Source organism: Aeromonas taiwanensis (assembly GCF_000820165.1).
Classification (GTDB): domain Bacteria; phylum Pseudomonadota; class Gammaproteobacteria; order Enterobacterales; family Aeromonadaceae; genus Aeromonas; species Aeromonas taiwanensis.
The window spans coordinates 1-57,671 of the sequence record NZ_CDDD01000099.1; the positions used below are offsets into that span (position 1 = coordinate 1).

Here is a 57,671-nt window from a genome sequence, read left to right on the forward strand (position 1 = left end):
CTGCGCTAATCACCGAAAATATTTTTATTCTACAAAAAACAAAGACGACCATGCGGTCATCCTCGTTATACAGCAAGTATGGTGCGAAGAGAGGGACTCGAACCCTCACACCCGGGGGGCACTAACACCTGAAGCTAGCGCGTCTACCAATTCCGCCACCTTCGCGTACCTGACAAGCTGTAAAATGGGGTGGCTGATGGGGCTCGAACCCACGACAACCGGAATCACAATCCGGGACTCTACCAACTGAGCTACAGCCACCACAGCTGTTTTCGTTCTTCAACTCGCCCGTTTAACCGGCGCACTTTTTATGGTGCGCCCGACAGGATTCGAACCTGTGACCTCTGCCTCCGGAGGGCAGCGCTCTATCCAGCTGAGCTACGGGCGCTACGCTGTCGAACGGGGCGCATTATTGATGATGACGCCAAGCTTGTCTACTCTTTTTTTGAGACATAAAACCAAGTGATTGTTTTTCAGTCATTTCTGGCGCTTTTTAAGCCTTTTTGTTTCGTTCAGAGCGGATCCTGGGTCACTCGCTGCTTTTGGCTCCCCCCCACCCTGGCCAGATGGTGGGCAATACCTTGACTTGCCTGAAAGCCCCCCTAGAATGAATGAACGTTCATTCACTCACCTCTGATAACCATGGACAAGAAAGAACGCATTTTTGAAGCGGCTCGCGAGATCCTCGGCGAACAGGGCTTCTACGGCCTTTCCATTGCCGTGGTCGCCAAGAAGGCCAGGGTGGCGGCCGGCACCATCTATCGCTACTTCAGCGACAAGGATGATCTGCTCCGTCAGCTTTATGTGCACACCATCCTTCAATGTCATCCCCAGGTCATGGAAGGCGTGCAGATAGAGGAGGTGTCCTATGCGCAGTATCGCCGCCTCTGGCTGAACATCGATGTGATCTTTACCAGCATCCCCAATGCACTCAAGTGCAAATTGCAGTACGAAAGTTCGCCATTGGGGGCTGAATTGGAGCGGGATCCGGTCATAATGGCGGCATGGGCGCCACTTGAGCGCTTCTTTGAGCAGGGACGCCAACAGGGACTCTTCGTCGATCTCCCCGTGCCTGTGTTGCAGTCATTGAGTCTGGATTGCGTGGCCAACCTGGCACAGCAACGCCGGGTTCACGATTTCGAATTGACGCAGGAACAGCTGGAGACGGTGATCCGGGCCAGCTGGAATGCCATTTTAAACCCTCACTTTTCCACCACAGGAGCCCGTTCATGAAAAAGTGGATGGCCATCATGTTGCTGATAGCGCTCGCCCTGTTTGGCAGTGTCATCGGCTTCAATATGTTCAAGCAGAAGAAGATTGCAGAGTTCATGGCCAATCGACCCGAGCCCGAGTTCCCGGTCACCGCCATGGTCACCAAGGCACAGGACTGGGTCCCCACCATAGAGGCGATCGGCTTCATCGAGCCGAACCAGGGGGTCACCCTCTCCAGTGAACTGTCCGGCACCATCGACGCCATCCGGTTCGAGTCCGGGGCCCACGTCAAGGCGGATCAGCTGCTGCTGAGCCTGGACTCCAGCGTGGAAAAAGCGAATCTGCTCTCCTCCCAGGCCCGGCTGCCTGCGGCCAAGGCCAAGTTCGACCGCTACAAGAACCTCTACCAGAAGAACTCTATCTCCCGGGATCAGCTGGATGACGCCGAAGCCGCCTACCGCTCCCTGGAGGCGGATATCGAAAGCCTGAAGGCCACCATCGCCCGTCGCGAGGTACGTGCGCCCTTCGGCGGAGCCGTGGGTCTGCGCAACGTCTTCCTCGGCCAGTACCTGGAGCCGGGGACCGAGATCGTGCGCCTGGAAGACACCAGCGTGATGCGCCTGCGCTTCACCGTGCCCCAGACCGACATCTCCAAGATAAGCCTGGGCCAGACCATCAAGATCAACGTGGACGCCTATCCCCAGACCCAGTTTGACGGCCAGATCACCGCCATCGAACCGGCGGTCAACTACCAGAGCGGCCTGGTCCAGGTGCAGGCAGACATCCCGAACAACGACGGCCAGCTGCGCTCCGGCATGTTCGCCCGCGCCAGCATCATACTGCCCACGGTGAAGGACCAGATCGTGATTCCGCAGTCCGCCATCTCCTTCACCCTCTATGGCGAGAACGTCTATGTCATTCACGCGGCTGATGGCGTGAAGCGTGCCAAGCAGGTGGTGGTCAAGGCGGGCGAGCGTCGCGGCGACGACGTTCATGTGCTGTCCGGCATCAAGGCTGGCGACGAGATCGTGCTGTCTGGCCAGGTCCGCCTGAGCAACGACACCAAGGTGCGCGTGGTCGAGAACGATGCCCTGGCCGTTCCGGCACAAACCCCGATGCTGTAAGCGCGGAGATCTGCGATGCGATTTACTGACATATTCATAAAACGGCCTGTGCTGGCGGTCTCGCTCAGCTTCCTGATCGCCCTGCTGGGCTTCCAGGCCATCTTCAAGATGCAGGTGCGCGAATACCCCGAGGTGATCAACACCGTCATCACGGTCAACACCAGCTACTATGGCGCCAGCTCGGATCTGATCCAGGGCTTCATCACCCAACCCCTGGAGCAGGCGGTCGCGCAAGCCGACAACATCGACTTCATGACCTCCTCCAGCCAGCTGGGCAGCTCCACGGTGACGGCCTACATGAAGCTGAACACCGACCCGAATGCTGCGCTGTCCGACATTCTGGCCAAGGTCAACTCGGTGCGCTCCCAGTTGCCGAAAGAGGCGGAAGACCCCTCGGTCACCTCCTCCACCGGCTCCACCACGGCGGTGCTCTACATGGGCTTCACCAGCCCGGAGCTCAACTCCAGCCAGATCACCGACTACCTGGAGCGGGTCATCAAGCCCCAGCTGTTTACCGTGGGCGGCGTCTCCAAGGTGGATCTGTACGGCGGGGTCGAATTCGCCCTGCGGGTGTGGCTGGATCCGGCCAAGATGGCGGCCTTTGACCTGACGGCCAGCGACGTGATGACGGTGCTCAACAGCAACAACTATCAGTCCGCTACCGGCCAGGCCACCGGCTACTTCACCCTGTTCAACGGCAATGCCGAGACCCAGGTCAGCAACATCGAGGAGCTCAAGCGCCTGGTGGTGGCGTCCCGGGACAGCAAGGTGATCCGCCTCTCCGACATCGCCAAGGTCTCCCTGGAGAAGAGCCACGACATCTACCGTGCCAGCGCCAACGGCAAGGAGGCCGTGGTCCTCGCCATCAACGCCGCCCCGACCGCCAACCCCATCAACATCGCCCACGATGTGCTGGAGCTGCTGCCGGATCTCAAGCGCAACATGCCGAGCACCATGCAGGCCAACGTCCTGTATGACTCCACCATTGCCATCAACGAGTCCATCCACGAGGTCATCAAGACCATCCTCGAGGCCGCCGCCATCGTACTGGTGGTGATCACCCTGTTCCTCGGCTCCTTCCGGGCGGTCATCATTCCCATCATCACCATTCCCCTGAGCCTCATCGGCGTGGTGATGATGATGGACATGTTCGGCTTCTCGATAAACCTGATGACCCTGCTGGCCATGGTGCTGGCCATCGGCCTGGTGGTGGATGACGCCATCGTGGTGCTGGAGAACGTCGACCGTCACATCAAGGAGGGGGAGGAACCGTTCCGGGCCGCCATCATAGGTACCCGGGAGATCGCCGTGCCCGTCATCGCCATGACGGTCACCCTGGCGGCGGTGTACGCGCCCATCGCCCTGATGGGGGGCATCACCGGCTCCCTGTTCAAGGAGTTCGCGCTGACCCTGGCAGGCGCCGTGTTCGTCTCCGGCATCATCGCCCTGACCCTGTCGCCCATGATGTGCGCCAAGATGCTCAAGGCCAACGAGCAGCCGGGCAAGTTCGAGCGCACCGTGCACGAGCTGCTGGACCGGATGACGGCCCGCTACGACGCCATGCTCCACGCCGTGATGCAAAAGCGTCTCGTGGTGGTGGTGTTCGCCATCATCGTGTTCGCCAGCCTGCCGATGCTGTTCAAGTTCATCCCGAGCGAGCTCGCGCCGAACGAGGACAAGGGCGTCATGGCGGTGCTGGGGACGGCGCCGTCCAACGCCAACCTGGACTACATCGAAAACACCATGGCGGACGTGAACAAGATCCTGGATGACCAGCCCGAGATAGCCTACTCCCAGGTCTTCTCCGGGGTGTTCAACTCCAACCAGGCGTTCGGTATCGCCTCCATGGTGCCCTGGAGCCAGCGCGAGGCGAGTCAGAAAGAGGTGCTGGATCGGGTGGCCGGTCTGGTGCAGGACATCCCCGGGATGGCCATCACCACCTTCCAGTTCCCCGAGCTGCCGGGTGCCTCCAGCGGTCTGCCCATCCAGTTCGTCATCACCACCCCGAACAGCTTCGAGAGCCTGTTCCTGATCGCGGGTGAGATGCTGGCGGCCACCCAGGCCAACGGCCAGTTCGTCTACTCGGATCTCGATCTGAACTACGACTCGGCCACCATGAAGATCAGCATCGACAAGGACAAGGCAGGGGCCTACGGCATCACCATGCAGGACATCGGCACCACCATGGGCACCATGATGGCGGATGGCTACGTCAACCGGATCGATCTGGATGGCCGCTCCTACGAGGTGATCCCGCAGGTGGAACGCAAGTACCGCCTCAACCCCGAGTCCCTCAAGGGCTACTACGTGCGCGCCGCCGACGGCAAGTCGATCCCCCTGGGCAGCCTGATCAAGATTGAAGTGGTGGGAGAGCCCCGCGCCCTGCCCCACTTCAACCAGCTGAACTCCGCCACCATAGGCGCCGTGCCGGCACCTGGCGTGGCCATGGGGGATGCGATCAACTGGTTCAAGGCGACCGCCGAAGAGAAGCTGCCCCAGGGCTATCGCTACGACTTCATGGGGGAAGCCCGCCAGTTCGTGACCGAGGGCAACGCGCTCTACGCCACCTTCGCCCTGGCTCTGGCCATCATCTTCCTGGTGCTGGCCATCCAGTTCGAATCCGTGCGTGACCCCCTGGTGATCATGGTGTCGGTGCCGCTGGCCATCAGCGGGGCGCTGATCGCCCTGGCATGGGGCATGGCCACCATGAACATCTACTCCCAGGTGGGGCTCATCACCCTGGTCGGTCTGATTACCAAGCACGGTATCCTGATCTGCGAGGTGGCGAAGGAGGAACAACTGCTGCACGGCATGAACCGGATGCAGGCCGTGATGCAGGCCGCCAAGGTGCGTCTGCGCCCCATCCTGATGACCACGGCAGCCATGATCGCCGGCCTGATCCCGCTGCTCTATGCCACCGGCGCCGGGGCGGCCCAGCGTTTCAGCATCGGCATCGTCATCGTGGCGGGTCTGGCCATCGGCACCCTGTTCACCCTGTTCGTGCTGCCGGTGATCTACACCTTCCTGGCTTCCGAGCACAAACCCCTGCAGGAATTCGACGAGTCCATTCCGGCGAAAGCCAAGGGTGGTCACTGATTGCCAACCTACAGCAACAAGGCCCCTTTCGGGGCCTTGTTTTTATCCATTGGATGACACACGACATGAGTCCATGAAGCAGTTACACTAAACCGCACTCAATCCAGACCGCAAGGACGCCATGTCAGGAATCTTCCCCAAGGCCGTGGGCCTTAACGGGCTCTCTTATCGCCTCCTTTCCTACATTCTGATCTGCAGTACCGTACTGGCACTGGCCATCACAGTGCTGCAGCTCGCCTGGGACTACAACAAGGACGTGACCGTCATCGAAGCGAGCATCGACCAGATCGAGGCCTCCTTCCTGCAGCCCATCTCCGCCAGCCTCTGGAACCTGGATGAAGAGCAGGTCAAGGTGCAGATAGAGGGCATCATGAACCTGCCCAACATGCAGTTCGTGATGGTCAAGGAGATGCTGGGCAACTCCGAGGTGCCCATGCTGACCCAGGGGACGCAACAGGCCCAGTACGACATCTCCCGCGAGTTCAACCTCACCTATCAGGGGGAAGTGGTCGGCAAGCTGTTCGTCGCCGCCTCCCTGGATCAGGTCTATCAGCGCCTGATAGAGAAGTCCGTGCTCATCCTGGTCAGCCAGACCATCAAGACCCTGGTGGTCTCCTTCTGCATCCTGGTCATTCTCTACTATCTGGTGATCCGTCATATCAACCGCATCGTCACTTACGCCCAGAAGCTGAGCCTGGATCGGCTGGCCGTGGAGCTGACGCTGGAAGGCCGCCCCCTGCCCCGCAAACATCCTGACGAGTTCGACGCGCTGGCGGCCACCCTCAACCAGATGCGTACCCGGCTGAACGACGAGTTCACCGCCCGCCATCAGGCCAGCGAGCAGTTGCAGCAGGAACGGGACTTCTCCGCCACCCTGATCAATTCCGCCAACATGGTCATCTGCTGCATGGAGCCGGATCTCAACATCGCCAGCATCAATCCGGCTGCCATCCTCCTGACCGGCTACCACCATCAGGAGCTGCTGCAGCACAACTGGCTGGATCTCTTCGTCGGCCCGGAACAGCGCGACGAGCTGGCGGCCACCCTGGCCGACCAGGGCACCCTCGAGAACAGGGAGATCACCATGCATGACCAGCAGGGCGACGAGCTGGTCCTGCAGTGGACCTTCGCTCCCTTCTATGAGGGGCCCAACCTCAAGTATCTGATCGGTTTCGGCTACGACATCACCCGCCTGAAGAAGGTGGAGCGCGAGATCACCCTGTTCAACGAGCAGCTGGAAGGCAAGGTGGCAGAGCGCACCCGCAGTCTGAGCGACGCCAACAACCAGCTCGGCAAGGCCTATGACGATCTCAAGCAGGCCCAGCAGACCCTGGTGGAGTCAGAGAAAATGGCCTCTCTGGGATCCCTTGTTGCCGGCGTGGCTCACGAGATCAACACCCCCATCGGCATCAGTGTGACCGCCTCCTCCTACCTGCAGGAGCGGGTGGCCGACTTCAAGCAGCATATCGAGGCCAAGCAGCTCTCCCGCTCCTACCTCAACGAGTTCACCCAGAACCTCGACGAGTCGATGCAATTGCTGCAAGGCAACCTGAGGCGAGCCTCCGAACTCATCGCCAGCTTCAAGCAGGTGGCGGTCGATCAGTCGTCCGAGGCGCGCTACAACTTCAGCCTCGCCGACAACCTGCACCAGGTAGTGGTCTCCCTCGGCTACAAGCTGAAGAAGGCCCAGTGCGAGGTCGACATCCAGTGCGATCCCAGACTGTCGATCTTCTCCTTCCCCGGCAGCTTCACCCAGATCTATTCGAACCTGATCCTCAACTCCATCCACCACGGTTTCGATGGCTGGGACAGGCCCAGGAAGATCACCATCAAGGTGGAGCAACTGGGTGACGAGCTCATCATCGACTACAGCGACAACGGTCGCGGCATCCCCCCGGAGATACTGCCGCGCATCTTCGACCCCTTCGTCACCTCCAAGCGGGGTCAGGGCGGCAGCGGGCTCGGCACCCACATCATCTACAACCTGGTGGTGCAGCTGCTGCGCGGGCGCATCCACTGTGCCAGCGAACCGGGCCAGGGAGCCCAGTTCCACATCAGCCTGCCCATCCAGCAGAACTGAACGCCGGCTCTTGTGAGCCGGCCACTTTGTCCCCATCATGCTGTGATTGCATTCTTAACGAGCGGAGAACCTCGCAATGGCACAGCATTTTGACTATATCGCCATCGGTGGCGGCAGCGGTGGTATCGCCTCGGCCAACCGGGCCGCCATGTACGGCAAGCGCGTCGCCCTGATCGAAGCCAAAGAGCTGGGCGGTACCTGCGTCAACGTCGGTTGCGTGCCGAAGAAGGCCATGTGGTATGCGGGCCAGATCGCCGATGCCCTGAGATATGGCGCCGACTACGGCTTCGACACCACCCTCAACCACTTCAGCTGGGCCAAGCTGGTCGAGTCCCGCCAGGCCTATATCGGCCGCATTCATCAGTCCTACCAGAACGTGCTGGGCAAGAACCAGATCACCGTCATCAAGGGCTTCGCCCGCTTCGTCAGCAGCAACACCATCGAGGTCAATGGCGAGCAGTACACGGCCGATCACATCCTGATCGCCACCGGTGGCCGCCCCGAAGTGCCGGCCATCCCGGGGGCCGAGCTGGGCATCGACTCCGACGGCTTCTTCGAGCTGCAAAGCCAACCAAAACGGGTGGCCGTGGTGGGGGCCGGCTATATCGCCGTGGAGATCGCCGGCGTGATGCAGGCGCTTGGCTCCGAGACCCACCTAGTGGTGCGCAAGCACGCGCCGCTGCGCAACTTCGACCCCATGATCCACGAGACCCTGGTGGAGATCATGGCGCAGGAAGGGCCCAAACTGCACACCCACGCCATTCCGAAAGCCGTGGTCAAGAACGCTGACGACAGCCTGACCCTGCAGCTGGAAGATGGTCGCCACCTCACCGTCGACTGCCTGATCTGGGCCATCGGCCGCGTCCCGGCCACCGACAACCTGAACCTGGCCGCCACCGGTATCACGCTGGACGAGCAGGGCTTTATCCCGACCGACAAGTTCCAGAATACCGCCGTCGCCAACCTCTATGCCGTCGGTGACAACACCGGCCGGATCCAGCTCACCCCGGTCGCCGTCGCGGCGGGCCGTCGCCTCTCGGAGCGGCTGTTCAACAACAAGCCGAACGAGCACCTCAACTACGATCTGGTGCCGACAGTGGTGTTCAGCCACCCACCCATCGGCACCATAGGGCTGACCGAGCCGGAAGCTGTCGCCGAATACGGTGAGGATCAGGTCAAGGTCTACCGCAGCCAGTTCACCGCCATGTACTCGGCGCTGACCCAGCATCGCCAGCCCACCCGGATGAAACTCGTCTGTGTCGGCCCCGAGGAGAAAGTGGTCGGCCTGCACGGCATCGGCTTCGCCATGGACGAGATCCTGCAAGGCTTCGGTGTCGCCATGAAGATGGGTGCCACCAAGGCGGACTTCGACAACTGTGTCGCTATCCATCCCACCAGCGCAGAAGAGTTTGTGACCATGCGCTGATGGCCGTGTGAGGGGAGAAACAAGGGGACTCTCTCAACACCCCAACCCTCTTCATCCCACCAGCACGGAAGAGTCTGCGACCATGCGCTAACCGCATATCAAGGTCACAGCGACTTGCTACCAAACCCGGCTCAGGCCGGGTTTTTTGTTCCATCCACCGCAGATCCCTCGCAAAACCCGCCTTCTTTACGCCGATTTTACGCCCGCTCCCGGCCGCTTTATGGCGCCTTTACGCCCCTCTTTCATACCCTTTCATCGTCAATGACACCTCTGGGATCGACACGGATATGCATCGGTCCCTGACGCTAATTACCTCAACGGAGTCGTTATGAATTGGCTATATCTGCTGCTGGTCCTCGCCCTCGCGGGCTATCTGCTGCGCGCCCTCGCGCGCACCCATGAGTGAGGAACCGGATATGTGGCAAGAGATCATCTATCCCGTCGCGTTTGTACTGCTGGTGCTGCTGCCGGCGCCTCTGCTTGGCAACTACCTGTATCGGGTATTTGAGGGCAAGAGTCGCTGGCTGGCTCCCGTCGAGCGCGCCACCCTGGCCTGCTGCGGCACGGACGGGCGCGAGCAGGACTGGAAGTCCTACGCCCTCAGCCTGCTGGCCTTCAACGGTGCCGGCTTCGGCCTGCTGTTCCTGATCCTGCTGGCGCAAGGGCTGCTGCCCCTCAACCCGCAACAGCTGCCCGGGCTGAACTGGCAACTCGCCTTCAACACCGCGGTCAGCTTCATGACCAACACCAACTGGCAGGCCTACTCCGGCGAGGCCAGCCTCTCCTACTTCAGCCAGATGGTGGGGCTCACCACCCAGAACTTCGTCTCGGCTGCCACCGGTGCCGCCGTCGCCATCGCCCTGTTTCGCGGCATCGCCCGCCAGCAGACCACCCACCTCGGCAACTTCTGGCAGGATCTGGTGCGTTTCTGCCTCTACGTGCTGCTGCCGATGGCATTGATCCTGGCGTTGCTGCTGGTCTGGCAGGGGGTACCCCAGAGCCTGTCGGCCTACCTGCCGTTCCACGCGCTGGAAGGCCAGGAGCAGCTGTTGCCGCTCGGCCCGGCCGCCTCCCAGATCGCCATCAAGCAGCTCGGCTCCAACGGCGGCGGCTTCTTCGGCGTCAACTCGGCCCATCCGTTCGAGAACCCGACCGCCCTCTCCAACTGGCTGGAGATGGTCGCCCTGCTGACGCTGGCCGCCGCCATGGTCTGCACCCTGGGTCGCTACGTGAAGGACCTGGCCCACAGCCGAGCCATCCTCGTCGCCATGACCCTGATGATGGTGATCGGGCTCTTCGTCTCCATCACCCAGGAGCTGAAACCGGACCCTACCCTCGCCCAGCTCACCACTGACGCCAGCAGCATGGCCGGCAACTGGGAAGGCAAGGAGAGCCGCTTCGGCCCCCTGCTCTCCAGCATCTGGGAAGTGGCGACCACCAGCGCCTCCAACGGCTCGGTCAACGCCATGCACGACAGCTTCACCCCCCTCGGCGGCATGGTCGGCATGATCAACATGCTGCTCGGCGAGGTCATCTTCGGCGGGGTCGGCTCCGGCATCTACGGCATGATGCTGTTCGTGCTGCTGACCGTATTCCTGTGCGGCCTGATGGTGGGGCGTACCCCGACCTATCTGGGCAAACGACTCGGCATCACCGAGATGAAGTGGGTGGTCGCCAGCATGCTGGTGATGCCGGTCGGGGTATTGGTGATCGGCGGTATCACCCTGCTGATGCCGGACGCCGCCACCGTCATCGGTCACGACGGCCCCCACGGCCTGTCCCGACTGATCTATGCCTACGCCTCGGCCGCCGGCAACAACGGCTCCGCCTTCGCCGGCCTGGCCGCAGCCGACAACTGGCAGTGCATCGCCATCGGGCTGGCCATGCTGCTCGGCCGCTTCGGCTACATCATTCCGGTGCTTGCCATCGCCGGCCAGCTGGCCCGCGCCCCGCGCCAGGAGCGAAGCGAGGGGGACTTCCCCGTCAGCGGCCCGCTCTTCATCACCCTGCTGATCGTCACCGTGCTGCTGATGGGGGGTCTTTCCTTCCTGCCGGTGCTGGCGCTGGGTCCGGTGGCGGAACACCTGAGCCTGCTGGGAGGTGCCTTCTGATGCTGCGCACCCCACTGATCGCCGTGGTCAACTATTCGATGCTGGGAGCTTTCCAATGAGCAAGTCCGCTTCAATGAGCACCGACACCCTCAAGGTGAAGGGCAAGAAACAGAAATCACAGATCATGCAGGCCATGGTGGAAGCCCTCTATCGCTTCAACCCCAGGGCGCTGCTCGGCAGCCCCATCCTGTTCACCCTCTGGCTGGCGGCCGTGATGGCCAGCGTGGAGTCCCTGCTGGGGCAGCCTGTCTCCGGCGTCGCCCCTTCGCTGGCCTGGCAGCTGACTGCCTGGCTCTGGCTCACCCTCTGGTTTGCCAACTTCGCCGAGACCCTGGCCGAGGGGCGCGGCAAGGCACGGGCCGACAGTCTGAAGGCCGGCATGAGCCAGCTCAGGGCGCGCCGGATCACCCATCCGCAGGATGACAAGGGGGAGTGGGTGCCGGCCACCAGCCTGCGCAAGGGCGATCTGGTGCTGGTGCGCAGCGGCGAGATGATCCCCGCCGACGGCGAAGTGGTCGCCGGCATCGCCTCGGTCAACGAGGCGGCCATCACCGGCGAATCCGCCCCCGTCATCCGCGAGTCGGGCACCGATCGCAGCGGCGTGACCGGCAACACCACTGTCGTCTCCGACGAGATCTGGGTGCGCATCAGCAACAATCCGGGCGAAAGCACCCTGGATCGGATGATTGCGCTGGTGGAAGGGGCCAAGCGCCAGAAGACCCCCAACGAGATGGCGCTGGATGCCCTGCTGGTGGGGCTGACCCTGATCTTCCTGCTGGTGGTGGCCACCCTGCCCTGGTTCCTCGACTACAACGGCACCCAGGTGCCCCGGCTCTACCTGCTGGCCCTGTTCATCACCCTGATCCCGACCACCATCGGCGGTCTGCTCTCCGCCATCGGCATCGCCGGCATGGACCGGCTGGTGAAGCTCAACGTGATCGCCAAGTCGGGCCGGGCGGTGGAGGCCGCCGGCGACGTGCGCACCTTGCTGCTGGACAAGACCGGCACCATCACCTTCGGCAACCGGATGGCGGACGAGCTGATCCCGGCCCCCGGTATCGATCCGGCCCTGCTGGCTCAGGCCGCCATGCTGGCCTCGCTGGGTGACAACACGCCGGAGGGCAAGTCCATCCTGACCCTGGCGGGCAAGAGCCACACCAGACCGAGCCAGCTGGAGAGCGACATCCTGATCCCCTTCAGCGCCGAGACCCGGCTGAGCGGGCTGGATCGCAACGGCCATCGCTATCGCAAGGGGGCGGTGGATGCCGTGCTGCGCTACCTCTCCCTCGATCGCAAGGCGGTGCCCGAGCCCATTCTCAAGTCGGTGGACAGCATAGCTCGCCAGGGCGGCACCCCGCTGCTGGTCTGCACCCACGAGAAGCTGCTGGGGGTGGTGTTCCTCAAGGACATCATCAAGCCTGGCATCAAGGCCCGCTTCCAGATCCTGCGCCACATGGGGATCCGCACCGTGATGATCACCGGCGACAACCCGCTGACCGCCGCCGCCATCGCCGCCGAGGCCGGGGTGGACGACTTCATCGCCGAGGCGACACCGGAGAAGAAGCTGGCCTACATCCGCCAGGAGCAGGCCGACGGCCGGCTGGTCGCCATGTGCGGGGACGGCGCCAACGACGCCCCTGCACTGGCCCAGGCCGACGTGGGGCTGGCCATGAACGAGGGCACCCAGGCAGCCAAGGAGGCGGGCAATCTGGTGGATCTCGACTCCAACCCCACCAAGCTGCTGGACGTGGTGCTGGTGGGCAAGCAGTTGCTGGTGACCCGTGGCGCCCTGACCACCTTCTCCATCGCCAACGACGTGGCCAAGTACTTCGCCATCCTGCCGGCCCTGTTCATCGCCGCCTATCCGCAGCTGGGGGCGCTGAACCTGATGCAGCTGGGCAGTCCCGAGAGTGCCATCCTGTCGGCCATCATCTTCAACGCCCTGATCATCGTAGCGCTGGTGCCGCTGGCCCTGCGCGGGGTCAGCCTGCAGGGCACGGCAGCCAGCCTGCTGCGCCGCAACCTGCTGATTTACGGCGTCGGCGGCCTGATCGTGCCCTTCATAGGTATCAAGCTGCTCGACCTGGTTATCACCGGCCTGGGGCTGGTGTGATGAAAACGCCGCGCGATGGTATCCACGGCCAGACCGTGCCCCCATACACCGGCATCAAGTTGATCGACCTGGTCATCACCGGCCTGGGGCTGGTGTAACAACATCACCGGATGCGGGGCAGACCCGCATCCACTCAACGCATTTGGAGCAAGAAAATCATGATAGCAATCAGAACCCTGCTGACCCTGACCCTGCTGCTGGGGGTGGCTTATCCGCTGGCCGTCACCGGGCTGGCCCAGCTTATATTCCCCTGGCAGGCCAACGGCAGCCTGCTCACCAACGACAAGCAGCAGGTGATCGGCAGCGCCCTGCTGGCCCAGAAGTTCGAGCGGGCCGACTACTTCCACTCCCGCCCCTCCGCCAGCGACTTCGCCACCATAGGTGGCAGCGCCAGCAACCTGGGGATGAGCTCGCCCCTGCGGGCCGAGTTTGCCGCAGCGGCGGCCAGGGCGCAGCCGGAAGCCAGGGTCCCCGCCCTGCTGACCCGCTCCGCCTCCGGCCTCGATCCCCATCTGCCCCTCGATGCGGTGCTGGCTCAGGTGGACCGGGTCGCCGGGCAACGGGGGCTGGATCCCGTCCGTCTGACGGAGCAGGTCAAGTCGGCGGCACAAGCTGGTATCCTTGGCCCCCAGGTGGTCAATATTCTCCAGCTGAATCTGCAGCTCGATAAGGACAAGAATGCGTGATGAGGTGAGGGCCGATGCCCTGCTGGCCAGTCTGGAGCAGGATCACAGGGGCAAGCTGAAGGTGTTTCTCGGCGCCGCCCCCGGTGTGGGCAAGACCTACGCCATGCTGCAGGCGGTGAGGGAACAGGCCAGAGAGGGGGTCGACATCCTGATCGGGGTGGTGGAGACCCACGGCCGCCAGGAGACCCTGGCCCTGCTCGACAAGCTCGCCATCCAGCCGCGCAAGCTGTACCTGCACCGCCAGCAGCGGCTGGAGGAGATGGATCTCGACGGCCTGCTGACCCGCAAACCCGCCATCGCCGTGGTGGACGAGCTGGCCCACAGCAACGCCCCCGGCAGCCGCCACGAGAAGCGCTGGCAGGACGTGGAGGAGCTGCTCGGTGCCGGTATCGACGTCTATACCACCCTCAACGTGCAACACCTGGAGAGCCTCAACGATCTGGTGTGGCAGCTGACCGGGGTCAGAGTCAAGGAGACCCTGCCCGACCAGGTGCTGCTGGAGGCCGACAGCCTGGTGCTGATCGACCTGCCTCCCAAGGAGCTGCTCGGCCGCCTCAAGGAGGGCAAGGTCTATGTGCCCCACCAGGCCAAGGCCGCCCTGCAATCCTTCTTCTCCCTCAACAACCTGACCGCCCTGCGGGAGCTGGCGATGCAGACCGCTGCCAGCCACGTGGAGGGGGATCTGCAACTGCAGTGGCAGGCCGCCGGCAAGACCACACTGCCGCTGCGGGGCAAGCTGATGGTCTGCCTCGGCGACGAGCACGGCGCCGCCCTGGTGCGCTACGGCCACCGCTTCGCCCAGCGCCGTCAGCTGCCCTGGCTGGTGGTGCACGTCGACAGCAAGGGGCAGCGTTCCGCCGAGCAGGAGCAGGCGCTGGCGCTCGCCTCCCAGCTGGGTGCCAAGGTGCTGACCCTCTCCAGCCCGGCGGTGGCCGACGCACTGCTGGAGACGGCCGAACAGCAGCAGGTGTCGCAGCTGCTGCTGGGCAAACCCCGCAAGGCGCCCTGGCGCCGCTCCCTGGTGCAGCATCTGCTCAAGAAAGCTGAGGGACTCGAGATCACCCTGGTGGACACGGAGCAGCGAAAAACCGGACCTAGGTTGCAGCCACCCCACCCCAAGGACATTCGCCAGAGCCTGCTGGCGGTGGTCATCATGGGGACCACCTCGGCCGCCGTCTGGGGCCTCTCCCACTGGCTGCCCCCCGCCTCCCTGCCCATGCTGTTCGTGCTGGGGGTGCTGGCCACTGCTCTCACCACCAGCCTGGTGCCCGCCATCCTGGCCGCCGTGCTGGGCTTCGTCGGACACAACCTGTTGTTCACCGTCCCCTATTTCTCGTTGAGCGTGGCCAGCCACAGCGACCTGCTCACCCTCTTCGTGCTGCTCATCGTCGGCATCACGGCCGGACGCCTCGCCTCCCGTCAGCGCCAGCAGCTGGTCGGTCTGCGCGAGACCCAGCAGCTGGGCAACGCCCTGCTCTCCCTGAGCCAGGGGCTGGCCACCGCCAGCAGCCCGGTCGAGGTACTGAGGCAAGGTTGCCAGGCCATCTCGCTGGCGCTGGGCCAGCCGGTGTTCGCCCTCGACCACCACTACCAGTACTGGGCGGGCTCGACCGAACACAAGCCGGGACAGACCGACAAGGCGGCCATCGACTGGTGTCTGGCCCAGAAGCAGAGCGCCGGCGCCCACACCGCCACCCTCAACGCGGCCGAGGCCCAGTACCATCACCTCAGCGATGACCTGGTGCTGGGCATATTGCTGGCCAATCCGCTCGCCTCCTCGGCCGAACATCAGCTGCAGGCGCTGCTCACCGACATCCGCGCCGCCCTGGCACGGATCGACCTCAACGAGCGGCTGGCCGACAGCCAGCTGCAGGCAGAGACCGACCGGATGCGCGCCGCCCTGCTCTCCTCGGTCTCCCACGATTTGAAGACGCCGCTCGCCACCATCATGGGGGCCGGCAGCACCCTGCAGGAATATGGCGACCGGATAAGTGCGGAGGACCGCGACGAGTTGCTCCACTCGGTGCAGGAGGAGGCGCGCCGCCTGCACAGCTATGTGCAGAACCTGCTGGACATGACCCGGATCGGTTCGCCGGACTTCCAGCTGAAACGGGACTGGGTCGAGCTGGCGGATCTGGTGGAGAATGCCCGTCGCCGGCTCGACTCCTCCTGGCGTCAGCACAAGCTGCTGGTGCACTTCGATCAGCAGATCCCCCGGCTCTATGTGCACGGCGCCCTGATCGAGCAGGTGCTGGTCAACATCCTCGACAACGCCTCCCGCTACTCGCCGGCCGGCACCCCCATCGAGTTCAAGGTAATGCTGGCGGACCCCGACCTCATCATCGACATCATCGATATCGGGGTCGGTATCGCCGAGTCGGACCGGGACAAGATCTTCAACCTCTTCTACACCCAGCCGGTCGGGGATTGCGGCAGCCGCGGCACCGGACTTGGCCTCGCCATTTCCCGCGCTATGATAGAGGTCCACGGGGGCCGCATCTGGGCCTTTTCCGGCCCCAACGGCAACGGCACCTGCATGCGCATCTCCCTGCCGCTGGCCCTCAACGCTCCGGCGGCCTGATGGTCGCCGCCCTTTTTTATCTGCGAGCTGGAGGTTGAATGGCTCACATACTGGTCATCGACGACGAGGCGGCCATCCGCCGTTTTTTGCGGATCAGCCTGGTCGCCGAGGGGCACAGGGTGAGCGAGGCGGTCGGCGTCAACGAGGGGCTGGCGCAGTATCGCCACCTCAACCCCGACCTGGTGATCCTGGATCTGGGTCTGCCGGATGGGGATGGCCTCCAGGTGTTGCAGGCCATTCGCGAGCACCATCAGCATCCGGTACTGGTGCTGTCGGCACGGGACTCGGAGCAGGAGAAGGTACGCCTGCTGGATGCGGGAGCCAACGACTACATGAGCAAGCCGTTTGGCGTCGGCGAGATGATGGCCCGCATCCGGGTGCTGCTGCGCCAGCGGGTCGGCGCCACCAGCGGCGAGTGCCGCCACTTCCCCCACTGCGGCCTGACCCTGGACAGCAGCAGCCACAGGGTCACCCTGAGGGAGGAGGAGGTGGCCCTCTCCCGCAAGGAGTTCGCCCTGCTGCAGGCGCTGGTGTGCCACCCCGGCAAGCTGGTGCTGCAGACCCAGCTGCTCAACGACATCTGGGGGCCGAGCCACAAGGAGGACACCCACTACCTGCGCATCGTCATCGCCAGCCTGCGCAAAAAGCTGGGGGATAATCCCCAGCAACCCAGTCTGATCGAGACCGAATCCGGCATCGGCTACCGTTTTATCGGCAGCTGATGTTTCACGTGGAACGTCGCCAGCAACAACACAGGGCCAACAGTCCGCAGCCACCGAGCAGCAGACCGAGATCCTGCAAGCTGGCTGCAACCGCCAACCCCAGGCTGAGCAACAGGTAGTAACCGAGCCCGAACAGGGCGCCGGCACTGCCTGCCACCTCCCGATAGGCCAGCAGCGCCTGGCTCAGCACATTGGGGATAGCCAGCCCGAATGCCACTACCACACCCATCATGGGCAGCAGAAACCAGAGCGAAGCCTGACTGGCCCACACCAGCCAACCCGAGCCCAGCGCCAACACGGCGGCGAGCCGGATCAGGGAGGCAGGCGACCAGCCAAGCCCCAGCAGACGCTTGTTGAGCAGACTGCCCCCCAGGGTCGCCTGTGCCAGCACGACACCGGAGTAACCAAACTCGCCCGCGCTCAGCCCCAGCCCGGCAAACAGAAATGGCGCCAGACTGTAGTAGCCGAAAAGCATGGTGTTGAACAGGGCCACCAGAGCGGCGCTGCGCCACAAGCCGCTATCACGCACCATCCGGCATGCCAGTGGCCAGAGTGCCATTCGCTGGGTGGTGATCGGCCGGGTTTCCGGCAACTGCCGGCAGGCCATCAGCAACAAGCCGACTGCCAGCGCCAGCAGGGCGCCAAATACCCCGAGATAACCAAAACCATCGGCCAGCAGGCCGCCGCTCACCAGCCCCAGTACTGGGCTCAGGGAGAGCGCTATGCCCATCACCGAAAAGACCCGCGCCAGATCGCTGCCCTGATAGCTGTCGCGCAGCATGGTCTGGGTCACCACTGAGCCCACGGCGGCACCGAAGGCCGCAATGACCCGGGCCAGCAGCAGGGTTTCAAACTGGGTGGCCAGCAACGCCAGCAGGGTGCCGGCGCCATAGGTGAGCAACCCCGCCAGCATGGCTGGGCGCCGACCGATGAGATCGCACAGTCTTCCCCAGCAGACCACGCCCGCCGCAAACGCCAGAAAATAGACCGACAGGGTCTGGGATGCCTGCCCCTCGCTCACCCGAAACTCAGTGGCGATATGGGTCAGTACCGGGCTGTAGATGGTCTCCACTATCTGCGGAAACATCATCAGTCCGACCACCAGCCAGAGCGGTGGCAACTTGTTGTTCATGACAAACCTCCTTCACTAGAGAGGCCGTCATTCTAGAGTGACGCCGATTGTCCGATTACAATAAGCAAGACTATAAACATCAAGAATCGGACACATGGCCTTTATTCTTCCCGATCACCCTTTTGATCCGGACCAGCACGACGGCAGTGCCATCGGGATCGCCGCCGCCCTCGGCTGGCACGACTCCGGCCGCCACCAGCACAGGCGCCATCAGCTGCTGTTCGCCCAGGCCGGCTGCATGACCATAGAGCTGGACGATCAGGTCTGCCTGCTCCCGCCGACGCGAGCCGCCTGGTTGCCGGCGGGTCTGCCCCATCGGGTGCTGATGCGCGGGGTGGTGGCCTATCGCTCCCTCTACTTCCAGCCGGAGCCTGGCTTGCCGGCCGAGATGGCGGTGCTGGCGGTCAACCCGCTGCTGCGGGAGATCATCGAACGGATGGCGCTCTGGCCGTGGGACAAGCCGGAGGCAGAGCAGACCTGCACGCTGGCATTATTGAAAGAGGAGCTGGCGCAAGCGCCGCGGGAATCCTGGCTGTTGCCGCTGCCGTCAGACGTTCGTCTGGCCGGCTGGCTGCAGGAGGTGAAACAGGGTGGCGCCCTGCCCGATCGGCTCAACCGGCTGGCCGAACGGGTGGGTGCCAGTGACAAGACCATAGGCCGCATCTTCATGCGGGAGACCGGCATGAGCTACCAGGCCTGGCGTCAGCAGTGGCGACTGCTGCGGGCGCTGGAGCTGCTGGCAGAAGCCGAGCCCATCAGCCGGGTGGCGCCTGCGCTGGAGTTCGCCAGCGACAGCGCCTTCATCGCCTTCTTCAGGCAACATACGGGGCAGACCCCCTTGCGCTATCTCAACTCTCGGGGTGAGTCGTATCGGCCGAGCTCGCCTCCACCACCAGGGTATCCAGCGCCAGCGGCTTGAGGTTGTGAATGGCTTCCGCCACCACGGCATGGGAGGCCTGCTGCTGCTGGGCCAATATTTCCTGCTCCAGCTTGACGCTGTCCAGTTCGGGTCTGGGGTATTCGTCGGCCATGACGTTCAGGCTCAGGCTGCAGGCAATCAAGGTTGCGATCAGGATTTTCATCTGGTGTGCTCCGGTGTGGTTGGGATGACCAGATAGCTACTCCAATAGTTGTGCCAGATTTATAAGCTTATGATTTTAATGATATAAGTATTTTTTTGATGCTATTGATGGCACTCTGAGCATGTCCATTGGTTATTTTAAAACCTATAAGTGGTTGTTTTTACCACACCCAGGGAACACCCCTTGTTTCACGTGGAACACTCCATTTTTTTGATCGACACCCGCTTTTAAACTGAGCTATGGTGCTAGCTCCCCCCTAACAACTGACTCTGGATTTGCCACCGAATGGAATTCTCCTTGTTCGGCGAGAAGTTCACTCGCCACGCCGGTATTACCCAACTCATGGACGACCTCAATCAGGGACTGCTCAACCCCGACGCCATCATGCTGGGAGGCGGCAACCCGGCCCCCATCCCCGCCATGCTTGAGCGCTTCCAGACCGAGGCAAAGACCCTGCTGGACAACGGCGAACTAATCAAGGCCATGGCCAACTACGACGGCCCGCAAGGCAAGGACAGGTTTACCAGAGCGCTGGCCGGGCTACTCAGCAAGGAGCTGGGCTGGGAGATCTCCGCCCGCAACATCGCCCTGACCAACGGCAGCCAGAACGCTTTCTTCTATCTGTTCAACCTGCTAGCCGGTGAGTTCGCCGACGGCCGCAAGAAGAAGGTGCTGTTCCCGCTGGCCCCCGAATACATCGGCTATGCCGACTCGGCCCTCTCGGACGATCACTTCGTGGCCTACAAACCCACCATCGAGAAGCTGCCAGACGGCCAGTTCAAATATCACGTGGACTTCGAGAGCCTGCAGGTAGGCGATGACATCGGGGTGATCTGCGTCTCCCGTCCGACCAACCCCACCGGCAACGTGCTGACCGACGAGGAGATCGAGCACCTCGATCAGATCGCCCGCGACAAGGGGATCCCGCTGCTCATCGACAACGCCTACGGCGTCCCCTTCCCCGGCATCATCTTCAGCGAGGCCAAGCCGTTCTGGAATGCCAACACCATCCTCTGCATGAGCCTCTCCAAGCTGGGGTTGCCTGGCACCCGCTGCGGCATCGTCATCGCCGACGAGAAGATCATCCGGGCCATCACCAATCTGAGCGGCATCATCAACCTGGCACCCGGTAGCCTGGGACCCGCCATCACCATTCCGATGATCGAAAGCGGCGACATCATCACCCTGAGCGAACAGGTGGTGAAACCCTTCTATCGCCAGAAGGCCGATCTCGCGGTGCAGCTGTTGCGGGATGCCATTCCGGATCCCCGCTTCCACATTCACAAGCCGGAAGGCGCCCTCTTCCTCTGGCTCTGGTTCGAAGACCTGCCGATCCACTGCCAGGAACTCTACGAGCGATTGAAGGCGAAGAACCTGCTGATCGTGCCTGGCCACTACTTCTTCCCCGGCATCGACGATCCCGAGTGGCGTCACAGCCGGGAGTGCATCCGTCTCAACTACTCCCAGAGCGAGGAACTGGTGCGTCGCGGCATCGCCATTCTGGCCGACGAGATCAACGCCCTCTACGCCGGCTAATCCCCTCTCGGCGATACAAAAACAGAGAGGCCTGCGAATGCAGGCCTCTCTTCTATCGGGTGGTCAGCGATACTGTTTAGCCGGGCAGCGCCAGTTGCTCTGGTTTGCCGATGGGAATGGCGCGGGGCTTGAGCGCCTCCGGCAGCTCCCGGGCCAGCTCTATGGTCAGCAGACCGTGCTCCAGTTTAGCCCCCTGCACTTCCACGTGCTGGCTCAGCTTGAAGGCGAGCTCGAAGTCCCGCTCGGCGATCCCCTGATGAAGGAACTGGCGCTCGCCCATGGAGGCGACCTTGCGCCCCTTCACCTTGAGGGTGCCGTTTTCGGTCTCCAGCTCCAGCTCATTGCGATCGAAACCGGCCACGGCAACCGTGATGAGGTAGCTGTCATGATCGCGTTTTTCGATGTTGTACGGGGGGTAAGCCGAGGTCTTCTGATCGAACAGGCCTTCCAGCTCACGGGCCATCCGCTCGAAGCCGACGGCATTGGAATAGAGATGAGAAAAATCGAGGTTACGCATGATCCTATCCTTCTATAAAGCAACAGGGTTTACTCTCCACGGGCCCGTCAATCGGCACCCGGGAAACATCAACAATGCAACGAGGTCAGGCTGTCAGCCGTTGATCTCGATCTTGCGAGGCTTCATCGCCTCGGGCACTTCGCGCACCAGATCGATGTGCAGCAGACCGTTTTTCAGGTCGGCGCCCTTCACCCGCACATAGTCGGCCAGCTGGAAGCGACGCTCGAAGCCGCGCTCGGCTATGCCTTGATAGAGGTAGTTGCGCTCGGTGTCGGCCTGTTTGTTGCCCTTCACCGTCAGCAGATTTTCCTGGAAGCTCAGCTCCAGCTCTTCCTGGGTAAAGCCAGCCACCGCCATGCTGATGCGATAGTCGCTGTCACCCAGCTGCTCGATGTTGTAGGGGGGGTAACCGGCATTGCCATTGCTGGCGGCAGATTCGATGAGAGTGGCCAGACGATCGAAACCGATGGCAGAACGATAGAGCGGAGAAAAGTCGATAGAACGCATAGTATTATCCTCTTTTGAGCGATAACGAATTGTTTGCCCTCCTGATTGACGGGCTCCTGGTCGAAACCTCTGTCGAGCGTTCCGGCCTTGTTATCTATATAGGGGCCCGCTTTCGGCTTTCAAGACCCCTGATCGAAAAATCTTCTTGTTGTCCGTTGCAGGCTGTTTCTCGCCAGAGCTACAGGCCGTTCCTCCAGTCCTGCAATCGAATGGGATTAGCGGAGTCCATGTTCCACGTGGAACGAGCGGATGTAGCTCAAGATGCCAAAAACAAAAAGCCGCTCACAAGGAGCGGCTTTCTTATATCGCGCTAACCGTATCGAATTAGACGTCGAGGTTGGCCACACGCAGAGCGTTGGTCTCGATAAAGTCGCGACGGGGCTCTACGGCGTCCCCCATCAGGGTGGAGAAGAGTTGGTCGGCACCGACGGCATCGTCGATGGTGACGCGTAGCATGCGGCGGGCTTCCGGATCCATGGTGGTTTCCCACAGCTGGTCCGGGTTCATCTCGCCCAGCCCTTTATAGCGCTGGATGTAGATGCCACGCTTGCCTTCCCCCATCAGCCATTCAACCGCTTCCACGAAGTTCGCGACCGGTTTGACCTTCTCGCCACGCTTGATGTAACCGCCTTCCTCGATCAGGTTGGCAATCTCCTTGCCCAGGGAGACCAATTGACGGTACTCGCCGGATTGCAGGAAGTCGTAGCTGAGCGGGTATTCGCGGTCGACCCCGTGCTGGCGTACCACGGCGTGCGGCACGAACAGGCTGCGCTCTTCGTCGCGGCGTACCTGCATCTGGTACTGGATGCCGTGGTTGCTCTCGTTGAGCACGGCTTCCATGCTCTGGCACCAGGCCTGCAACTCGCTCTCGCTGGCCAGCAGGGTTTCGTTCAGCTCTGGCTGATAGATCAGCTGGGTCAGCACGGCTTCCGGCGCACGGCGGGACATGCGAGTGATCAAGTGAGAGACGGCACGATGCTGGTTCACCAGACGCTCCAGCGCCTCGCCACCGATGGCCGGGGCCGATTCGTTGACGTGCAGGGTCGCACCGTCCAGCGCCATGGCGGTCTGGTATTGCAGCAGCGCGTCCTCGTCTTTCAGGTACTGCTCCTGCTTGCCCTTCTTCACCTTGTAGAGCGGCGGCTGGGCGATGAAGACATAGCCACGCTCGATGATTTCCGGCATCTGACGATAGAAGAAGGTCAGCAGCAGGGTACGGATGTGCGCACCATCGACGTCCGCATCCGTCATGATGATGATGTTGTGATAGCGCAGCTTGTCCGGGTTGTACTCGTCGCGACCGATGCCGCAGCCCAGGGCGGTGATCAGGGTGCCCACCTCCTGGGAGGAGATCATCTTGTCGAAGCGGGCCTTCTCCACGTTCAGGATCTTGCCCTTGAGCGGCAGAATGGCCTGGTTCTTCCGGTTGCGACCCTGCTTGGCGGAACCACCCGCAGAGTCACCCTCCACTATGTAGAGTTCGGACAGGGCCGGGTCTTTCTCCTGGCAATCCGCCAGCTTGCCGGGCAGACCTGCGATGTCCAGCGCGCCTTTACGGCGGGTCAGTTCGCGGGCCTTGCGGGCCGCCTCACGGGCGCGGGCCGCATCGATGATCTTGTTGACCACGATCTTGGCATCGCCCGGGTTTTCCAGCAGGAAGTCCGCCAGCTTCTCGCCCATCGCCTGCTCGACGGCAGTCTTCACCTCGGACGAGACCAGCTTGTCCTTGGTCTGGGAGGAGAACTTGGGATCCGGTACCTTGACGGAGATGACGGCGATCAGACCTTCACGGACGTCGTCACCACTGGCGGCGGACTTGGCCTTCTTGCTGTAGTCCTCCTTGTCCATGTAGTTGTTCAGCGTCCGGGTCAGCGCGGTACGGAAGCCCACTAGGTGGGTACCACCATCCCGCTGCGGGATGTTGTTGGTGAAGCAGTAGACCCCTTCCTGATAGGCGTCGTTCCACTGCATGGCGACTTCGACGCCGATGCCGTCCTGCTCAGTGGTGAAATGGAATACCTTGGGGTGGATCGGGGTCTTGTTCTGGTTCAGGTACTCAACGAAGGCCTTGATGCCCCCCTCGTAGCAGAAGTGCGCCTCACGGCCGTCACGCTCGTCCATCAGGCGGATGGAAACGCCGGAGTTGAGGAAGGAGAGCTCGCGCAGACGCTTGGCCAGGATCTCGTAGTGGAACAGGGTGTCGCTGAAGATGGTCGGGCTCGGCCAGAAGCGCACCTCGGTCCCGGTGCCGGTGCTGTCGCCGATCTGCTTGAGCGGCGCCTGCGGCTCGCCCAGGTGATAGGTCTGCTCGTAGACGTGACCGTTGCGGCGGATGGTCAGCAGCAGCTTGTCGGAGAGCGCGTTCACCACGGAGACGCCCACGCCGTGCAGGCCGCCGGACACCTTGTAGGAGTTGTCATCGAACTTGCCGCCCGCGTGCAGCACCGTCATGATGACTTCGGCGGCGGAGCGGCCCTCTTCCGGGTGAATGTCCACCGGAATGCCACGACCGTTGTCGCGCACGGAGACGGAGCCGTCGGAGTGGATCTTGACCTGGATATCGGAGCAGTAGCCAGCGAGCGCCTCGTCAATGGAGTTGTCGACGACCTCGAACACCATGTGGTGCAGACCCGATCCATCGTCCGTATCGCCGATGTACATCCCCGGGCGCTTGCGGACCGCATCCAGGCCCTTCAGCACCTTGATATTCGAGGAGTCGTAAGTATTTTCACTCATAGCTTACTCTCTGCCTTCTCTAACGTTTCGGAGATCTTGCCTTGTTCCACGTGGAACAGCTTGCAGTCACTCGCATCCATCATGTCTGCGAGCTGGCCGGTATCGATGGCGGTAATGAACACCTGAGACGCACACTGCTTCAGCCTTGCAGCCAGCAGACGACGCTTGTCGACATCCAGTTCAGAGGCAAAATCATCAATTAAAAAAATACAGCCGCGGCTGCTATGTTGATTCAAATAGAGCCCTTGGGCCAGTCGCATGGCACAGACCAGCAACTTCAACTGACCCCTGGACAAAATATCCTGAGCGGGAACGCCGTTTGCCTTGAGCCGCACGTCCGCCTTCTGCGGACCGACCCCAGTGTACCCCATGGCACGATCCCGTTCGAACCCCGCCTCCAGCAACTCATTGAGAGGCGTGTCTTTTTCCCAGCCTCGATAGAATCCAAGACTGATATCGAATTCCGGCAGGAAATCTGCCGTCATCTCCTTGATCAGGGGGGTAATGGCCTGACAATAACTGGCGCGAAAGCCGGCCAGCTCACCACCCAGACGTACAAGCTCCTGATCCCAGTGCGCCAGCTGGCGATACTGTGTGCTCTGGCGCAGCAGGGCATTGCGCTGCTTCAGCAGCCGCCGCACTCGCCCCCAGAGGGAAAAGAAGGTCGGTTCCTGATGAAAGACCCCCCAATCCAGCCAGGCCCGGCGTGCCTGGGGCCCACCGGTCAGCAGACTGAAACCATCGGGGTGGATCAGTTGCACCGGCAACAGCTCGGCCAGATCGGCCAGGCGCTGGGCCTGGACACCGGCAATCTTGAGCTGGGTCTCGCCCCCCTTGTCCTTGGCAAGCCCGATGGGCACCTGACGCCCCTCCAGCTCGCACTGGGCAAACAGGGTAAAGGCCCGTTCGCCCTGGCGGATGACCCGCCCGGTCAAATGAGTACGAAACGAGCGGCCGAGACCAAGGTAATGAATGGCTTCCAGCACGCTGGTCTTGCCGCTGCCGTTGCTCCCGACCAGGATATTGAGGCCGGGCGACAGCGCGAGACTGGCGTGCTGAATGTTGCGAAAGTCGCTGAGCTGGAGTTTGACCAGGGACACGACTAGATCCGCATCGGCATCACCACGTACTGGGCATCTTGGCTGTCAAAATCCTCAATAATGGCGCTGCTGATGGAATCGCTCAGGCTGATCCGGATTTGGTCACATTTTAACGTATTCAACACGTCCAGCACATAGGAGACGTTGAAGCCTATCTCCATCTCGCCAGCGGCATATTGTACGTCAAGCAGCTCTTCGGCTTCTTCCTGTTCTGGGTTGTTGGCGGTGATGCGCAGCAGGTTTTCCTGCAGATTGAGACGCACCCCACGGAATTTCTCGTTGGAGAGGATGGCGGCGCGGGCGAAGGCCTGGCGCAGATCCTCGCGACCGGCGATCAGGGCCTTGTCGCTTCCTCTCGGGATGACGCGACGCCAGTCCGGGAAGCGGCCATCCACCAGCTTGGAGGTGAAGATGAAGCCGTCGAGGGCGGCGCGCAGATTGCTGCGGCCGATCTGCAGGCGCACCGGCTTGTCTTCCGCTTCCAGCAGGCGCACCAGCTCCAGCACCCCCTTGCGCGGCAGGATGACCTGATGATCGGGTAGCGATTCCCCCACCACCTCGCGACGGCAGGTGGCCAGGCGATGGCCGTCGGTCGCAACCGTGCGCAGGCCGTGGCCCTCGCTCTCGAACAGCATGCCGTTCAGGTAGTAACGCACGTCCTGGCTCGCCATGGAGAACTGGGTGGCGTCGATGAGCTTCTTCAGCTCCAGCTGGCTGATGTCGAACTCGAGCACGGACTCCCAGTCCTCGATGTTCGGGTATTCGGTCGCCGGCAGGGTCGACAGGTTGAAGCGAGAGCGACCGGAGCGGATGATGAGGCGCTCGCCCTCGGTATTGAGACGAATCTCCGCCCCTTCCGGCAGGCCGCGGCAGATGTCCAGCAGCTTGCGGGCCGGCACTGTGGTGCGGCCATCCTGGCTGTCGCTGTTGAGATAAACCTGTCCGATCATCTCCACTTCGAGATCGGTCCCGGTCAGCGACAACAGACCATTGCTGACATCGAGCAGGACGTTGCCGAGGATCGGCAGGGTCGGCCGGCCACCCAGGGCACCGGACACCAGTTGCAGAGGACGTAACAGGGCCTCACGGCTAATTTCGAGCTGCATCTGTGCTCTCCGTTGTTATTGGGAGGAAAGGGTTCGGATCCCGGGCTGCATCGGTGCGCTCCGTTCCGTTATCAGGACGAAAGAGTACGGATCAGGTTGGAATAGTCTTCCTTGATGTCGTGACTCTCCTCCTTCAGCTGCTCGATCTTGCGGCAGGCATGAAGAACGGTAGTGTGGTCACGGCCACCGAAGGCATCCCCGATCTCCGGCAAACTGTGGTTGGTCAGCTCCTTGGCCAGGGCCATCGCCAGCTGGCGCGGACGGGCAACGGAGCGGGAACGGCGCTTGGACAGCAGATCCGCCAGTTTGATCTTGTAGTACTCCGCCACCGTCTTCTGGATGTTGTCGATGGTGACCAGCTTCTCCTGCAAGGCCAGGAGGTCGCGCAGCGCCTCGCGAACAAAGTCGATGTTGATGGCGCGACCGGTGAAGTTGGCGTTGGCGATGACCCGGTTGAGGGCCCCTTCCAGCTCACGGACGTTGGATCTCAGTCGCTTGGCGATGAAGAAGGCCACTTCGTCCGGCAGGTGGATCTGGTTCTCGTCCGCCTTGCGCATCAGGATCGCGACCCGCGTCTCCAGCTCCGGTGGCTCGATCGCCACGGTCAGGCCCCAGCCGAAGCGGGACTTGAGGCGATCCTCGACACCGTTGATCTCCTTCGGATAGCGATCCGAGGTCAGGATGATCTGCTGGTTGCCTTCGAGCAGGGCATTGAAGGTATGGAAGAACTCCTCCTGGGAGCGCTCCTTGTTCGCAAAAAACTGGATGTCATCGATGAGCAGGGCATCGACGCTACGGTAATAACGCTTGAACTCTTCAATGGCGTTATTCTGCAGCGCCTTCACCATGTCCTGCACGAACCGTTCGGAGTGCATGTAGATGACTTTGGCGTCTTTCTTGCGATCCTTGATGGCGTTGCCGACGGCGTGCAGCAGGTGGGTCTTGCCCAGGCCGGTGCCACCGTAGAGGAACAGCGGGTTGTAGGCCCCGCCCGGATTGTCGGCCACCTGACGGGCGGCCGCACGAGCCAGCTGGTTGGACTTACCCTCGACGAAATTCTCGAAGGTATAGTTCACATTGGTATTGCTCTTGTGGTTCGGCTCGGGCTTGGTTTCGGCCTTGTTTTCCCAGCTCTTGGGAGAGTTATTCACAGGATCGACACCGCGCGCCGGGGCCCTTGCGGCCGCGACGGGATGGGGACGATTGCCGATGTCGAAACGCAGGGTAGGCGCATCCGCTCCGCACAGCTCGTTGATGATGCCGTTGACCCGGAGCAGGTACTTGTCGCGTACCCAGTCCAGAACGAAGCGGTTCGGTGCATACAGGGTCAGAGTATTGTCACTCAACTCCGCTTGAAGCGGCCGGATCCACATGCTGAATTCTGCCGAGGGCAACTCATCTTGCAGCCGGTTAAGGCACTGCTGCCATAGCGAAGCAGTCACTCTAGACTCCCGTCAATTGATTAAGTAAAGACCGGCTATTCTACGTTTTTAGTGGCCGGATCTCCAGTTGCCGCCGCACGGATCCAGCAAATAAGATCCTTGACTTTCAAGGATCCAACGCCCCAGGATCTGATTTCATCCCCAAAGTTACCCACAGCCGCCAACCGGCAATGTGGACAGAATGGAACTCTGCGACCACAGTTATTTTATATAACCAAATATCATTTATTTTTTATACTTTATTCCAATAACATCAGCGCCATTCCGTGAATACAACTAAAAATACTGCACTACAGAGAGAGGAATCCCCATGAAATCCACCATCAAGCTGATTTCCGGCGCCGCCATTCTGCTGGCCAGCCTGTCCGGTCAGGCCATCGCCCAGGAAACCATCAAGGTCGGCATGTCCGGCAAGTATTTCCCGTTCACCTTCGTCAAGCAGGACAAGCTGCAAGGCTTCGAGGTGGACATGTGGAACCAGATCGGTGAGCGCACCGGCTACAAGGTCGAGTTCGTGACCGCCAGCTTCTCCGGCCTGTTCGGTATGCTGGAAACTGGCCGCGTCGACACCATCTCCAACCAGATCACCATCACCGACGAGCGCAAGGCCAAGTACGACTTCTCCCAGCCCTATGTCTATGACGGCGCCCAGATAGTGGTGCGCAAGGGCAACAGCACCATCCACGGTCTCAAGGATCTGGAAGGCAAGACTGTGGCGGTGAACCTGGGTTCCAACTTCGAAGAGCTGCTGCGCAAGAACGATCCGAACAAGAAGATCGACATCCGTACCTATGACTCCGCCTTCGAACAGGACGTCGCCCTGGGCCGTATCGATGCCTTCGTGATGGACCGCGTCTCCACCGCCCAGCTGATCAAGGAATCCAAGCTGCCGCTGCAACAGGCTGGCGCGCCGTTCGAAACCATCGAGAACGCCCTGCCCTTCCTGAAGACTCCGGAGAAGCAGGCACTGCTGAAGAAGGTCGATGACGCCCTCACCGCCATGCGCAAAGACGGCTCCCTGACCAAGATCTCCGAAAAATGGTTCTCTGCGGACATCACCAGCAAATAAATGATGGAATTTGATCTCGAGTACACACTAGGGCTGTTCCCCATCCTGCTCAAATACCTGGGCACCACGATGGAAATGGCCCTGTGGGGATTCGTATTGGCACTCGTACTGTCGCTGATCCTGGCGATAGTACGGGTCTTTCGCGTTCCCGCAATTCACTGGCTGGCGATGCTCTATATCTCGTTCTTCCGAGGTACCCCCCTGCTCGTCCAGCTGTTCCTGCTCTACTACGGGCTGCCGCAACTCTTCCCCATCTTCGTGGGAATGGATGCCTTCACCGCCGCCATCATCGGCCTGACCCTGCACTTTGCCGCCTACATGGCCGAGTCGATCCGGGCCGCCATTCTCGGCATCCACAAGAGCCAGATGGAGGCCGCCCTCAGCATCGGCATGAGCCGGCTGCAGGCGATGCAGCGGATCATCCTGCCCCAGGCCGCACGCATCGCGACCCCCTCGCTGATGAACTACTTCATCGACATGATCAAGAGCACCTCCCTGGCGTTTACCCTGGGTGTCGCCGAGATCATGGGCAAGGCGCAGATGGAGGCCTCCTCCTCCTTCAAGTTCTTCGAGAGCTTCATGGCGGTGGCCCTGGTCTACTGGGTCGTGGTCATCTTCTTCACCCGCTTGCAGCACCTGCTGGAAGTGCGACTCAACCGCGCCTATTAAAGGAGGGCCATCATGATCAAGCTAACCGGCCTCTCCAAGGCTTATGACGGGAATCAGGTGCTCAACGGCATCGATCTTGAGGTTAAAAAGGGTGAGATTGTCGTCATCATCGGTCCATCCGGCACCGGCAAGTCGACCCTGCTGCGCTGCCTCAACCTGCTGGAAACCCCGGATGCCGGCCGACTCGCCATCGACGATCTGCAGCTGGATCTGGCCAAGGCCAGCGACCAGCAGGCCATCGAGCTGCGCAAGCGTGCCTCCTTCGTGTTCCAGAATTACGCCCTGTTTGCCAACAAGACGGCGCTGGACAACATCGCCGAGGGGCTGATCACCGTCTGGAAGCAGCCGAAGGCGGAGGCCCGTGCCACCGCCCTTGGCATCCTCAAGGACATCGGCCTCGCCGAGAAAAAGGATGCCTATCCCGCCTCCCTCTCCGGTGGCCAGCAGCAGCGGGTCGGCATCGGCCGCGCCATGGCAGCACACTCCAAGGTGATCCTGTTTGACGAGCCCACTTCCGCCCTCGATCCCGAGTGGGTCGACGAGGTACTGGGCCTGATGAAGCAGCTCGCCCGCCAGCACCAGACCATGGTGGTGGTGACCCACGAGATCGAGTTCGCCCGTGATGTCGCCGATCGGGTGATCTTCATGGAGGGAGGACGGATCGTGGAGCAGGGTCCGCCGAGCCAGATATTGGTCGATCCGCAGGATCCCCGCACCCGGGAATTCCTGCGCAAAGTACTTAAATAGCTCTCTCTTTGGCGGCTCTGCCGCCTTTTTTCTTGAGGGATCCTTGTTTAACCCCGGGTTGCCAGTATAATTCGGGGCCCTTGATCCTCCGGATCCAGCCAGCTTTTCCTGCTTGTATGACGAGCAGGGCGAGGCGGGAAGGAACGGCGGATTGACGAGAAGCTGAACTCTGTTTAGAATTCGGCCTCTTTTGCTAGTCGTCACACGCTATAGCTGGCGCGTCGGCTAAGTGTGACAATCAAAACTGTACAGAAATACGGAATCGAATCATGAAACGTACTTTTCAACCGTCCAACCTGAAGCGCAAGCGCTCTCACGGTTTCCGCGCTCGCATGGCTACTGCCAACGGGCGCAAAGTTCTGGCCGCTCGTCGTGCCAAGGGTCGTGCCCGCCTGGTAGTCTAATGCCTACCCAGCACACCTTCTCTCGGGAGTTACGTCTGTTAACTCCCGAACACTTCAAACGCGTTTTCGCCGAGCCTGTCCGGGCCGCTTCTCCGCAAATTACGCTTCTCGCTTGCCCCAATTCCCTCGAACACCCCCGTCTTGGTCTCGCCGTGCCCAAAAAGGCGCTCAAGCGTGCCGTCTGGCGCAACCGTGTAAAACGAGTCGTTCGGGAGAGCTTCCGCCTCAATCAAGCCAATCTGCCCGCTATCGACATCGTCGTGATCGCCAAGGGTGGCGTGAAGGAGATGGACAACGAAGCGCTGTTCAAGTTACTGGAAAAGCTATGGCGCACTCTTTCACGCCGTTGCAATGGGTAGCCATCAAACTGATACGCCTGTATCAGCTAATCATTAGTCCCCTGCTCGGGCCGCGCTGCCGTTTCACCCCGACTTGTTCCCAATTTGCGATAGAAGCAATCCGACTTCACGGTTTCATAAAAGGCGTTTGGTTAGCCAGCAAACGTCTATTAAAATGCCATCCCTTATCCGAGGGTGGTTATGACCCGGTTCCGCAACCAAAGCGAAGAAACTGAAGACTATGGAATCACAACGCAATTTACTCCTGATCGGTTTGCTGTTCGTGAGCTTCTTGCTCTGGCAACAGTGGGAGTCCGACAAGGCTCCGAAGCCGGCCCCGACGACCGTGGCCCAAACCGAACATTTCGTACCTGAAGCCGGTCAGACCGGTGATATTCCTCAGGTTTCCGAGCAAGCAAATGGTAACGCCGCGCGCAAGCTGATCACCGTCTCCTCCGACGTGCTCAAGCTGACCCTGGATACCCAGGGCGGTGACATCGTCTCTGCCGAACTGCTGGCCCACAAGCTGGAAGAAGGCAAGGAACAGCCGTTCACCCTGCTGACCAGCCAACCTGCGCATATCTACGTTGCACAGAGTGGCCTGGTGGGCCGTAACGGTCCGGACAGCCAGCCAGAAGGCCGTCCGACCTATGAAGCCGCCCAGACCAGCTACCAGCTGGCAGACGGTCAGGATCAGGTCGTCGTCCCGATGACCTGGACCGACAGCAAGGGCGTTGTCTTCACCAAGGAGTTCGTGCTCAAGCGCGGTGACTACGCCGTGGGCGTCGACTACAAGATCGACAACAAGTCTGCCGAGCCGGTCCAGGTACAGTTCTACGGTCAGCTGAAGCAGACCATGACCACGCCGAAGGATCAGGAAGGTCATGCCATGGTGGCCAGCGCCTACCGTGGTGGTGCCTTCTCCAGCGACGACAGCCGCTACAAGAAGTACACCTTCGACGAGATGAAGGATGCCGACCTGAACAAGACCACCCAGGGTGGTTGGGTCGCCATGCTGCAACACTACTTCGTCTCCGCCTGGGCGCCGAATGCCAACGACAGCAACAGCTTCTACAGCCGCGTGATCCCGGGCAAGGACCAGGCCATCATCGGTTACAAGGCCCCCCTGGTTGACGTCGCTGCCGGCCAGCAGGCCGAGGTGAGCGGCAAGCTGTGGATCGGTCCCAAGCTGCAGGATCAGATGGCCAAGGTGGCCAACCACCTGGATCTGACCGTCGACTACGGCTGGCTCTGGTTCATCGCCCAGCCGCTGCACTGGCTGCTGACCGTGTTCCACGGCTTCGTCCAGAACTGGGGTCTGGCCATCATCATGCTGACCCTGCTGGTCCGCGGCATCATGTTCCCGCTGACCAAGGCCCAGTACACCTCCATGGCCAAGATGCGCATGCTGCAGCCCAAGCTGGCGGCGCTCAAGGAACGCTTCGGCGACGATCGCCAGAAGATGTCCCAGGGCATGATGGAGCTGTACAAGAAGGAGAAGGTCAACCCGCTGGGCGGCTGCCTGCCCATCCTGGTGCAGATGCCCATCTTCATCGCCCTGTACTGGGCTCTGATGGAGTCTGTTGAACTGCGCCACGCGCCGTTCGCCCTGTGGATCACCGACCTGTCGGTGAAGGACCCCTTCTTCGTGCTGCCGATCCTCATGGGTGCCTCCATGTGGTACCTGCAGAAGATGAGCCCGACCACCATCACGGACCCGATGCAGCAGAAGGTGATGCAGTTCATGCCGATCATCTTCACCTTCATGTTCCTCTGGTTCCCGGCAGGTCTGACCCTGTACTGGCTGGTGAGCAACGTCATCTCCATCATCCAGCAGACCATCATCTATCGTCAGCTGGAGAAAAAAGGTCTGCATTCCCGCAGCTAATCTTCCCTGGTGACAAAAGAGGCGGCCTTCGGGCCGCCTTTTTTATTACAATGTCCGCAATTACCGAACAGACGAGTCAAGCAAGATGACAACAGAGACCATAGTGGCCCAGGCCACCGCCCCCGGCCGTGGCGGCGTCGGCATAGTCCGCGTCTCCGGCCCCGCCGCCGAGCGGGTCGCCGAGATAGTGCTCGGCAGGCTCCCCCGCGTGCGTTACGCCGAATACCTGCCGTTCAAGGACGAGCAGGGGCAACCGCTGGATCAGGGCATCGCCCTGCTGTTCAAGGCCCCCAACAGCTTCACCGGGGAAGACGTGCTGGAGCTGCAAGGCCACGGTGGCCCCGTCATCCTGGACATGCTGGTGCGCCGCATCCTGCAGATCGAGGGTGTCCGCCCCGCCCGTCCCGGTGAGTTCAGCGAGCGCGCCTTCCTCAACGACAAACTGGACCTGGCCCAGGCAGAGGCCATCGCCGACCTCATCGAGGCTTCCAGCGAGCAGGCCGCCCGCAGCGCCATGCACTCCCTGCAGGGGCAGTTCTCCGGCAAGGTGCAGCAGCTGGTGGAGAGCCTCACCCGGCTGCGTATCTATGTGGAGGCGGCCATCGACTTCCCGGACGAGGAGATCGACTTTCTCTCCGATGGCAAGGTGGCCGGGGATCTCTACGCCATCATGGCAGAGCTGGACGACGTGCGCGGCGAGGCCAAGCAGGGCGCCCTGCTGCGGGAAGGGATGAAGGTGGTGATCGCCGGTCGTCCCAACGCCGGCAAATCGAGCCTGCTCAACGCCCTGGCCGGCCGCGAGTCCGCCATCGTCACCGAGATCGCCGGCACCACCCGCGACGTGCTGCGCGAGCACATCCACCTGGACGGCATGCCGCTGCACATCATCGACACCGCCGGCCTGCGCGATACCCAGGACAAGGTGGAGCAGATCGGTATCGAGCGCGCCTGGGCCGAGATCGAGCAGGCTGACCGGGTGCTGTTCATGGTGGATGGCACCACCACGGATGCGGTCGACCCCCACGAAATCTGGCCGGAATTTGTCGATCGCCTGCCGAAGAACATCGGCCTCACCGTGGTGCGCAACAAGGCGGACCTGACCGGCGAGGATCTGTCCCCGAGCGAAGAGCTGGGCCACGCCGTCTACCGCATCTCCGCCAAGACCGAGCTGGGGCTGCCCGCCTTGCGCGAGCATCTGAAGGCCTGCATGGGCTTCCAGGGCAACACCGAGGGGGGCTTCATGGCCCGCCGCCGCCACCTGGACGCCCTGGAGCGTGCCGCCGAGCGGCTGCTGGTAGCCAGGGAACAGCTGGAGGTGTTCGTCGCCGGCGAGCTGGTGGCCGAGGAGCTGCGCCTGGCGCAGGAGTCCCTCTCCGAGATCACCGGCGAATTCAGCTCGGACGATTTGCTGGGCCGGATCTTCTCCAGCTTCTGCATCGGCAAGTAGTGACCACTGACTCGTCGTCTTGTCCATCGGCGCTGGGCGCAGGCAGAGCGCCGATGGCAAGATAACCCCTTCCCCCAACCCACGGCATGGCCATGACCGACATTCGCAAGCTGGACCTGAATCTGCTCAAGGCGTTTGATGCCTTGCTGGACGAGCGCAGCGTGACCCAGGCGGCCGCCAGGCTCTCCCTCACCCAGCCGGCCGTCAGCGGCATGCTGACTCGGCTGCGGGAGAACTTTGACGATCCCCTCTTCGTGCGCACCTCACGCGGCATAGTGCCGACCCAGCGCGCGCTGGCGCTGGCCCCCACACTCAAGCGGGTGCTCGGCGACATCCAGGTCATGCTGCAACCCACCAGCTTCGATCCGGCCACCGCCACCCTGCGCTGGTCGGTGGCGGCGACCGACTATGCCCTGCAGGCCGTCCTGCTCCCCTTCCTGCGACAACTGCGCCAGCTGGCCCCGGGCATTCAGGTGGTCGCCCATCCTGTCGAGGATGCCGCCGTCTACAGCCAGCTGGAGCGCGGTGAGCTGGATCTGGCCCTGATGACCCCGGACTCCACCCCGGACAACCTGCACCTGAGCCCCCTCTATCAGGAGGAGTATGTCTGCGTGGTGCGGGCCGACCACCCGGTCACCACGGAGGGCAAGCTGTCGCTGGATCGCTTCTGCGAGCTGGATCATGCGCTGGTCTCCTACAGCGGTGGCGGCCTGCAGGGGGTCACAGATCACGCCCTCGCGGCCCAGGGCCGCACCCGCAGGGTCGCCCTGTCGGTGCCCAGCTTCCTGGTGCTGATGGAGGTTCTGCGCTGCAGCGATCTGGTGGCCATGCTGCCGCGCCGCCTGGTCTCCCGGGCACAGGGGCTGGCCGTGGTGAACACGCCGCTCGCCATCCCGGGGTTTACCAAGTCGATGGCCTGGCATGAGCGTGCGCATAACGATCCCGCCCAGCGCTGGTTGCGGGAGCTGATGCAGGCCACCAGCCAGGTGGCATAGAAAAAGGCGCCGATGGCGCCTTTTTTGTCGGGATCAGTTGGGGCGATATCGCTCCAGCCAGTGGGCATAGGGGGCGGGCAATACCCAGGATGGCCGATCGATGCCGAGGTTGAGCGCCGCCTGATAGGACCAGTGCGGGTTCGCGAGATGGACCCGGCCAATCATCACCAGATCCAGCACGCCGTCCGCCACCGTCGCGTCCGCGCTGTGGGGGTTGTCGATGCCCCAGGAGGCGGCGACGGGCAGCCCCGTCTCCTGCCGCACCCGGCCGGCGACAGGGGCCAGGAAGGCCGGCCCCCACGGAATGGCGGCATCCGGGGTGGAGAAGCCGATGCTGACGTTCAGCATGTCCAGCCCCTTGTCCGCCATGGCCTTGGTCAGGGCGATCGCCTCTTGCAGCGTCTCCTCGTCCCGCCCGTCATATTCGATCACCCCGAAGCGGGCGGTCAGTGGCAGGCGCGCCGGCCAGACGGTGCGCACCGCGTCCAGCGTCTCCAGCAGGAAGCGGCCACGGCCGCGCCAGTCACCGCCATATTCATCCTCACGCCGGTTGGCATGGACAGAGAAGAAGCTCTGGGCCAGATAACCGTGGGCGAAGTGCAGCTCCAGCCACTCGAAACCGGCCTCCTTCGCCCGTCTGGCAGCGGCAGCGAAGTCGGCCTGCACGCGGGCGATGTCCTCGTGGGTCATGGCACGGGGGACCCGGTCCAGATGATGACCAAAGGCGATGGCGGAGGGAGAGAGCGTCTCCCAGCTGCGGGGATCATCCTGCGCTATGTGGTCATCCCCTTCCCAGGGCTTGTTGGCATTCGCCTTGCGCCCGGCATGGGCAATCTGGATGCCGGGCACGGCGCCCGCGGCCTTGATGGCGGCGGCAATCCTGGCCAGCTCGGCGGCCTGCTCGTCGTTCCACAGCCCCAGACAGGCAGGGCTGATGCGCCCCTCCGGGGAGACGGCGGTCGCCTCGACGATCACCAGACCGGCGCCGCCCCTGGCCAGGCCGGTGTAATGGGCCAGATGCCAGTCATTGGCCAGCCCGTCCACGGCGCTGTACTGGCACATGGGGGGCACGGCGATACGGTTGCGAAGGGTCACATCCTTGAGGGTAAAAGGGGTGAACAGAGCTGACATAGGTTCTCCTGACGCCGCCACGGGGGCAGCCACAATCACAAAAGGAGATCATCATGCGGAAAACCGGCCACCCGATGCAAAACGTGATTGCTGATACCTGCCATCAGCCGGCTCGATATCAGCGCCCTGATGGCTGCCGCCCTAGATATCAGCCTCATAAATATATTAGATAGAAAATCACGATTTTACTTATATCTTCGTTTTTCTCACCCTGTGATCACCACAACGGGCCCGCCAGCGGGCTCAAGGATGCGTCTGAACGAGGAAGATATGATGAACGAGATTCTATGGCCCGAGGGCTACCTGCCCGGATTGACCGACAACTTCGCCTCCAACGAGGTGATAGTGGCAGGCCTGAGCGTGGCCGATGTCTGGCCCCTGCTGAACACCCCGGCGTGCTGGCCCGATTACTACCCCAATGCCGCCAACATCCGTTTCTACGATGACAAGGGGCCAGAGCTGGCCAGTCAGGTGCGCTTCTACTTCGAGACCTTCGGCTTCCCGGTCGAGGCCAGGGTCGTGGAGCACGAGCCGCCCGTCGATGGTCAGGCGGCTCGCGTCGCCTGGCACGGCTGGGCGGGGGAAGAAGGCAGCGACGATCGTCTCGATGTGCACCATGCCTGGCTGCTGGAGGATCTGCCGCTGGGACGGCTGCGGATCCTGACCCAGGAGACTCAGCGCGGCAAACCGGCCCAGGCGATGGCGATCGCCGAGCCCAACCCCATGATCCATGGCCACGATCTCTGGTTGAAAGGATTGATCAAGGCGGCCCAGGCGGGCAAACGCGCTTGAAAACAAAGCGGGATGGCATGGCCATCCCGCTTCTCGTTCCCAAGGTTCACTTCACAGGCAGATCTTCGAACGGCACCCTAGATGCGGCGCAGGCACCACATGAAGTAAGCGCCCCCTAACAGGGTGGAAACCAGACCGACCGGCACCTCCTGGGGGAAGAGGATCTGCTGGCCGACCCAGTCCGCCGACACCATCAAGAGGGCTCCGAAGCCCGCCGCTCCGAGCAGGTGCCAGCGCGCCCGCACCAGTCCCATCATCCTGGCCAGGTGCGGTGCCAGCAGGCCGGCGAAGGAGAGCGGACCTATCACCATGGTCGCACTGGCGGTGAGCACGGCCACCAGCAGCAGGATGACGAGCTGGGCCCGGTTGAGGCGAATGCCCAGCGCAGTGGCCACCGCCGGCCCCATGGGCATCAGATCCAGCCAGCGGCTCACCAGCAGGCAGCCGGCCAGCATCAGCAGCGCCAATGCGGTCAGGCCAAGGGCCACCGGCTGGGTGACATAGTAGGTGGAGCCGGACATCCAGGAGAGCAGCTGCTGTACCCGCATGTCCCCGTTGGCCAGAGCGATGGCCTGCAGCGGCTCGAACAGCGCCGTGATGGCGATGCCGGAGAGCAGGATCCGCTCAGGCTGGAACCCGTTCCTGCGGTTGATCAATACCAGCAGCAGCAGGCAGGCGAAGGCGCCCAGCACGCCCCCCAGCAGCATCATGGGCAGCGGCAGGGCCGGCAGCAAGACCGCGGTGGCAATGACCCCCATAAAGGTGCCACCACTCACCCCCAGCAGTTCGGGGCTCGCCATGGGGTTGATGCTGACCCGCTGCAGCAGGGTACCCGCCAGGGCCAGCAGCACACCGGCCGCACCGGCTGCCAACGTGCGCGGCAGACGCCACTCCAGCTGGGCCTGCCACCGCAGCCAGCTCGGCCAGCTCCACCCATCCATCCCCTGCCCGAACAGCAGGGAGGCGACCACCGCGGCTACCAGTCCCAAGAACATCAGGCCAAGCAGGCGGGATGGCGCGGGATGCCGCGCCACCACCAATCCGGCGGCAGATCTGGGGGTCGACGACTTCACGCTGAGGCGCGGGATCAGCCAGAGCAGCAGTGGTGCCCCCAGCAGGGCCGTCATGGCGCCGGTCGGGATCAGCACGGGCCAGAAACGGGTCAGGGATTGCAGCAGCAGGTCGGTGGCCGCCAGCAGCAGAGCGCCCAGCACGGGCGCCCACAACAGGCGCAGCCCGAGCCGCCTCACCCCCAGCATGCGCACCATGACCGGCGCCGCCAGCCCGATGAAACCGATGAGCCCCACCACGCTCACCACGCAGGCGGTGATGAAGACCGCGAGGCCGAGGCCGGCGAAACGCAGGTGCTTGAGGGAGACTCCCAGGCTGCGCGCGCTGGCATCGTCCAGCTCCAGCACCGTCAGGGGACGGGCCAGCAGCGCAGCCAGCACACCGGCTGCCAGCAGCCGTGGCAGCAGGTAACTCACCCCGCTCCAGCTGGTCTGGGCCAGGGAACCGCTGCCCCATACCAGCAGACCCTTGAGCTCCTCCTGGAAGAACAGCAGCAGCCCCAGGCTGATGGCCGCGAGATAGAGGTTGATCACCAGGCCAGCAAAGACGATGACCACGGGATTGAGCTGGCGGCGCCAGGCCAGGGCGAACACCAGCCCCATGGCGAGGCTCCCCCCCAGCATGGCGATCCACTCTCGCCCGATCAGCAGCCAGGAGGGGACGAACAGGGTCACCACCATCAGTGCCAGCTGGGCGCCAGAGGCGACCCCCAGGGTGGTGGGCGAGGCGAGCGGGTTGCGCAGCACCTGCTGCATCAGGGTGCCGGCCAGACCGAGGGCGGCGCCGGCCAGCAGGCAGAGGGCGAGCCGCGGCAGCCAACTGAAATGGATCACCGCCTGGCGGGCATCCCCCAGCTGCGGCGCGAAGATCGCCTGCCACCAGGCCCCATCCGGCAGCTGGTGGGCCAGATCCCAGCCGGCCAGGGCGAGGGTCAGCAACAGCAGGGCCAGGCCGGGGCGCAGCAGGGGGACGGGAAGCAACGGGTTCATCGGGTGGCCCCCTTGGCGGTCACATGGGTTGCCGGTGCGAGAGAAGGCTCCCCTTGCAGGGCCCCGCTCAGCAGCTCGGCGAAACGGCGGGCGGCGAGCAAGCCGCCGAAACTCCAGACGGCGGGCAGGTGCATGACCTTGCCCTGCTTCACCAGGGGCAGATGCTGCCAGAGACCTGGCTCCTGCAGCCGTTCACCCACCCCCACGGGGATGGGGTCGACCACCACCAGCCGGGCGTCTGGCAGGGCCAGGAACTGTTCCAGGCTGACCACGGAGAAGCCCCAGGCATTGGTCTCCCCCTGCCAGGCGTTGCACAGCCCCAGCCTTTGCATCACCGCCTCGAACAGGCTGTGGCGACCAAACACCCGCACGTGGCGTTCGTCGATAAACTGCACCACCAGCAGGGGTTGCGTGTCGGCGGGCACCTGCTCCTTCATCCGTGCCAGATCCCGCTCCAACGCGGTGAGCAGTTGCTCGGCCTCGGCGCTCTTGCCCACCAGCGAGGCGATGGTCCGGGTCGCCTCGTGCAGCCGTTGCCAGAGATCCGCATCGGGTTCATAGAGGGCGATGGACTGCACCGGGGCGATGCGAGAGAGGCTGGGTTCCAGCGACGCCATCAGGGGCGAGATGAGGATGAGATCGGGTTTGAGCTCCGCCAGCAACTCGCGATTGGGCTGCATCCGCAGGCCGATGTCCACCACCTTTGCCGGCAGTGCCGGCTCCCCTACCCAGGCGCGGTAGGAAGCCACGTCCCCCATGGCCAGCGGCGTGACGCCGAGGGCCAGCAGGGTTTCCGCGACCGTCCAGTCGACGGTCGCGATGCGGGGGATGGATTGGGCGTGTTGTTCGGTCGCCACAGCTTGTGACTCGGCCAGTGCCGCCAGCGGCAACAACAGGCTGACAAGGCAGGGCGCCATCTTCAATAAACGGTTCAAGAGATCCCCCCGGTCAGACGATGGCGATGGCGTGGTCATGGGCCGGATGGCGAATGACCTCCATGGGGATGCCGTAGATGTCGTGCAGGGTCTCGCTGGTCATGATCCGCTCGGGCTCGCCGTGGGTCAGCAGGCGGCCGCTGTGCAGCGCCACCAGCCGATCGCAGAAGCGGGACGCCATGTTGATGTCGTGAATGACGATGATGACCCCGAGGTTGAGCTGGCGGCTCAACTGCCTGACGAGGGTGAGTACCTCCACCTGATGGGCCACGTCCAGGGCGGCCAGGGGTTCGTCCAGCAGGATGAAGCGGCTCTCCTGGGCCAGCAGCATGGCGAGCCAGACCCGGCCCCGCTCGCCACCGGAGAGGGTATCCACCAGTCGATCGGCGAAAGGCTCGGTGTGGGTCAGGGCGATGGCCCGATCGACCTGGCGGTGATCCTCAGCCCCCATGCGCCCCAGCAGGCCGCGCCAGGGGTAGCGCCCCATCTCCACCAGCTCGCGGCCGAGCAGGTTCTCGGCGCTCGGCAGGTGCTGGGGCAGATAGGCCACCTGGCGGGCGAACTCCCGGTTGCCCCACTCGGACAGCGGCTTGTCGTCGAACCGGATCTCGCCTCCACTCAGGGGCTGCTGGCGGGCCAGCAGCTTGAGCAGGGTCGACTTGCCAGAACCGTTGTGGCCGATGAGGCCATAGACCTGGCCCTGCTCGAAACGCAGGTCGGTGGGGTGAAGCAATGGGCGATCGTTCACCACAAAGCTCGCGGCTTTCATCTCGAACATAAGCAATTCCTGTGCTGGCTTGCTGCCAGTCTCATCGGAGCCAGCATCAGGCCGGCACTTCGCTATCCAGGTGGGCGACCGCATCCCGGCTCACCTGCTCGCGCCGCTCGCCGAGCAGCTCGGTGAGCCGGCCCTGGCGCATCTCCAGCAGGCGATCGGCCTGGGAGAAGTAGAGATCGTCGTGGCTGATGGCGATCACCGTCTTGCCCATCTCCTTGAGACGCGGCAGCAGCACCTGATAGAAGATGCGGCGGAACTGGGGATCCTGATCCGCCGCCCATTCGTCGAACAGCATCACCTCGCGCTGCTCCGCCAGCGCCAGCAGCAGGGCAACCCGCTTGCGCTGCCCCTGGGAGAGGTCGATGTCGGTGATGAAGTCATCCTCGATGCGCAACTTGCTCCCCATCTGCAGACGCTCCAGCCACTCGGCTATCAGCGCGTCCTTGGGCTCGGGCCCCAGCAGGTGCTGGAACAGGTGGTAGTCGGTGAAGATAGCGGAGAAGAGCGCCAGGTAGGCGTTGCGATCCGCGACGGGCTCCCCGTCCAGCAGGATCCGGCCAGAGACAGGCTGATAGAGCCCGGTCAGCAGCATGGCCAGGGTCGACTTGCCGGAGCCGTTGCCCCCGATGATGAAGATCTGCTCTCCCTTCTCGATGGCCAGATTGACGGGACCCACGGCGAAGCCACCCTCCCCCGGATAGTGAAAGCTCACCTGCTCCAGCTCGATGCGCCGCCAGGCGCGGGGGGCCGGCGGCAGCGGGAACTCGGATCTGGGCTCGGCCAGAGTCAGGGCCGCAATCTTGTCAAACGCCACCTGGGCGGCGATCAGGGTCGGCAGGGCACCGATCCCCTGCAGCAAGGGGGTGCGCAGAAACAGCAGGGTCAGGGCAAAGGTGGCGGCCACATTGGTGTTGGCCCAGCCCAGGCTGTTCGCCAGGAAGAAGACCAGGCCGATGGCCCCCAGCATCATGATGTTCGACCAGTTCACCGCGCTCAGGTGGTAGGTGTCGGCGCGGATGATCTCCTGGCGGTAGTCCCGGGCATTCTGTTCATAGAGCTGGTGGTAGACGAAATGCGCCCGCTCGCGATTGAGAGCCAGCTCCTTGCTGCCGGCGATGATGGACTGGTAGTTCTGGTAGAGCTTGTCTTCCGCCAACCGCATGCGCGATAGATGGCGATAGACATGGTTCACCAGCAGCCAGCCCACCACCATGGTGACGGTGACCCAGAGCGCGGTGACGGTGAGCAGGGAGGGAGAGAGCCAGCCGAGGTAGATGACGGATCCCAGGGTCAGCACCAGCCCCTGCACCAGCTCCGGCAGGCGCACGAAGGCGATGGTGATCTGGCCGATGTCGCTGGAGAGGGAGGCCAGGAGCGGCCCCTGCCCTATCTGGCGAATGCGGGCGACGTCGGTATCCAGCAGCTGCTTGAGCAGGCGACCGCGCAGCTGATAGACGAAGTGATGACCCAGAGTGGTCAGGGCCAGCTGGGCGCCCAGGGTGACAACAAGCAGCAGGACAATGAGGCCGAGCAGCTGGCCGAGGATCGGCAGCGGATCGCCAGAAGATTCGATAAGAGATTGATTGATAAAAGCAATGACGCCTATGCCGCTCACCGCACTGAGCAGGCTGAGCAGGACGATGGCGATGAAGGGCCAACGGTATTGGCGGTAAACCAGTGACAAGAGTTCCATGACAGGCCTGTAGACAGAAAGAAGGAGGGCAGGAGCCTGATGCCCCCGCCCGGCCTGGATCTTACCAGCGGTAGTTGACGGAGCCGACTATGCTGCGCGGCTCGCCGTAGTAGCAGTAGTAGTCACAGCTCGCCACATAGGTGTCGTCCAGCAGGTTGTTCACGTTGATCTGGGCACGCCAGTTCTTGGCGAAGTCATACCCGATCATCGCATCCCACACGGTCTGGGCCGGCACTTCGGCGGAGCCATAAATGGGATTGTAATTGGCATCCACGGCACCTATGCCAACGCTGGAGCCGATGTAGCGTACCCCGGAGCCCACTTCCAGCCCGGCGACCGGACCCTGCTGCACCTTGTAGTTGCCCCAGAAGGAGGCCTGGTGACGCGGGATCAGGCTGGCACGGCGATCGCCGTGGCCGGTGTCGTTGGTCTTGGCATCGGTGTAGGTATAGGCAGCGGTCAGACGCAGGGCCTCGGTGGCCTGCACGCTCCCTTCCAGTTCGATGCCCTGGGAGGTCACTTCACCCGCCTGGGTCTGCTGGCCGGATCCGGTGGAGACGAGGGAGTTGGTCTGCTCCAGATCGAACAGCGCCAGGTTGATGTAGCCATCGAGGAAGCTGGGGGCGTACTTGATGCCCGTCTCGTACAGCTTGCCTTCCAGCGGCTTGTAGGAGTTCTTGGTGTTCGGGTCTATGCCCGGCAGCACTTCGAACGACTCCGCATAGGCGAAGTACGGGGAGAGGCCGTTGTCGGCCAGGTACATCAGGCTGCCGGAGAGCGAGAGGTTGTCGTCATACTGCTTCTCGTTCTTGCTGGTGGCCTCGCTGACGTTGTGGGTCTCCACATAGTCGAAGCGGCCACCGGCGGTCAGCAACCAGCGGTCGTCCCAGCGGATCTGGTGCTGGGCATAGAGGCCGCTCTGACCCTTGGTGTTTTTCTGGTAGGTGGCGGTGGATTCGTCGAAGCCGGGGAAGCCGCTGTAATCCGGGTTCATGGTGTTGATGGAGCCCATGCCGTAGTTGTCGGCTTCGTCCCCTTCATTCACATGGCGCTGCAGATCGATCCCCATCAGCAGGGTCTGCTCGGTGCGATCCGTGTTCCAGTACCCCACCAGCTGGTTGTCCATGGTGGCACTCTTGGTGTCGCCGTCACGGTAGACCAGACCGCGATAGGCGGTAGTGCCCTGATAGGTCGGGAAGATGTAGGTCTGGCGCAGCAGCAGATCGTTGTAGTTGAAGCGGACGTTCTGCTTGAACTCCCAGGTCTGGTTGATCTGGTGAGTCAGCTCGTACCCCGCCGAGATCTGGGTGTTGCGGTTGCGATCGTAGCCCGGCTGGCTCAGGTTGGTGCTGGGATCGATCTGGCCACCCGAGGTGTTCAGGGTGCCGTAGACGGGGAAGAAGCCGTTGGTGGGCACCCCTTCATCGTGCAGGAAGCTGGAGAGCAGGGTCAGGCTGGTGCTATCCGAAATATCCAGGGTCACGCTTGGCGCCAGATAGGCGCGCTCGCTGTAGGTACCGTCCAGCACGCCGTCCCGCTCCTTATAGAGGGCGACCATGCGATAACGGCTGTTGTCGGCCAGATCGTCGGAGACATCCACCCCGACCTGACGCAGATCCCGACTGCCCAGCTGCAGGTTGACCAGCCCCTGCGGGGTCGCGGTGGGACGCTTGCTGATGGAATTGATCACGCCGCCGGGAGGGGCTTCGCCATAGAGGATGGAGGCAGGGCCCTTCAGCACTTCCACGCTCTCCAGACCGAAGGGTTCCGGGGTCCAGACATAGTAGCCGGTACCGAACAGGCGGTTGCCATCCAGATAGGAGGCAGCATCGAAGCCACGCACCTTGAACCAGTCGGTATTGTTGTCGGAGCCATAGAGGCCGGTGAGGATGCCGGAGCGGTAACGCACGGACTCGTCCAGCTGCTGCACGGCGTGTTGATCCAGCTCTTCGCGATTGACCACGGAGACGGCACGCGGGGTCTCGGCCATGGGCACCTCGACCTTCATCGCTGTCCCGGTCACCACCATGGTCTCGCCGGCCTTGGGCAGCTCTTTATCCGCTTGCTCTGCAGCCAGCGCCGGCAGGGTCGCCAGCAGGCAGGAGAGCGGCAACAGCCGGGCACCTCGTTTTCGCATCACTGCATTCGGGGTATTTTTTTGCGCAATCATATAAGTGTCTCAAATATCAACAAGTTATGTTTTGGTTTCTTATTATTGGCGCCCTGTGCTGCCGGTCTGCCCGACGCCTTAGGCGAATAAAGCAGCGTCATGCTACTACAGGAGCCATGATCGAATCGATTCAATAATTGCTAATCATTTGCATCTGTATTGTTATCCGTCATATCAACGATGAGTTTTCACGAAGAAGGGACTCATTCGTATGGGGATGGAGAGGAAGGAGAGAAAATGAAGGTCACAGGGGCCGTTTCACCCTAAAAAGTCGGGCAGGATCCTTATCCCCAAGCTTTATCCATATTTATCCACATGCTTTGGCGGTAAGATCCCGGCTCTTCACCCTTTCGATAACATCAGGATCCATTCCATGGCCAAACTCAACCTCGTCGTCGGCTCCATGCTGGGAGCCTCCGAATATGTCGCAGATCATGTGGCCAGCCTGCTGGAACAGGCGGGTCATCAAGCCGAGATCCACAACCCCGCCAGCCTGGCCAGGATCCTGTCCGAGCCCCAGGCCATCCTGCTGGTGATCACCTCCACCCATGGAGCAGGGGATGTACCCGACAATCTGCAGCCCTTCGCCCGGGATCTTGCCGAGCAGCATCCGGATCTCAACGCATTGAAATATGGGGTGATCGCCTTGGGGGATCGCAGCTATGACACCTTCTGCCAGGGTGGAAAGACGCTGGATCGTCTGCTGGCGGAGTGCGGGGCCGCCAGGATCGGGGACCGTCTGGAGATAGATGTCACCCAGCACGAGATCCCGGAAGATGCTGCCGAAGCCTGGATCCACGACTGGATGGCCTTGATCGCCTGATCAGGAGGTGGGAGATCCGGTCACAGCCCCCGATCTCCCCCGTTTATCCCCAGATCCCTATCCACCAGGTTATTAACAGGTAGATCCGCAGAAGTTGTTCCCGCCTGCTCCCCAGACGCCTCCGGATAAATGTGTATAACTACGGTGTAAAGCTCTGCAAAACCTATAGTTATTCATGTATTAGATCCAAACCAAGACCGGTCTGTGTATAAAAACCCGGGTTATCCCCCCGTTCACCGCCCCTGGATCCAAGCTTTTCCACAAGCAGCGATCGCCTTTAAGCGAATGATCTTTATGATCAAAAATGGCTTATCAACAGAAGTTCCGGATCCTAATAAAAGATCCAGTAAAAGATCGATCTAAAGATCCTTAAGATCTATTTAGGAGATCCCTGATCCATACTGATCCTGAAGTAGACGTTCCCCTCCGGATGCTAAACAGATAGAATGATCCGCCCTTCAGACCAGGCAAATAAAGATCTTCAGGCGTGCAGATCAAGGTGATCCCCAATGCAATACCATGAACAATTTGATGTGATCGTCGTCGGTGGCGGTCACGCAGGAACCGAAGCAGCAACAGCGGCCGCTCGTATGGGCCTCAACACCCTGTTGCTGACCCACAACATAGATACGCTGGGACACATGTCCTGCAACCCGGCGATCGGCGGGATCGGCAAGGGACACCTGGTCAAGGAAGTGGATGCCCTTGGCGGGATCATGGCGCAGGCCATCGATCTCGGCGGGATCCAGTTCCGTACGCTCAACTCTTCCAAAGGCCCGGCAGTACGAGCTACCCGTGCCCAGGCGGATCGCCTGCTCTACAAGGCCGTGGTTCGTCAGACTCTGGAAAATTACCCGAACCTGAAGATCTTCCAGCAAGCCTGCGACGATCTGGTCATGGACGGGGATCGGGTTGCCGGTGTCGTCACCCAGAGCGGGATCCGCATCAGCGGCAAGACGGTGGTACTGACCGTCGGTACCTTCCTGAACGGCCTGATCCACATCGGCATGGAAAACTACAAGGGCGGTCGCGCCGGGGATCCTCCCTCGATCGCCCTGGCTCAGCGCCTGCGCGAAATGCCGCTGCGCATCGATCGCCTCAAGACCGGCACGCCGCCGCGTATCGATGCCCGTACCGTCGACTTCTCCGTGATGCAGCAACAACACGGTGACGATCCTCGTCCGGTCTTCTCTTTCATCGGCAACGCCAGCCAGCACCCCCGTCAGGTGCCCTGCTACGTGACCCATACCAACGAGCAGACCCACGAGGTGATCCGCAATAACCTGGATCGCAGCCCCATGTACGCCGGGGTGATTGAAGGGATTGGCCCGCGCTACTGCCCGTCGATCGAAGACAAGATCACCCGCTTCGCCGACAAGACGGCACATCAGATCTTCGTCGAGCCGGAAGGGCTGACCACCCACGAGCTCTACCCGAACGGGATCTCCACCAGCCTGCCCTTCGACGTGCAGGTGCAGATCGTCCGTTCCATCCGTGGCTTCGAGAACGCTCACATCACCCGCCCCGGCTACGCCATCGAATACGACTTCTTCGATCCGCGGGATCTCAAGGCCAACATGGAGAGCAAGTGCATCGAGAACCTGTTCTTCGCCGGCCAGATCAACGGCACCACTGGCTATGAAGAAGCCGCTGCCCAGGGGCTGATGGCCGGTCTGAACGCGGGCTTGCGCGCCCAGGGCAAGGAAGCCTGGCACCCGCGCCGGGATCAGGCTTACATGGGCGTGATGATGGACGATCTCTCGACCCTGGGAACACGCGAGCCCTATCGCATGTTCACCAGCCGCGCCGAATATCGCCTGCTGCTGCGGGAAGACAACGCGGATCTGCGCCTGACCGCTATCGGCCGCGAACTGGGTCTGGTGGATGATCACCGCTGGAGCCTGTTCAATGCCAAGGTGGAACTGGTGGAGCAGGAACGCCAGCGCATGCGTTCGACCTGGATCCACCCGCAACATCCCTCCCTGGAAGCGGTCAACGCCCTGGTCAACACCCCGCTGACCCGGGAACAGAGCCTGGAAGAGCTGCTGCGCCGCCCCGAGGTGACCTATGATGCCCTGATGGCTATCGAGGGCATCGGTCCGGCCCTGAACGATCCGGCCGCCGCGGATCAGGTGGAGATCCAGATCAAGTACGCCGGCTACATCGAGCGTCAGCACGACGAAGTGGAGAAGCAGCTGCGCAACGAGAACACCCTGTTGCCGCTGGACATGAACTACCGCGACGTGAACGGTCTCTCCAACGAGGTGATCGCCAAGCTGAACGATGCCAAGCCAGAAACCATTGGCCAGGCGTCCCGCATCTCCGGCATCACCCCTGCGGCCATCTCCATTCTGCTGGTGCACCTGAAGAAACACGGCCTGCTGCGTAAAACCGCCTGAGGAATTCCCCGTTGGAAAACATGCTGGAAAGATTGAACGGCCTGCTCATGCAGGCCGGAATTGTTATCACCGATACCCAGAAGACCCAGTTGGTGCAGTTGGTCGAGTTGCTGCACAAGTGGAACAAGGCTTACAATCTCACCTCGGTGCGAGATCCGGACGCCATGCTGGTCAAGCATATCCTCGACAGCCTGGTGGTGAGCCCTCACCTGCACGGTGAGCGCTTCATCGATGTGGGCACAGGCCCGGGTCTGCCCGGACTGCCGCTGGCCATCATCAATCCGGACAAACAGTTCGTGCTGCTCGACAGCCTGGGCAAGCGGATCAACTTCATCCGCCAGGTGATCCTGGAGCTGGGGTTGACCAATGTGACCCCCGTCAAATCTCGGGTGGAGGAGTATCAACCCGAGACGGGATTTGATGGTGTACTGAGCCGGGCCTTCGCCTCTCTGGAGGACATGCTGAGCTGGTGCCATCATCTGCCGTCACCCGAGGGCTGCTTCCTGGCGCTCAAGGGACAATACCCCGAGCAGGAACTGGCACAGCTGCCTGCCAGCATTCGTCTGGTCGCCACCCACAAACTGGTGGTGCCGGAACTGGAAGGCGAACGCCATCTGCTGGAGTTTAAAGCCATCCAGCCCGAATAGGGCCGCCGCATTCATTTAGGGGATAGTGTGGGAAAAGTCATTGCCATAGCCAACCAGAAGGGTGGAGTGGGTAAAACCACCACCTGTGTGAATCTGGCCGCCTCCATGGCCGCCACCCGGCGCAAGGTGCTGGTGATCGATCTGGATCCGCAGGGCAATGCCACCATGGGCAGCGGTGTCGACAAGTACGACGTCGAGCGCACCGCCTATGAACTGCTGATCGAAGATACCCCCATCGGCGAGGTGATCATCCCCGAAACCACCGGGGGGTATCACCTGATCGCCGCCAATGCCGACGTGACCGCGGCAGAAATCCGCCTGATGGAATTTTTTGCCCGGGAGATCCGCCTGCGCAATGCCCTGGCCTCGGTCCGGGACAAATACGACTACGTCTTCATCGACTGCCCGCCTTCTCTCAACATGCTGACCGTCAACGCCATGGCCGCCGCCGACTCCGTGCTGGTACCCATGCAGTGCGAGTACTACGCGCTGGAAGGGCTGACCGCCTTGGTGGACACCATCAGCAAGCTGGCGGCCGTCGTCAACCCGGAGCTGAAGATCGAGGGGGTGCTGCGCACCATGTTCGATCACCGCAACCGGCTGGCCAATGATGTGTCCGATCAGCTGAAACAGCACTTCGGGGACAAGGTCTACCGCACCATCATCCCCCGCAACGTAAGACTGGCCGAGGCACCGAGCTTCGGTGCGCCGGCCATGCACTATGACAAATCATCGGTGGGGGCCAAGGCCTATCTGGCCCTGGCTGGCGAGATCCTGCGTCGCCAGGAACAGGAGTCCCAGCCGCTCACCGCAGACCGAGAGAGCATATGACGCCGAAGAAACGTGGGCTGGGCAAGGGGCTGGACGCTCTGCTCAGCACCAGCACGGCCGCCCGCCAGAAACAGGTGATGAGCGACCAGCGCACCGAGCAGGCCATGGCCCCCACCAACCAGGGGGAACTGCGCAAGTTGCCGGTGGAGTGGTTGCAGTCCGGCAAGTACCAGCCGCGCAAGGACATGTCGCAGGATGCGCTGGAAGAGCTGGCCAACTCCATTCGTGCGCAAGGTGTGATTCAGCCCATAGTGGTACGCTCCATCGGCGAGAACCGTTTCGAGATCATTGCCGGTGAGCGGCGCTGGCGGGCCTCCCAGCTGGCCAGGCTCGAGGTGGTGCCCTGCCTGGTCAAGGACGTGCCTGACGAGGCTGCCGTCGCCATCGCGCTCATCGAGAACATCCAGCGCGAAGACCTCAACGCCATCGAGGAGGCGGTGGCCCTGCAGCGGCTGCTGACCGAGTTCGAGCTGACCCACCAGCAGGTGGCCGAAGCGGTGGGCAAGTCCCGCACGACTGTCACCAACCTGCTGCGCCTGAACCAGCTCAACGAGGATGTGAAGCGCTTCGTGGAGCACGGCGATCTTGACATGGGCCACGCCCGTGCCCTGCTGGCCCTGAGCGGCCAGGCCCAGTCCGACCTGGCCAAACTGGTGGCCCAGAAGGGGCTGACCGTGCGAGATACCGAGAAACTGGTGCAAAAAGCGCTGGAACCGGCAAAAACCAAGAGTGAACCCGTCCGCGATCCGCAGTTTGGTTACCTCGAGCGCCAGATTTCAGAAAAAATTGGCAATCAGGTGCAACTTCAGCCGGGCAAGAAGGATAGCGGCAAGTTAGTAATAAGTTACGATAACTTGGCAGATTTGGACCGAGTATTGGGCTATTTTGGCCTGTCAGAATCGTGATTTTTACGCTTTTTGTAGTAATAAAACATCCATTCCTTTCGTTATGAACATAACCTTAATTTCGCGCGGAAAGCCGCAAAAATTAAGGATTTTTGCCATGTTGCAATAGCCGTCTTCACGGGTATAATTTGACCGGCTTTTTGAGCTGTGAACCTGGGGTCTTCGGATCCCGATTTTTTACAGTTCTGTAATGTTCAGGGGTAGGTTGGTGAAGCAGAAAATAGCCTTGGAAGGTTTGACGCTGGCCTTGGCTATGCTCGTTTGTCAGCTGGTCCTGATCCTGGCAATCAGCTCCGTCTGGTTTTACCAGAAGGGAGCCTTTGCCGGACAATCCTCTCTCTACGGAGGGGGGATGTACTGGGTTCCTCAAGCCCTGTTCACTCTCTGGGTTCTGCGCCGCAAGGTGACGAAAGAGAGCGTGGGCCTGGTCTTGAGGGACTTTTATGGTGGGGCAGGGATTAAGCTCATTACTACAACAGGACTTTTCGCCCTGATGTTTGGCTCCGGGATCGAGGTCGACACCGCTTCGTTCTTCGCCACTTATATCCTCGCCCTCGTTGTACAGTGGATAGTTTCATTCACGCTTAACAACCACTATTAGGAAAACTCATGTCTGCAACCGGAGAAGTCCTGACTCCTCAGGGATATATCTCCCACCACCTGACCCACCTGCAAGTAGGGTCCGGGTTCTGGACGGTGAATATCGATTCCATGATATTTTCCGTCGTGCTAGGCGCCCTGTTTATCTGGTTGTTCCGCAAGGTTGCCGTCAAGGCCACCAGCGGTGTACCCGGTAAGCTTCAGTGCTTTGTGGAGATGCTGGTCGAGTTTGTGAATGGTAACGTCAAGGACATCTTTCATGGTCGCAACAAGGTCATCGCACCTTTGGCCCTGACGGTGTTCGTGTGGATCTTCCTGATGAACCTGATGGATCTGATCCCCGTTGACTTTATCCCTCACGCTGCACAGTTGATGGGTGTTCCCTATCTGCGTGTGGTTCCCTCTGCTGACGTTAACATCACCATGTCCATGGCTTTGGGCGTGTTCTTCTTGATCCTGTATTACAGCATCAAGGTCAAGGGTATCAGCGGGTTCGTGAAGGAGCTGACGCTTCAGCCTTTCAACCACCCTGCTGCCATCCCGGTTAACTTCATCCTTGAAACCGTCACGTTGATTTCCAAACCTGTTTCATTGGGTCTGCGACTGTTCGGCAACATGTATGCTGGCGAACTGATCTTCATCCTGATTGCGGGTTTGTTACCCTGGTGGTCACAGTGGATTCTGTCCGTGCCTTGGGCAATCTTCCACATCCTGATCATCACTCTGCAGGCGTTTATCTTCATGGTTCTGACCATCGTCTATCTGTCGATGGCGCAGGAAGACCATGGTTGATGCAACTCAAATAATCCTTTTTATACAATCAATTACATCTAAATAAATGGAGATCCTCATGGAAAACTTGAACATGGACCTGCTGTACATCGCCGCTGCAATGATGATGGGTCTGGCGGCTATCGGCGCCTCCATCGGTATCGGTATCCTGGGTGGCAAGTTCCTGGAAGGTGCTGCTCGTCAACCTGACCTGATCCCTGTTCTGCGTACCCAGTTCTTCATCGTGATGGGTCTGGTGGATGCGATCCCGATGATCGCCGTTGGTCTGGGTCTGTATGTGATGTTTGCGGTTGCTTAAGTCGTAAAGACCCACGCAGAACCCATTAACTAACTAAAGAGGACATCGGCTGTGAATATCAACGCCACCCTCCTCGGCCAAGCAGTTGCTTTTTTCATCTTCGTAGTGTTTTGCATGAAGTACGTATGGCCGCCGCTGATGGCTGCCATCGAAGCCCGTCAGAAAGAAATCGCTGACGGCCTCTCTTCTGCAGATCGTGCCAAGAAAGATCTGGAGCTGGCCAAGGCCAACGCCACCGATCAGCTGAAAGAAGCCAAGCTTCAGGCTGCTGAAATCATCGATCAGGCCAACAAACGCAAGGCACAGATCATTGATGAGGCTGCTGTTGGAGCCCAAGCTGAGCGGGAGAAAATCCTGGCTCAGGGCCGTGCAGAGATCGAAGCTGAACGTCATCGTGCCAAAGAAGAACTGCGCAAGCAGGTTGCTGCTCTTGCCATCGCGGGTGCAGAGAAGATCCTGGCACGCCAAATCGACCAGGCTGCCAACAGCGACATCGTCGACAAACTGGTAGCAGAACTGTAACGGGAACGGGGCTATGTCTGAACTGACTACAATCGCTCGCCCCTACGCCAAGGCTGCTTTCGAGTTTGCCGTTGAGCACAAGGCGGTTGACCAATGGCTGGAGATGCTCGATTTCGCCGCTCAGGTGGCAGAAAACGAGACCATCCACAGCTTGGTAAACGGCTCTGTGGCTGCCGAAGAACTGGCAAAGCTGTTTGTCGGTGTCTGCGGTGAGCAGCTCAACGAGCACGGTCAGAACCTGATCCGGGTGATGGCCGAGAATGGTCGCTTGGGTGTGCTGCCGGCGGTCGTTGCCGAATTCGTCGCGCTCAAGGCTGAACTGGACAAAGAGGTTCAGGCTGACGTGATTTCGGCGATCGAACTGACCGACCAGCAGAAAGCCAATATTCAGGCTTCTCTGGAACAACGTCTCGCGCGCAAAGTGAAGCTGAATTGCAGCACAGATGCGTCCTTGATGGCCGGGGTGCTCATCAAGGCCGGTGATCTGGTTATCGACGGCACGGTCCGCGGTAAGCTGGATCGCATGGCCGATGCGCTGCAATCTTGATTGGGGTATTAGAGCATGCAACTGAATTCCACTGAAATCGCCGAGCTGATCAAGCAGCGCATTGCGCAGTTTGATGTCAAAAGCGAAGCGCGTAACGAAGGTACCATCGTTTCTGTAAGCGACGGTATCATTCGTATCCACGGTCTGGCCGATGCCATGCAGGGTGAGATGATCGAGCTGCCGGGCAACCGCTTCGCTCTGGCATTGAACCTGGAGCGTGACTCCGTTGGTGCCGTAGTAATGGGTCCCTACGCCGATCTGGCCGAAGGGATGAAAGTAAAGGGTACCGGCCGTATTCTGGAAGTGCCGGTCGGTCGTGGTCTGTTGGGCCGGGTGGTCAACACCCTGGGTCAGCCGATCGACGGTAAGGGTCCGGTAGACAACGACGGCTTCTCGCCGATCGAAGTGATCGCCCCGGGCGTTATCGAGCGTAAGTCTGTTGACCAGCCAGTCCAGACCGGTCTGAAAGCCATCGATGCCATGATCCCCATCGGTCGTGGCCAGCGTGAGCTGATCATCGGTGACCGTCAGGTAGGTAAGACCGCCATCGCGATCGACACCATCATCAACCAGAAAGACTCCGGCATTAAGTGCGTCTACGTTGCGATCGGCCAGAAGGCCTCCACCATCGCCAACGTGGTGCGCAAGCTGGAAGAGCACGGCGCCCTGGCCAACACCATCGTGGTCGTGGCTTCTGCCTCCGAAGCGGCTGCCCTGCAGTACCTGGCTCCCTACGCCGGTTGCTCCATGGGTGAGTACTTCCGTGACCGCGGCGAAGACGCACTGATCATCTATGATGACCTGTCCAAGCAGGCCGTTGCCTACCGTCAGATCTCCCTGCTGCTGCGCCGTCCGCCTGGACGTGAAGCCTACCCGGGTGACGTCTTCTATCTGCACTCCCGTCTGCTCGAGCGTGCCGCTCGCGTGAACGCCGAGTACGTCGAGAAGTTCACCAAGGGTGCCGTGAAAGGTCAGACCGGTTCCCTGACCGCCCTGCCGATCATCGAAACCCAGGCCGGTGACGTGTCCGCGTTCGTTCCGACCAACGTGATCTCCATCACCGACGGCCAGATCTTCCTGACCTCCCAGCTGTTCAACTCCGGTATTCGTCCGGCGGTTGACCCGGGTATCTCCGTTTCCCGTGTGGGCGGTGCTGCTCAGACCAAGATCGTCAAGAAGCTGTCCGGTGGTATCCGTACCGCGCTGGCCCAGTACCGCGAACTGGCCGCATTCGCCCAGTTCTCTTCCGATCTGGATGACGCGACCCGCAAGCAGCTGGACCACGGTCAGAAAGTGACCGAGCTGATGAAGCAGAAGCAGTACACCCCGATGAGCGTGGCACAACAGTCCCTGGTACTGTTCGCCGCCGAGAAGGGTTATCTCGCCGATGTCGAACTGAGCAAAATCGTCGACTTCGAAGCCGCTCTGCTCTCTTACGCCAATACCCAGCATGCCGAGCTGATGGCTGAAATCAATGCCAAGGCCGACTACAACGACGCGATCGTTGGCAAGCTGACTGCGTTGCTGGATGACTTCAAGGCAACCCAGACCTGGTAAGCGTGTGTGGCAGCGCAAGCTGCCACCTGATGGAGAGAAGAGATGGCCGGCGCAAAAGAGATACGTAACAAGATCGGGAGTGTGAAGAACACTCAGAAGATCACCAGCGCTATGGAAATGGTGGCAGCAAGCAAGATGCGCCGTGCGCAGGAACGCATGTCTGCCAGCCGTCCGTACGCTGAAACCATGCGCAAGGTGATCGGCCATATCGCTCAGGGGAACTTGGAATACAAGCACCCCTACCTCATCGAACGTGAGGTGAAGCGAGTGGGTTACATCGTCGTCTCCACCGACCGTGGCCTGTGTGGTGGTCTGAACATCAACCTGTTCAAGGCTGCCCTCAATGATATGAAGCAATGGAGCGCGAAAGGTGCCAAGGTTGACCTGGCATTGATCGGTAACAAGGCCTCCAACTTCTTTGAACGGCACGGCGCCAAGGTGAAAGCCCACGTCTCCGGACTGGGCGACAACCCGAGCGTCAATGACCTGATCGGTTCAGTGAAGGTCATGCTGAAGGCTTACGACAACGGTGAGATTGACAGGCTGTATCTGGTGTACAACAAGTTCGTCAACACCATGGTTCAGCAACCAAAAGTCGATCAACTGCTGCCTTTGCCCGTAACAGAAGACAGCAAGCTCGCCAAGAAGCACCACTGGGACTACCTCTATGAGCCGGATCCCAAGCAACTGCTGGATACCCTGCTGATTCGCTACGTCGAATCCCAGGTCTACCAGGGTGTGGTAGAAAACTTGGCAAGTGAACAGGCAGCCCGAATGGTTGCCATGCAAGCCGCGACTGACAACGCCGGCAACCTGATTAACGATCTGCAACTGGTATACAACAAGGCCCGTCAGGCCAGTATTACCCAGGAGCTCACAGAGATCGTTTCCGGTGCTGCTGCGGTGTAAGGCAAGGGTTATCAAAGGTTTAGAGGATTTGACATGAGTAACGGTTTCATCGTCCAAATCATCGGCGCTGTGGTGGACATCGAGTTCCCGCAGAATGCCGTGCCCCAGGTGTACGATGCACTGAAGGTTGTCAGCGAAGGCCAAGGCCAGGGTCTGGTACTGGAAGTTCAGCAACAGATCGGCGGCGGCGTCGTGCGTTGCATCACCATGGGTTCCTCCGACGGTCTGCGTCGTGGGTTGGAAGTAGTTAACAGCGGCAAGGCCATCCAGGTACCGGTCGGTACCTCGACCCTGGGCCGTATCATGAACGTACTGGGCGACCCCATCGACGAGAAGGGTCCGATCGGCGAAGAAGAGCGTTGGTCCATCCACCGCGAAGCCCCCAGCTACGAAGATCAGTCCAACAGCACCGAGCTGCTGGAGACCGGCATCAAGGTTATCGACCTGGTATGTCCGTTCGCCAAGGGTGGTAAGGTTGGTCTGTTCGGTGGTGCCGGTGTAGGCAAGACCGTCAACATGATGGAGCTGATCCGTAACATCGCGATCGAACACAGCGGTTACTCCGTGTTCGCCGGTGTAGGTGAGCGTACCCGTGAGGGTAACGACTTCTACCACGAGATGATGGAGTCCAACGTACTGGACAAAGTATCTCTGGTTTACGGTCAGATGAACGAGCCGCCCGGAAACCGTCTGCGCGTGGCGCTGACCGGTCTGACCATGGCCGAGAAGTTCCGTGACGAAGGTCGTGACGTGCTGTTCTTCGTGGACAACATCTACCGTTACACCCTGGCCGGTACTGAAGTATCCGCACTGCTGGGCCGTATGCCCTCCGCAGTAGGTTACCAGCCGACCCTGGCCGAGGAGATGGGTGTTCTGCAAGAGCGCATCACCTCCACCAAGACTGGTTCCATCACCTCCGTACAGGCCGTTTACGTGCCTGCGGATGACTTGACCGACCCGTCTCCGGCGACCACCTTCGCCCACCTGGATGCGACCGTCGTACTGTCCCGTCAGATCGCGGCACTGGGTATCTACCCGGCCGTTGACCCGCTGGACTCCACCTCCCGTCAGCTGGATCCGCTGGTGGTAGGCAAGGAGCATTACGAGACCGCTCGTGGCGTTCAGACCGTACTGCAGCGCTACAAGGAGCTGAAGGACATCATCGCCATCCTGGGTATGGATGAACTGTCAGAAGAAGACAAACTGACCGTAGCCCGTGCCCGTAAGATCGAGCGTTTCCTGTCCCAGCCGTTCTTCGTGGCCGAAGTATTTACCGGTTCTCCGGGCAAATACGTGCCGCTGAAGGAAACCATCCGTGGCTTCCAGGGCATCCTGAAGGGCGAGTACGACGATCTGCCGGAGCAGGCGTTCTACATGGTTGGCGGCATCGACGAAGTCGTCGAGAAGTCCAAGAAA

The 57,671-nt window shown here is 61.5% G+C and carries 49 protein-coding genes and 3 tRNA genes (1 of these 52 running past the window's edge); 35 read left to right on the forward strand and 17 right to left on the reverse strand.

Going from position 1 to position 57,671, the window contains the following annotated elements; translation table 11 throughout:
* Positions 1-79: 79 nt before the first annotated feature.
* From BN1136_RS16735 to BN1136_RS16745, 3 genes are all read right to left on the reverse strand, one after another.
* Positions 80-165: transfer RNA gene (locus BN1136_RS16735), tRNA-Leu, on the reverse strand.
* A 20-nt stretch (positions 166-185) separates the two neighbouring features.
* Positions 186-261 (reverse strand) — tRNA-His (locus BN1136_RS16740).
* Positions 262-311: 50 nt separating this feature from the next.
* Positions 312-388 (reverse strand) — tRNA-Arg (locus tag BN1136_RS16745).
* A 254-nt stretch (positions 389-642) separates the two neighbouring features.
* Between BN1136_RS16745 and BN1136_RS16750 the strand changes: the two genes are divergently transcribed.
* From BN1136_RS16750 to BN1136_RS16795, 10 genes are all read left to right on the forward strand, one after another.
* Positions 643-1,233 (forward strand): TetR/AcrR family transcriptional regulator, encoded by a 591-nt coding sequence (locus BN1136_RS16750; RefSeq protein WP_043763732.1) that lies wholly within the window; start codon positions 643-645, stop codon positions 1,231-1,233.
* On the forward strand, positions 1,230-2,336 hold the full coding sequence (locus BN1136_RS16755; RefSeq protein WP_043763734.1) for an efflux RND transporter periplasmic adaptor subunit: 1,107 nt from the start codon (positions 1,230-1,232) through the stop codon (positions 2,334-2,336). The genes BN1136_RS16750 and BN1136_RS16755 overlap by 4 nt, the downstream gene beginning before the upstream one ends.
* Before the next feature lie 15 nt (positions 2,337-2,351).
* Entirely contained in the window at positions 2,352-5,432 is a 3,081-nt protein-coding gene (locus BN1136_RS16760; protein WP_043808961.1) for a multidrug efflux RND transporter permease subunit, read from the forward strand.
* Between the two features lie 121 nt (positions 5,433-5,553).
* Positions 5,554-7,512, forward strand: coding sequence for an ATP-binding protein (locus tag BN1136_RS16765; RefSeq protein ID WP_043763745.1), 1,959 nt, complete (start codon positions 5,554-5,556; stop codon positions 7,510-7,512).
* Positions 7,513-7,588: 76 nt separating this feature from the next.
* Positions 7,589-8,938: a glutathione-disulfide reductase gene (gorA, locus tag BN1136_RS16770; protein WP_043763748.1), complete on the forward strand. Its 1,350-nt coding sequence runs from the start codon at positions 7,589-7,591 to the stop codon at positions 8,936-8,938.
* A gap of 416 nt (positions 8,939-9,354) precedes the next feature.
* Positions 9,355-11,049 carry a potassium-transporting ATPase subunit KdpA gene (kdpA, locus tag BN1136_RS16775; protein WP_043763751.1) on the forward strand — a complete coding sequence of 565 codons (1,695 nt, stop codon included), beginning with the start codon at positions 9,355-9,357 and terminating at the stop codon, positions 11,047-11,049.
* A gap of 55 nt (positions 11,050-11,104) precedes the next feature.
* Positions 11,105-13,162 carry a potassium-transporting ATPase subunit KdpB gene (gene kdpB, locus BN1136_RS16780; protein ID WP_043763753.1) on the forward strand — a complete coding sequence of 686 codons (2,058 nt, stop codon included), beginning with the start codon at positions 11,105-11,107 and terminating at the stop codon, positions 13,160-13,162.
* Positions 13,163-13,320: 158 nt separating this feature from the next.
* Positions 13,321-13,848: a potassium-transporting ATPase subunit C gene (locus tag BN1136_RS16785; protein ID WP_043763755.1), complete on the forward strand. Its 528-nt coding sequence runs from the start codon at positions 13,321-13,323 to the stop codon at positions 13,846-13,848.
* Positions 13,841-16,429: a sensor histidine kinase gene (locus BN1136_RS16790; protein ID WP_043808964.1), complete on the forward strand. Its 2,589-nt coding sequence runs from the start codon at positions 13,841-13,843 to the stop codon at positions 16,427-16,429. The genes BN1136_RS16785 and BN1136_RS16790 overlap by 8 nt, the downstream gene beginning before the upstream one ends.
* Before the next feature lie 38 nt (positions 16,430-16,467).
* Entirely contained in the window at positions 16,468-17,151 is a 684-nt protein-coding gene (locus tag BN1136_RS16795) for a response regulator (protein WP_043808967.1), read from the forward strand.
* 4 nt (positions 17,152-17,155) lie between these two features.
* Here BN1136_RS16795 and BN1136_RS16800 read toward each other — a convergent pair whose 3' ends face one another.
* Positions 17,156-18,283 carry a multidrug effflux MFS transporter gene (locus BN1136_RS16800; RefSeq protein ID WP_043808969.1) on the reverse strand — a complete coding sequence of 376 codons (1,128 nt, stop codon included), beginning with the start codon at positions 18,281-18,283 and terminating at the stop codon, positions 17,156-17,158.
* 94 nt (positions 18,284-18,377) lie between these two features.
* Between BN1136_RS16800 and BN1136_RS16805 the strand changes: the two genes are divergently transcribed.
* Entirely contained in the window at positions 18,378-19,202 is an 825-nt protein-coding gene (locus BN1136_RS16805) for an AraC family transcriptional regulator (RefSeq protein WP_043763766.1), read from the forward strand.
* Here the strand turns inward: BN1136_RS16805 and BN1136_RS20030 are convergent.
* Positions 19,132-19,365 carry a hypothetical protein gene (locus tag BN1136_RS20030; protein WP_081843890.1) on the reverse strand — a complete coding sequence of 78 codons (234 nt, stop codon included), beginning with the start codon at positions 19,363-19,365 and terminating at the stop codon, positions 19,132-19,134. The genes BN1136_RS16805 and BN1136_RS20030 overlap by 71 nt on opposite strands.
* Before the next feature lie 285 nt (positions 19,366-19,650).
* On the opposite strand from BN1136_RS20030, the gene BN1136_RS16810 reads away from it, so the two are divergent.
* Positions 19,651-20,901: a valine--pyruvate transaminase gene (locus BN1136_RS16810; RefSeq protein WP_043763769.1), complete on the forward strand. Its 1,251-nt coding sequence runs from the start codon at positions 19,651-19,653 to the stop codon at positions 20,899-20,901.
* A gap of 76 nt (positions 20,902-20,977) precedes the next feature.
* Here the strand turns inward: BN1136_RS16810 and BN1136_RS16815 are convergent, their stop codons facing one another.
* From BN1136_RS16815 to dnaA, 6 genes are all read right to left on the reverse strand, one after another.
* A complete protein-coding gene (locus tag BN1136_RS16815; protein WP_042027063.1) occupies positions 20,978-21,418 on the reverse strand; it encodes an Hsp20 family protein in 441 nt (146 codons plus the stop codon).
* Between the two features lie 93 nt (positions 21,419-21,511).
* Complete coding sequence (locus tag BN1136_RS16820; protein WP_043808971.1) at positions 21,512-21,925, reverse strand: Hsp20 family protein; 414 nt, start codon at positions 21,923-21,925, stop codon at positions 21,512-21,514.
* A gap of 324 nt (positions 21,926-22,249) precedes the next feature.
* Positions 22,250-24,661 carry a DNA topoisomerase (ATP-hydrolyzing) subunit B gene (gyrB, locus tag BN1136_RS16825; protein WP_043763777.1) on the reverse strand — a complete coding sequence of 804 codons (2,412 nt, stop codon included), beginning with the start codon at positions 24,659-24,661 and terminating at the stop codon, positions 22,250-22,252.
* A complete protein-coding gene (recF, locus tag BN1136_RS16830) occupies positions 24,658-25,761 on the reverse strand; it encodes a DNA replication/repair protein RecF (protein WP_043763780.1) in 1,104 nt (367 codons plus the stop codon). Before recF ends, gyrB begins: the two co-directional genes overlap by 4 nt.
* Before the next feature lie 2 nt (positions 25,762-25,763).
* Positions 25,764-26,867: a DNA polymerase III subunit beta gene (gene dnaN, locus BN1136_RS16835; RefSeq protein WP_043763782.1), complete on the reverse strand. Its 1,104-nt coding sequence runs from the start codon at positions 26,865-26,867 to the stop codon at positions 25,764-25,766.
* Positions 26,868-26,938: 71 nt separating this feature from the next.
* Positions 26,939-28,309 carry a chromosomal replication initiator protein DnaA gene (gene dnaA / locus BN1136_RS16840; protein ID WP_043763786.1) on the reverse strand — a complete coding sequence of 457 codons (1,371 nt, stop codon included), beginning with the start codon at positions 28,307-28,309 and terminating at the stop codon, positions 26,939-26,941.
* Between the two features lie 310 nt (positions 28,310-28,619).
* Between dnaA and BN1136_RS16845 the strand changes: the two genes are divergently transcribed.
* From BN1136_RS16845 to BN1136_RS16875, 9 genes are all read left to right on the forward strand, one after another.
* Complete coding sequence (locus BN1136_RS16845) at positions 28,620-29,378, forward strand: amino acid ABC transporter substrate-binding protein (protein ID WP_043763789.1); 759 nt, start codon at positions 28,620-28,622, stop codon at positions 29,376-29,378.
* Positions 29,379-30,047 carry an amino acid ABC transporter permease gene (locus BN1136_RS16850; RefSeq protein WP_081843891.1) on the forward strand — a complete coding sequence of 223 codons (669 nt, stop codon included), beginning with the start codon at positions 29,379-29,381 and terminating at the stop codon, positions 30,045-30,047.
* A gap of 12 nt (positions 30,048-30,059) precedes the next feature.
* Positions 30,060-30,794 carry an amino acid ABC transporter ATP-binding protein gene (locus tag BN1136_RS16855; protein WP_043763792.1) on the forward strand — a complete coding sequence of 245 codons (735 nt, stop codon included), beginning with the start codon at positions 30,060-30,062 and terminating at the stop codon, positions 30,792-30,794.
* A 269-nt stretch (positions 30,795-31,063) separates the two neighbouring features.
* Positions 31,064-31,198, forward strand: a complete 135-nt coding sequence (gene rpmH / locus BN1136_RS20035; protein ID WP_005307156.1) for a 50S ribosomal protein L34 — start codon at positions 31,064-31,066, stop codon at positions 31,196-31,198.
* On the forward strand, positions 31,198-31,557 hold the full coding sequence (rnpA, locus tag BN1136_RS16860) for a ribonuclease P protein component (protein ID WP_010672281.1): 360 nt from the start codon (positions 31,198-31,200) through the stop codon (positions 31,555-31,557). The genes rpmH and rnpA overlap by 1 nt, the downstream gene beginning before the upstream one ends.
* Positions 31,524-31,772 carry a membrane protein insertion efficiency factor YidD gene (gene yidD / locus BN1136_RS20040; RefSeq protein ID WP_081843892.1) on the forward strand — a complete coding sequence of 83 codons (249 nt, stop codon included), beginning with the start codon at positions 31,524-31,526 and terminating at the stop codon, positions 31,770-31,772. Before rnpA ends, yidD begins: the two co-directional genes overlap by 34 nt.
* 5 nt (positions 31,773-31,777) lie before the next feature.
* Entirely contained in the window at positions 31,778-33,424 is a 1,647-nt protein-coding gene (gene yidC, locus BN1136_RS16865) for a membrane protein insertase YidC (protein ID WP_043763794.1), read from the forward strand.
* Between the two features lie 85 nt (positions 33,425-33,509).
* Positions 33,510-34,871, forward strand: coding sequence for a tRNA uridine-5-carboxymethylaminomethyl(34) synthesis GTPase MnmE (gene mnmE, locus BN1136_RS16870; protein WP_043763797.1), 1,362 nt, complete (start codon positions 33,510-33,512; stop codon positions 34,869-34,871).
* A gap of 92 nt (positions 34,872-34,963) precedes the next feature.
* Entirely contained in the window at positions 34,964-35,866 is a 903-nt protein-coding gene (locus BN1136_RS16875) for a LysR family transcriptional regulator (RefSeq protein ID WP_043763879.1), read from the forward strand.
* A 33-nt stretch (positions 35,867-35,899) separates the two neighbouring features.
* Here the strand turns inward: BN1136_RS16875 and BN1136_RS16880 are convergent, their stop codons facing one another.
* The gene (locus tag BN1136_RS16880) at positions 35,900-36,997 is read right to left on the reverse strand and encodes an NADH:flavin oxidoreductase/NADH oxidase (protein ID WP_043763799.1); all 1,098 of its coding nucleotides are present in this window, start codon (positions 36,995-36,997) and stop codon (positions 35,900-35,902) included.
* Positions 36,998-37,270: 273 nt separating this feature from the next.
* On the opposite strand from BN1136_RS16880, the gene BN1136_RS16885 reads away from it, so the two are divergent.
* On the forward strand, positions 37,271-37,789 hold the full coding sequence (locus tag BN1136_RS16885) for an SRPBCC family protein (RefSeq protein ID WP_043763880.1): 519 nt from the start codon (positions 37,271-37,273) through the stop codon (positions 37,787-37,789).
* Positions 37,790-37,866: 77 nt separating this feature from the next.
* On the opposite strand, the gene fhuB is transcribed toward BN1136_RS16885, so the two are convergent.
* The 5 genes from fhuB to BN1136_RS16910 all read right to left on the reverse strand — a co-directional run bounded on the left by fhuB (position 37,867) and on the right by BN1136_RS16910 (position 45,425).
* Positions 37,867-39,849, reverse strand: a complete 1,983-nt coding sequence (fhuB, locus tag BN1136_RS16890) for a Fe(3+)-hydroxamate ABC transporter permease FhuB (RefSeq protein WP_043763802.1) — start codon at positions 39,847-39,849, stop codon at positions 37,867-37,869.
* Positions 39,846-40,766 (reverse strand): ABC transporter substrate-binding protein, encoded by a 921-nt coding sequence (locus tag BN1136_RS16895; RefSeq protein ID WP_081843894.1) that lies wholly within the window; start codon positions 40,764-40,766, stop codon positions 39,846-39,848. Before BN1136_RS16895 ends, fhuB begins: the two co-directional genes overlap by 4 nt.
* Before the next feature lie 31 nt (positions 40,767-40,797).
* Positions 40,798-41,562, reverse strand: a complete 765-nt coding sequence (locus BN1136_RS16900; protein ID WP_043763806.1) for an ATP-binding cassette domain-containing protein — start codon at positions 41,560-41,562, stop codon at positions 40,798-40,800.
* 46 nt (positions 41,563-41,608) lie between these two features.
* Positions 41,609-43,255 (reverse strand): multidrug ABC transporter permease/ATP-binding protein, encoded by a 1,647-nt coding sequence (locus BN1136_RS16905; protein WP_043763809.1) that lies wholly within the window; start codon positions 43,253-43,255, stop codon positions 41,609-41,611.
* Positions 43,256-43,316: 61 nt separating this feature from the next.
* Complete coding sequence (locus tag BN1136_RS16910) at positions 43,317-45,425, reverse strand: TonB-dependent siderophore receptor (RefSeq protein WP_043763811.1); 2,109 nt, start codon at positions 45,423-45,425, stop codon at positions 43,317-43,319.
* Between the two features lie 373 nt (positions 45,426-45,798).
* Here BN1136_RS16910 and mioC point away from each other — a divergent pair, with 373 nt between their 5' ends.
* The 13 genes from mioC to atpD form a co-directional block, all read left to right on the forward strand.
* Positions 45,799-46,248 carry an FMN-binding protein MioC gene (gene mioC, locus BN1136_RS16915; protein ID WP_043763814.1) on the forward strand — a complete coding sequence of 150 codons (450 nt, stop codon included), beginning with the start codon at positions 45,799-45,801 and terminating at the stop codon, positions 46,246-46,248.
* Between the two features lie 509 nt (positions 46,249-46,757).
* A complete protein-coding gene (mnmG, locus tag BN1136_RS16920; RefSeq protein ID WP_043763816.1) occupies positions 46,758-48,647 on the forward strand; it encodes a tRNA uridine-5-carboxymethylaminomethyl(34) synthesis enzyme MnmG in 1,890 nt (629 codons plus the stop codon).
* A gap of 20 nt (positions 48,648-48,667) precedes the next feature.
* On the forward strand, positions 48,668-49,294 hold the full coding sequence (rsmG, locus tag BN1136_RS16925) for a 16S rRNA (guanine(527)-N(7))-methyltransferase RsmG (RefSeq protein ID WP_043763882.1): 627 nt from the start codon (positions 48,668-48,670) through the stop codon (positions 49,292-49,294).
* A 27-nt stretch (positions 49,295-49,321) separates the two neighbouring features.
* On the forward strand, positions 49,322-50,125 hold the full coding sequence (locus BN1136_RS16930) for a ParA family protein (RefSeq protein WP_043763818.1): 804 nt from the start codon (positions 49,322-49,324) through the stop codon (positions 50,123-50,125).
* Complete coding sequence (locus tag BN1136_RS16935) at positions 50,122-51,030, forward strand: ParB/RepB/Spo0J family partition protein (protein WP_043763820.1); 909 nt, start codon at positions 50,122-50,124, stop codon at positions 51,028-51,030. The genes BN1136_RS16930 and BN1136_RS16935 overlap by 4 nt, the downstream gene beginning before the upstream one ends.
* 190 nt (positions 51,031-51,220) lie before the next feature.
* Complete coding sequence (locus tag BN1136_RS16940) at positions 51,221-51,631, forward strand: ATP synthase subunit I (RefSeq protein WP_043763823.1); 411 nt, start codon at positions 51,221-51,223, stop codon at positions 51,629-51,631.
* 8 nt (positions 51,632-51,639) lie between these two features.
* Positions 51,640-52,422 carry a F0F1 ATP synthase subunit A gene (gene atpB, locus BN1136_RS16945; RefSeq protein ID WP_043763825.1) on the forward strand — a complete coding sequence of 261 codons (783 nt, stop codon included), beginning with the start codon at positions 51,640-51,642 and terminating at the stop codon, positions 52,420-52,422.
* A gap of 58 nt (positions 52,423-52,480) precedes the next feature.
* A complete protein-coding gene (gene atpE, locus BN1136_RS16950) occupies positions 52,481-52,720 on the forward strand; it encodes a F0F1 ATP synthase subunit C (RefSeq protein WP_010672265.1) in 240 nt (79 codons plus the stop codon).
* Positions 52,721-52,771: 51 nt separating this feature from the next.
* Positions 52,772-53,242 carry a F0F1 ATP synthase subunit B gene (atpF, locus tag BN1136_RS16955; protein ID WP_043763829.1) on the forward strand — a complete coding sequence of 157 codons (471 nt, stop codon included), beginning with the start codon at positions 52,772-52,774 and terminating at the stop codon, positions 53,240-53,242.
* A 13-nt stretch (positions 53,243-53,255) separates the two neighbouring features.
* On the forward strand, positions 53,256-53,789 hold the full coding sequence (gene atpH / locus BN1136_RS16960; RefSeq protein ID WP_043763833.1) for a F0F1 ATP synthase subunit delta: 534 nt from the start codon (positions 53,256-53,258) through the stop codon (positions 53,787-53,789).
* A 15-nt stretch (positions 53,790-53,804) separates the two neighbouring features.
* Positions 53,805-55,346, forward strand: a complete 1,542-nt coding sequence (gene atpA / locus BN1136_RS16965; protein WP_043763835.1) for a F0F1 ATP synthase subunit alpha — start codon at positions 53,805-53,807, stop codon at positions 55,344-55,346.
* Between the two features lie 42 nt (positions 55,347-55,388).
* Positions 55,389-56,255, forward strand: coding sequence for a F0F1 ATP synthase subunit gamma (gene atpG, locus BN1136_RS16970; RefSeq protein ID WP_010672261.1), 867 nt, complete (start codon positions 55,389-55,391; stop codon positions 56,253-56,255).
* Positions 56,256-56,288: 33 nt separating this feature from the next.
* Positions 56,289-57,671: the 5' portion of a F0F1 ATP synthase subunit beta gene (gene atpD, locus BN1136_RS16975; RefSeq protein WP_010672260.1), read on the forward strand. It continues 6 nt past the right edge of the window; the window shows 1,383 of its 1,389 coding nt (coding positions 1-1,383); it begins with the start codon at positions 56,289-56,291; its stop codon lies off the right edge, out of view.

Excerpts from the sequence above, each read along its gene's own strand:
- BN1136_RS16750 (WP_043763732.1), top strand. The coding sequence starts at position 643 with ATGGACAAGAAAGAACGCATTTTTGAAGCGGCTCGCGAGATCCTCGGC.
- BN1136_RS16755 (WP_043763734.1), top strand. The coding sequence starts at position 1,230 with ATGAAAAAGTGGATGGCCATCATGTTGCTGATAGCGCTCGCCCTGTTT.
- BN1136_RS16760 (WP_043808961.1), top strand. The coding sequence starts at position 2,352 with ATGCGATTTACTGACATATTCATAAAACGGCCTGTGCTGGCGGTCTCG.
- BN1136_RS16765 (WP_043763745.1), top strand. The coding sequence starts at position 5,554 with ATGTCAGGAATCTTCCCCAAGGCCGTGGGCCTTAACGGGCTCTCTTAT.
- gorA (WP_043763748.1), top strand. The coding sequence starts at position 7,589 with ATGGCACAGCATTTTGACTATATCGCCATCGGTGGCGGCAGCGGTGGT.
- kdpA (WP_043763751.1), top strand. The coding sequence starts at position 9,355 with ATGTGGCAAGAGATCATCTATCCCGTCGCGTTTGTACTGCTGGTGCTG.
- kdpB (WP_043763753.1), top strand. The coding sequence starts at position 11,105 with ATGAGCAAGTCCGCTTCAATGAGCACCGACACCCTCAAGGTGAAGGGC.
- BN1136_RS16785 (WP_043763755.1), top strand. The coding sequence starts at position 13,321 with ATGATAGCAATCAGAACCCTGCTGACCCTGACCCTGCTGCTGGGGGTG.
- BN1136_RS16790 (WP_043808964.1), top strand. The coding sequence starts at position 13,841 with ATGCGTGATGAGGTGAGGGCCGATGCCCTGCTGGCCAGTCTGGAGCAG.
- BN1136_RS16795 (WP_043808967.1), top strand. The coding sequence starts at position 16,468 with ATGGCTCACATACTGGTCATCGACGACGAGGCGGCCATCCGCCGTTTT.
- BN1136_RS16800 (WP_043808969.1), bottom strand. The coding sequence starts at position 18,283 with ATGAACAACAAGTTGCCACCGCTCTGGCTGGTGGTCGGACTGATGATG.
- BN1136_RS16805 (WP_043763766.1), top strand. The coding sequence starts at position 18,378 with ATGGCCTTTATTCTTCCCGATCACCCTTTTGATCCGGACCAGCACGAC.
- BN1136_RS20030 (WP_081843890.1), bottom strand. The coding sequence starts at position 19,365 with ATGAAAATCCTGATCGCAACCTTGATTGCCTGCAGCCTGAGCCTGAAC.
- BN1136_RS16810 (WP_043763769.1), top strand. The coding sequence starts at position 19,651 with ATGGAATTCTCCTTGTTCGGCGAGAAGTTCACTCGCCACGCCGGTATT.
- BN1136_RS16815 (WP_042027063.1), bottom strand. The coding sequence starts at position 21,418 with ATGCGTAACCTCGATTTTTCTCATCTCTATTCCAATGCCGTCGGCTTC.
- BN1136_RS16820 (WP_043808971.1), bottom strand. The coding sequence starts at position 21,925 with ATGCGTTCTATCGACTTTTCTCCGCTCTATCGTTCTGCCATCGGTTTC.
- gyrB (WP_043763777.1), bottom strand. The coding sequence starts at position 24,661 with ATGAGTGAAAATACTTACGACTCCTCGAATATCAAGGTGCTGAAGGGC.
- dnaN (WP_043763782.1), bottom strand. The coding sequence starts at position 26,867 with ATGCAGCTCGAAATTAGCCGTGAGGCCCTGTTACGTCCTCTGCAACTG.
- BN1136_RS16845 (WP_043763789.1), top strand. The coding sequence starts at position 28,620 with ATGAAATCCACCATCAAGCTGATTTCCGGCGCCGCCATTCTGCTGGCC.
- BN1136_RS16850 (WP_081843891.1), top strand. The coding sequence starts at position 29,379 with ATGATGGAATTTGATCTCGAGTACACACTAGGGCTGTTCCCCATCCTG.
- BN1136_RS16855 (WP_043763792.1), top strand. The coding sequence starts at position 30,060 with ATGATCAAGCTAACCGGCCTCTCCAAGGCTTATGACGGGAATCAGGTG.
- rpmH (WP_005307156.1), top strand. The coding sequence starts at position 31,064 with ATGAAACGTACTTTTCAACCGTCCAACCTGAAGCGCAAGCGCTCTCAC.
- rnpA (WP_010672281.1), top strand. The coding sequence starts at position 31,198 with ATGCCTACCCAGCACACCTTCTCTCGGGAGTTACGTCTGTTAACTCCC.
- yidD (WP_081843892.1), top strand. The coding sequence starts at position 31,524 with ATGGCGCACTCTTTCACGCCGTTGCAATGGGTAGCCATCAAACTGATA.
- yidC (WP_043763794.1), top strand. The coding sequence starts at position 31,778 with ATGGAATCACAACGCAATTTACTCCTGATCGGTTTGCTGTTCGTGAGC.
- mnmE (WP_043763797.1), top strand. The coding sequence starts at position 33,510 with ATGACAACAGAGACCATAGTGGCCCAGGCCACCGCCCCCGGCCGTGGC.
- BN1136_RS16875 (WP_043763879.1), top strand. The coding sequence starts at position 34,964 with ATGACCGACATTCGCAAGCTGGACCTGAATCTGCTCAAGGCGTTTGAT.
- BN1136_RS16880 (WP_043763799.1), bottom strand. The coding sequence starts at position 36,997 with ATGTCAGCTCTGTTCACCCCTTTTACCCTCAAGGATGTGACCCTTCGC.
- BN1136_RS16885 (WP_043763880.1), top strand. The coding sequence starts at position 37,271 with ATGAACGAGATTCTATGGCCCGAGGGCTACCTGCCCGGATTGACCGAC.
- fhuB (WP_043763802.1), bottom strand. The coding sequence starts at position 39,849 with ATGAACCCGTTGCTTCCCGTCCCCCTGCTGCGCCCCGGCCTGGCCCTG.
- BN1136_RS16895 (WP_081843894.1), bottom strand. The coding sequence starts at position 40,766 with ATGGCGCCCTGCCTTGTCAGCCTGTTGTTGCCGCTGGCGGCACTGGCC.
- BN1136_RS16900 (WP_043763806.1), bottom strand. The coding sequence starts at position 41,562 with ATGTTCGAGATGAAAGCCGCGAGCTTTGTGGTGAACGATCGCCCATTG.
- BN1136_RS16905 (WP_043763809.1), bottom strand. The coding sequence starts at position 43,255 with ATGGAACTCTTGTCACTGGTTTACCGCCAATACCGTTGGCCCTTCATC.
- BN1136_RS16910 (WP_043763811.1), bottom strand. The coding sequence starts at position 45,425 with ATGATTGCGCAAAAAAATACCCCGAATGCAGTGATGCGAAAACGAGGT.
- mioC (WP_043763814.1), top strand. The coding sequence starts at position 45,799 with ATGGCCAAACTCAACCTCGTCGTCGGCTCCATGCTGGGAGCCTCCGAA.
- mnmG (WP_043763816.1), top strand. The coding sequence starts at position 46,758 with ATGCAATACCATGAACAATTTGATGTGATCGTCGTCGGTGGCGGTCAC.
- rsmG (WP_043763882.1), top strand. The coding sequence starts at position 48,668 with ATGCTGGAAAGATTGAACGGCCTGCTCATGCAGGCCGGAATTGTTATC.
- BN1136_RS16935 (WP_043763820.1), top strand. The coding sequence starts at position 50,122 with ATGACGCCGAAGAAACGTGGGCTGGGCAAGGGGCTGGACGCTCTGCTC.
- BN1136_RS16940 (WP_043763823.1), top strand. The coding sequence starts at position 51,221 with ATGTTCAGGGGTAGGTTGGTGAAGCAGAAAATAGCCTTGGAAGGTTTG.
- atpB (WP_043763825.1), top strand. The coding sequence starts at position 51,640 with ATGTCTGCAACCGGAGAAGTCCTGACTCCTCAGGGATATATCTCCCAC.
- atpE (WP_010672265.1), top strand. The coding sequence starts at position 52,481 with ATGGAAAACTTGAACATGGACCTGCTGTACATCGCCGCTGCAATGATG.
- atpH (WP_043763833.1), top strand. The coding sequence starts at position 53,256 with ATGTCTGAACTGACTACAATCGCTCGCCCCTACGCCAAGGCTGCTTTC.
- atpA (WP_043763835.1), top strand. The coding sequence starts at position 53,805 with ATGCAACTGAATTCCACTGAAATCGCCGAGCTGATCAAGCAGCGCATT.
- atpG (WP_010672261.1), top strand. The coding sequence starts at position 55,389 with ATGGCCGGCGCAAAAGAGATACGTAACAAGATCGGGAGTGTGAAGAAC.